Origin of the sequence: Salsipaludibacter albus (assembly GCF_019798055.1) — a bacterium.
GTDB lineage: Bacteria > Actinomycetota > Nitriliruptoria > Nitriliruptorales > Nitriliruptoraceae > Salsipaludibacter > Salsipaludibacter albus.
This window is the reverse complement of the sequence record NZ_JAHOPH010000006.1, coordinates 115,344-171,286: the sequence shown is the minus strand read 5'-3', so window position 1 is coordinate 171,286 and position 55,943 is coordinate 115,344. Positions and strand designations below refer to the sequence as shown.

At 72.2% G+C, this 55,943-nt stretch carries 56 protein-coding genes and 1 tRNA gene (2 of these 57 cut by a window edge); 26 read left to right on the top strand and 31 right to left on the bottom strand.

Features of this window, described 5'->3' with window-relative positions:
- Positions 1-1,418, bottom strand: partial view of an NADP-dependent isocitrate dehydrogenase gene (locus tag KR546_RS05890; RefSeq protein WP_238443771.1) — the 5' portion only. Its footprint begins 811 nt before the window's first position; 1,418 of the gene's 2,229 nt are visible here — the first part of the coding sequence; its start codon is at positions 1,416-1,418; its stop codon lies off the left edge, out of view.
- Positions 1,419-1,644: 226 nt separating this feature from the next.
- Here KR546_RS05890 and KR546_RS05885 point away from each other — a divergent pair, with 226 nt between their 5' ends.
- Both KR546_RS05885 and KR546_RS05880 read left to right on the top strand, forming a co-directional pair.
- A complete protein-coding gene (locus KR546_RS05885; protein WP_238443770.1) occupies positions 1,645-2,634 on the top strand; it encodes a Gfo/Idh/MocA family protein in 990 nt (329 codons plus the stop codon).
- 80 nt (positions 2,635-2,714) lie between these two features.
- Positions 2,715-3,284, top strand: a complete 570-nt coding sequence (locus tag KR546_RS05880) for a thioredoxin family protein (RefSeq protein ID WP_238443769.1) — start codon at positions 2,715-2,717, stop codon at positions 3,282-3,284.
- An 86-nt stretch (positions 3,285-3,370) separates the two neighbouring features.
- On the opposite strand, the gene KR546_RS05875 is transcribed toward KR546_RS05880, so the two are convergent.
- Positions 3,371-4,846, bottom strand: coding sequence for an ABC transporter permease (locus tag KR546_RS05875; protein ID WP_238443768.1), 1,476 nt, complete (start codon positions 4,844-4,846; stop codon positions 3,371-3,373).
- Positions 4,839-5,993 carry an ABC transporter ATP-binding protein gene (locus tag KR546_RS05870; RefSeq protein WP_238443767.1) on the bottom strand — a complete coding sequence of 385 codons (1,155 nt, stop codon included), beginning with the start codon at positions 5,991-5,993 and terminating at the stop codon, positions 4,839-4,841. The genes KR546_RS05875 and KR546_RS05870 overlap by 8 nt, the downstream gene beginning before the upstream one ends.
- Positions 5,994-6,224: 231 nt before the next feature.
- Here KR546_RS05870 and KR546_RS05865 point away from each other — a divergent pair, with 231 nt between their 5' ends.
- Positions 6,225-7,655, top strand: coding sequence for an aminotransferase class I/II-fold pyridoxal phosphate-dependent enzyme (locus KR546_RS05865; protein WP_238443766.1), 1,431 nt, complete (start codon positions 6,225-6,227; stop codon positions 7,653-7,655).
- An 11-nt stretch (positions 7,656-7,666) separates the two neighbouring features.
- Here the strand turns inward: KR546_RS05865 and KR546_RS05860 are convergent, their stop codons facing one another.
- On the bottom strand, positions 7,667-8,254 hold the full coding sequence (locus tag KR546_RS05860; protein ID WP_238443765.1) for a TetR/AcrR family transcriptional regulator: 588 nt from the start codon (positions 8,252-8,254) through the stop codon (positions 7,667-7,669).
- A gap of 107 nt (positions 8,255-8,361) precedes the next feature.
- On the opposite strand from KR546_RS05860, the gene KR546_RS05855 reads away from it, so the two are divergent.
- Positions 8,362-8,937 carry a DUF4188 domain-containing protein gene (locus KR546_RS05855; RefSeq protein WP_238443764.1) on the top strand — a complete coding sequence of 192 codons (576 nt, stop codon included), beginning with the start codon at positions 8,362-8,364 and terminating at the stop codon, positions 8,935-8,937.
- Positions 8,938-8,959: 22 nt separating this feature from the next.
- Here the strand turns inward: KR546_RS05855 and KR546_RS05850 are convergent, their stop codons facing one another.
- The 3 genes from KR546_RS05850 to KR546_RS05840 all read right to left on the bottom strand — a co-directional run bounded on the left by KR546_RS05850 (position 8,960) and on the right by KR546_RS05840 (position 11,021).
- Positions 8,960-9,781, bottom strand: coding sequence for an undecaprenyl-diphosphate phosphatase (locus KR546_RS05850; RefSeq protein WP_238443763.1), 822 nt, complete (start codon positions 9,779-9,781; stop codon positions 8,960-8,962).
- Positions 9,782-9,880: 99 nt separating this feature from the next.
- On the bottom strand, positions 9,881-10,588 hold the full coding sequence (locus tag KR546_RS05845; RefSeq protein WP_238443762.1) for an SAF domain-containing protein: 708 nt from the start codon (positions 10,586-10,588) through the stop codon (positions 9,881-9,883).
- A gap of 82 nt (positions 10,589-10,670) precedes the next feature.
- The gene (locus KR546_RS05840; RefSeq protein ID WP_238443761.1) at positions 10,671-11,021 is read right to left on the bottom strand and encodes an FmdB family zinc ribbon protein; all 351 of its coding nucleotides are present in this window, start codon (positions 11,019-11,021) and stop codon (positions 10,671-10,673) included.
- A 536-nt stretch (positions 11,022-11,557) separates the two neighbouring features.
- Between KR546_RS05840 and KR546_RS05835 the strand changes: the two genes are divergently transcribed.
- Positions 11,558-12,436 (top strand): sugar phosphate isomerase/epimerase family protein, encoded by an 879-nt coding sequence (locus tag KR546_RS05835; protein ID WP_238443760.1) that lies wholly within the window; start codon positions 11,558-11,560, stop codon positions 12,434-12,436.
- 87 nt (positions 12,437-12,523) lie between these two features.
- Here KR546_RS05835 and KR546_RS05830 read toward each other — a convergent pair whose 3' ends face one another.
- A complete protein-coding gene (locus KR546_RS05830; protein WP_238443759.1) occupies positions 12,524-13,093 on the bottom strand; it encodes a 5-formyltetrahydrofolate cyclo-ligase in 570 nt (189 codons plus the stop codon).
- 128 nt (positions 13,094-13,221) lie between these two features.
- Between KR546_RS05830 and galU the strand changes: the two genes are divergently transcribed.
- The 6 genes from galU (at position 13,222) to KR546_RS05800 (ending at position 17,943) form a co-directional block, all read left to right on the top strand.
- Entirely contained in the window at positions 13,222-14,100 is an 879-nt protein-coding gene (gene galU / locus KR546_RS05825) for a UTP--glucose-1-phosphate uridylyltransferase GalU (RefSeq protein ID WP_238443758.1), read from the top strand.
- Between the two features lie 41 nt (positions 14,101-14,141).
- On the top strand, positions 14,142-15,404 hold the full coding sequence (locus tag KR546_RS05820) for a molybdopterin molybdotransferase MoeA (RefSeq protein WP_238443757.1): 1,263 nt from the start codon (positions 14,142-14,144) through the stop codon (positions 15,402-15,404).
- Positions 15,405-15,478: 74 nt separating this feature from the next.
- Entirely contained in the window at positions 15,479-15,922 is a 444-nt protein-coding gene (gene moaC / locus KR546_RS05815) for a cyclic pyranopterin monophosphate synthase MoaC (protein ID WP_238443784.1), read from the top strand.
- A 334-nt stretch (positions 15,923-16,256) separates the two neighbouring features.
- Positions 16,257-16,901: a hypothetical protein gene (locus KR546_RS05810; RefSeq protein WP_238443756.1), complete on the top strand. Its 645-nt coding sequence runs from the start codon at positions 16,257-16,259 to the stop codon at positions 16,899-16,901.
- Between the two features lie 107 nt (positions 16,902-17,008).
- Positions 17,009-17,085, top strand: a tRNA-Ala gene (locus KR546_RS05805).
- 90 nt (positions 17,086-17,175) lie between these two features.
- The gene (locus KR546_RS05800) at positions 17,176-17,943 is read left to right on the top strand and encodes a 3-hydroxyacyl-CoA dehydrogenase (protein ID WP_238443755.1); all 768 of its coding nucleotides are present in this window, start codon (positions 17,176-17,178) and stop codon (positions 17,941-17,943) included.
- Between the two features lie 22 nt (positions 17,944-17,965).
- Here the strand turns inward: KR546_RS05800 and KR546_RS05795 are convergent, their stop codons facing one another.
- Entirely contained in the window at positions 17,966-18,925 is a 960-nt protein-coding gene (locus KR546_RS05795; RefSeq protein ID WP_238443754.1) for a DMT family transporter, read from the bottom strand.
- Between the two features lie 49 nt (positions 18,926-18,974).
- Positions 18,975-19,466 carry a YbaK/EbsC family protein gene (locus tag KR546_RS05790; RefSeq protein WP_238443753.1) on the bottom strand — a complete coding sequence of 164 codons (492 nt, stop codon included), beginning with the start codon at positions 19,464-19,466 and terminating at the stop codon, positions 18,975-18,977.
- A gap of 131 nt (positions 19,467-19,597) precedes the next feature.
- On the opposite strand from KR546_RS05790, the gene KR546_RS05785 reads away from it, so the two are divergent.
- Positions 19,598-20,113 (top strand): DoxX family protein, encoded by a 516-nt coding sequence (locus KR546_RS05785; RefSeq protein ID WP_238443752.1) that lies wholly within the window; start codon positions 19,598-19,600, stop codon positions 20,111-20,113.
- Between the two features lie 24 nt (positions 20,114-20,137).
- Here KR546_RS05785 and KR546_RS05780 read toward each other — a convergent pair whose 3' ends face one another.
- Complete coding sequence (locus tag KR546_RS05780; protein WP_238443751.1) at positions 20,138-21,232, bottom strand: acyl-CoA dehydrogenase family protein; 1,095 nt, start codon at positions 21,230-21,232, stop codon at positions 20,138-20,140.
- 49 nt (positions 21,233-21,281) lie between these two features.
- Entirely contained in the window at positions 21,282-22,478 is a 1,197-nt protein-coding gene (locus KR546_RS05775) for an acyl-CoA dehydrogenase family protein (RefSeq protein WP_238443750.1), read from the bottom strand.
- Positions 22,479-22,630: 152 nt separating this feature from the next.
- Between KR546_RS05775 and KR546_RS05770 the strand changes: the two genes are divergently transcribed.
- Together KR546_RS05770 and KR546_RS05765 are read left to right on the top strand one after the other, a co-directional pair.
- Positions 22,631-23,182 (top strand): hypothetical protein, encoded by a 552-nt coding sequence (locus KR546_RS05770; RefSeq protein ID WP_238443749.1) that lies wholly within the window; start codon positions 22,631-22,633, stop codon positions 23,180-23,182.
- Positions 23,179-26,079, top strand: coding sequence for an FAD-binding and (Fe-S)-binding domain-containing protein (locus KR546_RS05765; RefSeq protein ID WP_238443748.1), 2,901 nt, complete (start codon positions 23,179-23,181; stop codon positions 26,077-26,079). The genes KR546_RS05770 and KR546_RS05765 overlap by 4 nt, the downstream gene beginning before the upstream one ends.
- 418 nt (positions 26,080-26,497) lie before the next feature.
- On the opposite strand, the gene KR546_RS05760 is transcribed toward KR546_RS05765, so the two are convergent.
- From KR546_RS05760 to KR546_RS05750, 3 genes are read right to left on the bottom strand one after another with little or no spacing between them, the layout of a single operon-like run.
- Positions 26,498-27,565: a hypothetical protein gene (locus tag KR546_RS05760; RefSeq protein ID WP_238443747.1), complete on the bottom strand. Its 1,068-nt coding sequence runs from the start codon at positions 27,563-27,565 to the stop codon at positions 26,498-26,500.
- The gene (locus KR546_RS05755; RefSeq protein ID WP_338019101.1) at positions 27,565-28,620 is read right to left on the bottom strand and encodes an asparaginase; all 1,056 of its coding nucleotides are present in this window, start codon (positions 28,618-28,620) and stop codon (positions 27,565-27,567) included. Before KR546_RS05755 ends, KR546_RS05760 begins: the two co-directional genes overlap by 1 nt.
- 25 nt (positions 28,621-28,645) lie before the next feature.
- Complete coding sequence (locus KR546_RS05750) at positions 28,646-29,413, bottom strand: HAD-IIA family hydrolase (protein WP_238443746.1); 768 nt, start codon at positions 29,411-29,413, stop codon at positions 28,646-28,648.
- 108 nt (positions 29,414-29,521) lie between these two features.
- On the opposite strand from KR546_RS05750, the gene KR546_RS05745 reads away from it, so the two are divergent.
- Entirely contained in the window at positions 29,522-29,971 is a 450-nt protein-coding gene (locus KR546_RS05745) for a MaoC family dehydratase (RefSeq protein WP_238443745.1), read from the top strand.
- Between the two features lie 82 nt (positions 29,972-30,053).
- Here the strand turns inward: KR546_RS05745 and KR546_RS05740 are convergent, their stop codons facing one another.
- The 5 genes from KR546_RS05740 to KR546_RS05720 all read right to left on the bottom strand — a co-directional run bounded on the left by KR546_RS05740 (position 30,054) and on the right by KR546_RS05720 (position 33,776).
- On the bottom strand, positions 30,054-30,545 hold the full coding sequence (locus KR546_RS05740) for a DsrE/DsrF/DrsH-like family protein (protein WP_238443782.1): 492 nt from the start codon (positions 30,543-30,545) through the stop codon (positions 30,054-30,056).
- Positions 30,546-30,697: 152 nt separating this feature from the next.
- Positions 30,698-31,012 carry a TusE/DsrC/DsvC family sulfur relay protein gene (locus KR546_RS05735; RefSeq protein ID WP_238443744.1) on the bottom strand — a complete coding sequence of 105 codons (315 nt, stop codon included), beginning with the start codon at positions 31,010-31,012 and terminating at the stop codon, positions 30,698-30,700.
- 10 nt (positions 31,013-31,022) lie between these two features.
- Entirely contained in the window at positions 31,023-32,252 is a 1,230-nt protein-coding gene (sqr, locus tag KR546_RS05730) for a type III sulfide quinone reductase, selenoprotein subtype (protein ID WP_238443743.1), read from the bottom strand.
- Positions 32,253-32,387: 135 nt separating this feature from the next.
- On the bottom strand, positions 32,388-32,948 hold the full coding sequence (locus KR546_RS19580) for a TetR/AcrR family transcriptional regulator (protein WP_238443742.1): 561 nt from the start codon (positions 32,946-32,948) through the stop codon (positions 32,388-32,390).
- A complete protein-coding gene (locus KR546_RS05720; protein WP_238443741.1) occupies positions 32,949-33,776 on the bottom strand; it encodes an alpha/beta fold hydrolase in 828 nt (275 codons plus the stop codon).
- A 204-nt stretch (positions 33,777-33,980) separates the two neighbouring features.
- On the opposite strand from KR546_RS05720, the gene KR546_RS05715 reads away from it, so the two are divergent.
- Positions 33,981-34,466 (top strand): cation:proton antiporter regulatory subunit, encoded by a 486-nt coding sequence (locus tag KR546_RS05715; protein ID WP_238443740.1) that lies wholly within the window; start codon positions 33,981-33,983, stop codon positions 34,464-34,466.
- Positions 34,463-35,641 carry a cation:proton antiporter gene (locus tag KR546_RS05710; protein ID WP_238443739.1) on the top strand — a complete coding sequence of 393 codons (1,179 nt, stop codon included), beginning with the start codon at positions 34,463-34,465 and terminating at the stop codon, positions 35,639-35,641. The genes KR546_RS05715 and KR546_RS05710 overlap by 4 nt, the downstream gene beginning before the upstream one ends.
- Positions 35,642-35,720: 79 nt before the next feature.
- Here the strand turns inward: KR546_RS05710 and KR546_RS05705 are convergent, their stop codons facing one another.
- The 8 genes from KR546_RS05705 to KR546_RS05670 form a co-directional block, all read right to left on the bottom strand.
- Positions 35,721-37,127, bottom strand: a complete 1,407-nt coding sequence (locus KR546_RS05705) for an ABC transporter substrate-binding protein (protein ID WP_238443738.1) — start codon at positions 37,125-37,127, stop codon at positions 35,721-35,723.
- Positions 37,128-37,215: 88 nt separating this feature from the next.
- Positions 37,216-38,349: a branched-chain amino acid ABC transporter permease gene (locus KR546_RS05700; RefSeq protein WP_238443737.1), complete on the bottom strand. Its 1,134-nt coding sequence runs from the start codon at positions 38,347-38,349 to the stop codon at positions 37,216-37,218.
- A gap of 52 nt (positions 38,350-38,401) precedes the next feature.
- Positions 38,402-39,298 carry a branched-chain amino acid ABC transporter permease gene (locus tag KR546_RS05695; RefSeq protein ID WP_238443736.1) on the bottom strand — a complete coding sequence of 299 codons (897 nt, stop codon included), beginning with the start codon at positions 39,296-39,298 and terminating at the stop codon, positions 38,402-38,404.
- Positions 39,295-41,214 (bottom strand): AMP-dependent synthetase/ligase, encoded by a 1,920-nt coding sequence (locus KR546_RS05690; RefSeq protein WP_238443735.1) that lies wholly within the window; start codon positions 41,212-41,214, stop codon positions 39,295-39,297. Before KR546_RS05690 ends, KR546_RS05695 begins: the two co-directional genes overlap by 4 nt.
- Complete coding sequence (locus tag KR546_RS05685; protein ID WP_238443781.1) at positions 41,211-42,053, bottom strand: ABC transporter ATP-binding protein; 843 nt, start codon at positions 42,051-42,053, stop codon at positions 41,211-41,213. Before KR546_RS05685 ends, KR546_RS05690 begins: the two co-directional genes overlap by 4 nt.
- A 68-nt stretch (positions 42,054-42,121) precedes the next feature.
- A complete protein-coding gene (locus tag KR546_RS05680) occupies positions 42,122-42,904 on the bottom strand; it encodes an ABC transporter ATP-binding protein (RefSeq protein ID WP_238443734.1) in 783 nt (260 codons plus the stop codon).
- A gap of 215 nt (positions 42,905-43,119) precedes the next feature.
- On the bottom strand, positions 43,120-44,487 hold the full coding sequence (locus tag KR546_RS05675; RefSeq protein ID WP_238443733.1) for a CapA family protein: 1,368 nt from the start codon (positions 44,485-44,487) through the stop codon (positions 43,120-43,122).
- A 65-nt stretch (positions 44,488-44,552) separates the two neighbouring features.
- Complete coding sequence (locus tag KR546_RS05670; RefSeq protein ID WP_238443732.1) at positions 44,553-45,005, bottom strand: PGPGW domain-containing protein; 453 nt, start codon at positions 45,003-45,005, stop codon at positions 44,553-44,555.
- A 262-nt stretch (positions 45,006-45,267) separates the two neighbouring features.
- Here KR546_RS05670 and KR546_RS05665 point away from each other — a divergent pair, with 262 nt between their 5' ends.
- Genes KR546_RS05665 through KR546_RS05655 form a run of 3 tightly spaced genes read left to right on the top strand, consistent with a single transcriptional unit; the run spans position 45,268 to position 46,633 of the window.
- Complete coding sequence (locus tag KR546_RS05665) at positions 45,268-45,675, top strand: CBS domain-containing protein (RefSeq protein WP_238443731.1); 408 nt, start codon at positions 45,268-45,270, stop codon at positions 45,673-45,675.
- Entirely contained in the window at positions 45,672-46,163 is a 492-nt protein-coding gene (locus KR546_RS05660; protein ID WP_238443730.1) for a pyridoxamine 5'-phosphate oxidase family protein, read from the top strand. Before KR546_RS05665 ends, KR546_RS05660 begins: the two co-directional genes overlap by 4 nt.
- Before the next feature lie 17 nt (positions 46,164-46,180).
- On the top strand, positions 46,181-46,633 hold the full coding sequence (locus tag KR546_RS05655) for a pyridoxamine 5'-phosphate oxidase family protein (RefSeq protein ID WP_238443729.1): 453 nt from the start codon (positions 46,181-46,183) through the stop codon (positions 46,631-46,633).
- A 25-nt stretch (positions 46,634-46,658) separates the two neighbouring features.
- Here KR546_RS05655 and KR546_RS05650 read toward each other — a convergent pair whose 3' ends face one another.
- On the bottom strand, positions 46,659-46,919 hold the full coding sequence (locus KR546_RS05650; RefSeq protein ID WP_238443728.1) for a PGPGW domain-containing protein: 261 nt from the start codon (positions 46,917-46,919) through the stop codon (positions 46,659-46,661).
- A gap of 146 nt (positions 46,920-47,065) precedes the next feature.
- Between KR546_RS05650 and KR546_RS05645 the strand changes: the two genes are divergently transcribed.
- Positions 47,066-48,610, top strand: a complete 1,545-nt coding sequence (locus KR546_RS05645; protein ID WP_238443727.1) for a bifunctional aminoglycoside phosphotransferase/ATP-binding protein — start codon at positions 47,066-47,068, stop codon at positions 48,608-48,610.
- Here KR546_RS05645 and KR546_RS05640 read toward each other — a convergent pair.
- Positions 48,570-50,330: an SLC13 family permease gene (locus tag KR546_RS05640; protein ID WP_238443726.1), complete on the bottom strand. Its 1,761-nt coding sequence runs from the start codon at positions 50,328-50,330 to the stop codon at positions 48,570-48,572. The genes KR546_RS05645 and KR546_RS05640 overlap by 41 nt on opposite strands.
- A gap of 45 nt (positions 50,331-50,375) precedes the next feature.
- Between KR546_RS05640 and cysD the strand changes: the two genes are divergently transcribed.
- The 4 genes from cysD to KR546_RS05620 are packed head-to-tail and all read left to right on the top strand — an operon-like array spanning position 50,376 to position 54,395.
- Entirely contained in the window at positions 50,376-51,287 is a 912-nt protein-coding gene (cysD, locus tag KR546_RS05635) for a sulfate adenylyltransferase subunit CysD (protein ID WP_238443725.1), read from the top strand.
- The gene (locus KR546_RS05630; protein WP_238443724.1) at positions 51,287-52,567 is read left to right on the top strand and encodes a sulfate adenylyltransferase subunit 1; all 1,281 of its coding nucleotides are present in this window, start codon (positions 51,287-51,289) and stop codon (positions 52,565-52,567) included. The genes cysD and KR546_RS05630 overlap by 1 nt, the downstream gene beginning before the upstream one ends.
- Positions 52,564-53,196: an adenylyl-sulfate kinase gene (gene cysC / locus KR546_RS05625; RefSeq protein WP_238443723.1), complete on the top strand. Its 633-nt coding sequence runs from the start codon at positions 52,564-52,566 to the stop codon at positions 53,194-53,196. Before KR546_RS05630 ends, cysC begins: the two co-directional genes overlap by 4 nt.
- A gap of 35 nt (positions 53,197-53,231) precedes the next feature.
- Entirely contained in the window at positions 53,232-54,395 is a 1,164-nt protein-coding gene (locus tag KR546_RS05620) for a hypothetical protein (protein ID WP_238443722.1), read from the top strand.
- 5 nt (positions 54,396-54,400) lie between these two features.
- Here KR546_RS05620 and KR546_RS05615 read toward each other — a convergent pair whose 3' ends face one another.
- Positions 54,401-55,438, bottom strand: coding sequence for a glycosyltransferase (locus KR546_RS05615; protein ID WP_238443721.1), 1,038 nt, complete (start codon positions 55,436-55,438; stop codon positions 54,401-54,403).
- A gap of 208 nt (positions 55,439-55,646) precedes the next feature.
- On the opposite strand from KR546_RS05615, the gene KR546_RS05610 reads away from it, so the two are divergent.
- Positions 55,647-55,943: the 5' end (the start) of an FAD-dependent oxidoreductase gene (locus tag KR546_RS05610; RefSeq protein WP_238443720.1), read on the top strand. Its footprint extends 927 nt past the window's final position; 297 of the gene's 1,224 nt are visible here — the first part of the coding sequence; its start codon is at positions 55,647-55,649; the stop codon falls past the right edge of the window.

The window sequence follows — 55,943 nt, the reverse complement described above, 5'->3', positions numbered from 1 at the left end:
CGCACGGCCAGTGCGACCCAGTCGCGCACCGGGGCGTCCTTCGTCTGGCACATCCGCCAGATGTCGCCCGTGTCGACCGCGTGCTCGAGCAGGGTCGTGCCGTCGCGGTCGACCACCCGGACCACGCCGGGGCCGTCGATCTCGAAGGTCTTGTCGTGGCTGCCGTACTCCTCGGCCTTCTTGGCCATCAGGCCGATGTTCTGCACGGTGCCCATCGTCGTGGGATCGAACGCGCCGTTGACCCTGCAGTCGTCGATGGTCTCGGCGTACAGGTCGGCGTAGCTGGAGTCGGGGATCACCGCCTTGGCGTCCTGGAGTGCGTCGTCGGCGTTCCACATCTGTCCGGAACTGCGGATCATCGCCGGCATCGAGGCGTCGATGATGACGTCCGACGGGACGTGCAGGTTCGTGATGCCCTTCGCGGAGTTGACCTGGGCCAGGTCCGGGCCACGCTCGGAGGCCGCGTCGAGCTCGGCGCGGATCGCGGCGGCCTGGTCGTCGGGCAGCTCCTCCAGCGCCGTGTCCAGGCTGGCGAGGCCGTCGTTGGGGCTGACGCCCACCGACTCCAGGGCCTCGGCATGCTCGGTGAACACGGTGTCGAAGTAGGTGCGGACCGCGTGGCCGAAGATGATCGGGTCCGAGACCTTCATCATCGTGGCCTTCAGGTGGATCGAGAACAGCACGCCCTGCTCGCGCGCGTCGGCCACCTGCTCGGCCAGGAAGTCCAGCAGTGCGTCGCGTCGCATCACGGCGGCATCGATGATCTCGCCGGCCAGCAGCGGGGTGGACTTTTTGAGGACCGTCACCTCGCCGTCGTCGGCCACGTGTTCGATGCGCACGTCGTCGTCGCGGTCGACGGTGATCGACTCCTCGGTGTGGCGGAAGTCGTGGTCGTCCATGGTCGCGACGTGGGACTGGCTGTCGGCGGACCACTCGCCCATCGAGTGGGGGTGGGCGCGGGCGAAGGCCTTGACGGCCGCGGGCGCGCGACGGTCCGAATTGCCCTCGCGCAGGACCGGGTTGACCGCGGAGCCCTTGACCGTGTCGTAGCGTGCCCGGATCTCCTCCTCCTCGGGCGTCGATGGCTCCTCGGGGTAGTCGGGCACCGCGTAGCCGTCGTCCTGCAACTCGGTGATCGCGGCCTTCAGCTGGGGCACCGAGGCCGAGATGTTGGGGAGCTTGATGATGTTGGCCTCGGGACGCGTCACGAGCTCACCGAGCTCGGCCAGGGCGTCGTCCACCCGCTGGTCGGGCTCGAGGTGGTCACCGAAGACGGCCAGGATGCGTCCGGCCAGCGAGATGTCCCGGGTCTCCACCTGCACGCCGGCAGCGCCGGAGAAGGCGTTGATGATCGGCAACAACGAGTTCGTGGCCAGTGCCGGTGCCTCGTCGGTGTAGGTGTAGATGATCGTGCTCATGGCAGTCCCGGGTCGCGGGCGGACAGGGTCAACAACGACGGCGCGAGGTGCTCGCGCGGACCTCCCACGCTACTCGGTCGTCCGGGTGCGACCCCCCGGCCACGTGGCGGCGTCCGGGGTCTGCCGAACGCCCGTCCGGACGTCCGGACGCCGGCTCGGACGGCGGGCGGCGACCTACGCTGCCGTCTCGCCACGTCACGGCGACGACGACGTCCGGGAGCGAGCCATGACCGAGTACGGATGGGGCATCATCGGTGCGGGAAGGATCTCGCGCGAGTTCGCCGCTGACCTCGGCAACGTGCCGGACGGGCACCTGGTCGCCGTCGGGTCACGCAGTCCGGACCACGCTGCTGCCTACGCCGAGGAGGTCGGTGCGGCCCGTGGGCACGGTTCCTACGAGGACCTGGTCGCCGACGCCGACGTCGACGTCGTGTACGTCGGCAACGACCACCTCGACCACGTCGGCGCCGCCCGGCTGGCCGTCGAGGCCGGCAAGCCCGTGCTGGTCGAGAAGCCACTGGGTACCGACCGCGAGCAGGTCGCCGAGCTGCTGCGACTGGCGGTGGAGCGACGGGTGTTCGTCATGGAGGCGATGTGGAGTCGCTTCCTGCCCGGGCTCACCGAGCTGATCGCGCGGGTGGCCGACGGCGCCATCGGCACCGTCCGTACCGCCCAGCTCGACCTGGGCATCGACCAGCCGGATCCCGAGTCGCGCTTGTTCGACCCGGCCCGCGCCGGCGGTGCCCTGCTCGACGTCGGCGTCTACCCCATCTCGATCGCGCGGATGGTGCTGGGCGGCCTGGCCGACGTCCGCGCCTCGGCGAGGATGGGTGGCGGGGTCGACCTCGCCACCGACATGTGGGCGGTCACGTCCGACGGTGCGCGCGTCCGGCTGCGCTGCGCCGTCGACGAGCCCCTGGCCAACACGGCCACCTTCGTCGGGGACGCCGGCAGGATCCAGGTCGACCAGCCGTTGCACCACCCCGGCCGCTTCACGGTCGAGGACCTCGCGGGCGAGGTCGAGGTGGTCGAGACGCCCTTCGCGGGGCACGGCTTCGAGTTCGAGATCGTGGAGGTGCACGAGTGCCTGGCACAGGGGTTGGTGCAGAGCCCGCGCTGGTCGCACGGCGACACCCTGGCGACCCATGCCGTCATGGACGAGGTTCGACGCCAGATCGGCCTGGTCTACCCGTTCGAGGACGGCCCGCCCGCCTGACGGACCAGCAGCGGCCCGTCGATGTCCGGGGTGGGGCCGGTAGCGTTCTCGTCGACGCCGTCACACGTGGAGGACCACCCATGGCCCAGCAGTCGCAGATGGTCGAGCTGGGGTCGGCCATGCCGACCTTCGCCCTGCCCAACGTGCGCACGGGCGACGTCGTGCGGTCGTCCGACCTGGCGTCGCGCGTCAACGTCGTCGCCTTCATCTGCAACCACTGCCCGTACGTCAAGCGGATCGCCGACGGCCTGGCCCTGTTCGGGCGCCACGTGGCCAACGACGGCCGCGTGGCGATGGTGGCGATCTCCTCCAACGACGCCGAGGCCTACCCGGACGACGCGCCGGCGAAGCTGGCGGTCGAGGCGGACGACCGGGGGTACGCCTTCCCCGTCCTGTACGACGAGACCCAGGAGGTCGCCGCCGCCTTCCACGCGGCCTGCACGCCGGACTTCTTCGTCTACGACGACGAGCACCGGCTGGTCTACCGCGGACGCTTCGACGAGGCGACCCCAGGCAACGACGTCGAGGTGACCGGCGAGGACCTGCGCCACGCCGTGCGCGCGACCCTCGTCGGCGAGCCCGTCGACGACCAGGTCCCCTCCATGGGCTGTGGCATCAAGTGGATTCCCGGCAACGAGCCTGCCCAGTAGCGGTCCCCCCTCCTGCGGACGGGGCTGGCTGCAGGGCAGGATGGAGTTGCTCGCTGCGCTCGCAACGTCCGGCCGGCCTGACTCGGTCAGGCGTGGCGGTCGCGCCAGGGCAGGAGGAGGCGGGCGGCGACCAGGCCGACGACGGCGATGATCGACAGCCCGATCCAGATGAACGGGGACACGTTCGGGTCGCCCAGCAGCATGAGTTCCTGCATGCCCACGAAGGCGTGCGTGGTCGGCAGGGCCCACGACACCCACACCACGGGTGCCGTGATCCGCGCCAGGGGCAGGAACAGCCCCGAGAAGAAGATCGCGGTCAACAGCATCAGCATCGACAGCTGCACGGCCTGGCTGTCCGTCTTGGCCACCGCGGCGATCAGGAACCCGTAGCCGACGGAGGCCAGCAGGGTGAGGGTCACCAGGCCGGAGAAGGCCACCCAGTTCGTGGGCGCGGGCACGCCGAACACGCCGATGATGAGCGCGGTCAGGGCGGCGGCGACCACCAGCCCGAGCACCATGTGCGACGCCGCCGTGCCGGCCAGCCGCTGACCGGTTCCCACCGGCGAGACCCGCAGGACGTCGGTCGTGCCCTGGCGTCGCTCGCGGACCAGGCCCAGTGCGGCGAAGGTGATCGCGACGTGCTGGAGCATCAGTGCCAGCAGACCCGGTGCGTAGAACAGGTCGAGCGTGATCACCTCGGGGGTGAAGCTGTAGACCTCGGCCTGGAACGGTCGGGCCAGCACGTCGGCATCGGCGTCCTGGAGCAGGGTCAGCGACTCGTCCGCCGTCGCCAGCATGTCGGCGACCTCGTCGACCTGGGCGAGCGGGTCGGATTCGGACAGGGCCGAGAGCTGGTCGGCGGCGTCTCGCAGGTCCTGCTGGACCTCGCCCGGCTGTTCCAGGCCGAAGGCGGCGGCCAGTCCGCCGCCCTGTTCGATGCGGTCGGCCAGCGTGGTGAGCTGCTCGGAGAGCGTGGCTGCCGATGACTGGATGGTGGCCCCGTCGTCGGTCCCGATCCGCCCGCGGAGCTGGTCGAGCTGGTCGCGTGCCGTCGACAGGTCGTCGGTCAGGCCACCGGTCTCGTCCTGGACGGTGCGCAGGACCTCCGCGACCACCTGGTCGTTGATCTCGGCGACGGCCGTCTCGGCGGCCACGTTGACCTGGGCCGACGTGACCGGGTCCGGACTGCGCTGGTGGACCTCGACGGTCGCACGCTCGCCCGTGCCGATCTGGTCGTCGGGCGGCAGCACGACGACGAGGTCGACGGTGTCCCCCTTGAGCTCCTCGAGGGCGGCGTCGCGGTCGTCGCGGGTGCCGATGATCTCGATGCCGCTGACCTCGGCGTCGGCGATGAAGTCGTTGAGTCGCTGCAGGAGCTGGCTGTCGGGCGAGCCCACCACGACCGTGTCGAGGGTGGGGAAGTCGCGCTGGTAGCCAAGTCCGAACACGAACAGCACGAGGAACGGACCCAGGATGAGGGTCAGGAGCAGTCGTGGCTGGTGCAGCGTGGAGACCATCTCCCGCCGCACGAAGGCCAGCGTGCGGATCACCTGGTCACGCATGCGAAACCCCCGTGTCCGACGTGGCGTTGGCTTGCAGGCGATGGGGCGCGCCGTCGGGGTCGCGATGGGCCGTGACCAGGCTGACGAAGACGTCGTCGAAGGACGAGTTGTGCGGGACGGCGACGGGGGAGCCCTCGCCCTGCTCCTGCAGCCAGTCCTGGATGCGAGCCGCGCCGGTGTTGGCGTCGTCCACGGCCACCAGCACGCGGCGTGGCCCGACCCACTGGTGGATCTGCCGCACCTCGGCGAGCTGCTCCACGCCGGTGATGTCGAGTCCGCGGGACTCCCAGGCCACCTCGACCAGGTCACCGCCGAAGGCGTCGCGGCGCAGCCGGCGGGGGGTGTCCACGCGCAGGATCTCCCCGTCCACCACCAGCCCGACCAGGTCACACTTGTCGGCCTCGGTGACGTACTGCGTGGTCACGAAGAGCGTCCTGCCCTCGTCGCGCAGGGACGTGAAGTGGGCCCACAGCTGTTCCCGCAGGATCGGGTCGATGCCCGCAGTCGGCTCGTCGAGCACGAGCAACTCCGGGTCGTGGACCATCGCGGCGGCGATCGCCAACCGACGCTGCTCGCCGGTCGAGGCATCGCGCATGCGCGTGTCCTGGTGCTCGGTGAGGTCGAGCAGGTCGAGCACGGCGGCCACCCGTTCGCGCGCGGCGCGCGACTTCTTGCCGGGGATCCAACGGCTCCGCCAGGACAGGCCGTACAACGAGGCCATGAAGTTGAGGTTGTGGCGCAGGCTGAGGTCGGGGTCCAGGGCGGACTCCTGCGGGAGGAAGCCGATCCGGACCCGCTCGTCGGGGCCGAAGTCGGCCGGGGTCCGTCCGAACACCTCCAAGTCGCCGTCCTGGGGGCGGATCAGGCCGAGGACCAGCCGGACCACGGTGGTCTTGCCCGAGCCGCTGGGGCCGACGAGCCCGAAGATGCAGCCCCGCGGCACGTCCAGGTCGAGGTCACGGATGCCGTCGTCGCCCTTGTAGAGGTGCTGGACGTCGCGGGCGTGGACGAGGGGTTCCGCGTCGTCGGTGGCGGCGGACTGCCCCGATGGTCGTGGGTCGTCGGGACGCGACACGTCGGGAGCAGGTGGCGGGGCCGACGGGTCCTGCTCCGGAGGGGGGGCGTGCGTGGCGGGGTCGTCTGGCACGGGCTTCCTCGACGGGGCAGGCGGAGCAGGGCCCGGGACCGGGCCACGGCGAGCATGGTGGCCGACGGGATCTCACCGCCACTGGCCGTTCGGTGTGGCCGTGGTGGGGGTGATCGATCGATCGGGGACGCTATCGCGCGTGGTGTCGACGCAGCGAGGGCATGGTCCGTCGCCGGCCGGCTCCTAGTCTCCGTCCTGCCGAGGATCCTCGACGTCGGGAACGGAGGACCGATGACCACGTCGCACGACGACGCGCCCGACGAGGCGCCCGACGACCCGATGGACCTCGACGCCTTCCGCCGCAACGGCCACGCGGCGGTGGACTGGGTCGCCGACTACCTCGCCACGCTCCGGGACCGGCCCGTGTGGTCGCCGGTCGCGCCCGGTGACGTCCGCCGGGCCCTCCCGGCCCGTGCGCCACGCCGACCCGAGCCGTTCGCGGACATGCTGGCCGACCTGGACGAGATCGTCGTCCCGGGCCTGACCCATTGGCAGCATCCGGGCTGGATGGCCTACTTCCCGGCCAACTCGTCCCCGCCGTCCGTGCTCGGTGAACTGGTGTCGGCGGGACTGGGCGTGCAGGGCATGCTGTGGTCGACGTCGCCGGCCGCCACCGAGGTCGAGTCGACCGTGCTCGACTGGCTGGTCGACGAGCTCGGGCTGCCGTCGTCGTGGCGGGTCGACACGGGGCCCGGCGGTGGGGTCATCCAGATGTCGGCCTCGGACGCGACCCACACGGCCCTTGTGGTTGCGCGCACCCGGGCGACGATCGCGGGTGCGGCAGCGGAGGACTGCGTCGTCTACGCCTCGGAGCAGGCCCACTCGTCGATCGAGAAGGGTGCCCGGGTCGCCGGCATCGGCCACGTGCGCCTGGTCAGTACCGACGACGCCCACGCCATGGACCCGGTCGACCTGTCCGCGGCCGTCGCGGCCGACCGGGCGGACGGGCTCGTGCCGATGTTCGTGTGCTCGGCGGTGGGCACGACCGGGACCACCGCGGTCGACCCGGTCCGGCGCATCGGCGAGATCGCCCGCGACCACGGCCTGTGGCACCACGTCGACGCGGCCTATGCGGGCACGGCGATGCTGTGCCCCGAACTGCGCCATCTCCAGGACGGCCTGGAACTGGCAGACTCCTACGTCACCAACGCGCACAAGTGGCTGTTCACGAACTTCGACTGCTCGCTGTTCTGGGTGGCGGACCGGGCCCCGCTGGTCGACACCCTGTCGATCGTGCCGCCATACCTGCGCAACACGGCGTCGGAGTCCGGGGAGGTCGTGGACTACCGCGACTGGCACGTGCCGCTGGGTCGGCGGTTCCGGGCGCTCAAGCTGTGGTGGGTCCTGCGGTCCTTCGGGACCGACGGCCTGCGGGCGCGCATCCGCGAGCACCTGGCCTGGGCGCGTGGACTCACGGAGCGCCTGGAGGCCGACCACCGGTTCACCCTGGTCGCGCCCACCCCGTTCGCACTGGTGAGCGTCCGGCACGCCGATCCGCGGCGCAACACGGTCTTCCTGGACACGATGACGGCGCACACCGACCTGGGCCTGACCGCGTCGGAGCTGGACGGCCAGCGCTTCCTGCGGATCTCGCTGGGCGCGACGTGGACCCAGCAGGAGGACGTCGACCGGTTGTGGCAGGCGCTCGACGAGGCCGCCTGAGACGTCGGGCCTCAGGCGGGTGCCAGGCCCGCCAGCACCGCGTCGATCGTCGTCGCCCACACCTCGTCGGCGTCGGTGGCGACGTCCAGGCTCCCGGCCAGTTCGAGCGTGGCCAGGCCGTGGACGGTGCTCCACAGCGCCATGGTGACCACGGCCGGGTCTCCGGCGACGACGCCCGTGCGGATTCCCTCGACCACGGCGTCCTGCAGGGCCTCGAGCGTGCCCATGCTCAGGGCCTGGTCGCTGTCGCTGGGCTCGAACTCGGGGAACGGGCAGGCGAACATCACGTCGAACAGGTGGGGTCGGCTGCGGGCGGCCTCGCGGTAGGCCAGCGCGTGGCGATGGAGTCGGGTCGCGGGATCATCGGTCTCGACGGCGGCCTGCAGACGCGCCAGGTTGGCGAAACCCTCCCGGTACATGGCTCGGACCACGTCCTCCTTGCCCCCGAACAGGCTGTAGATCGCACTGGTGGACACGCCCGCGTCGTCCGCGAGCCGTCGCACGGTCAGGGCCGTCGCGCCGTCGCGTCGCAGGATGGTCCCGGCCGTGTCGAGCAGTCGCTCGCGGGTCGTGTCGTCGTGGACGCGGGGTCGGGCCATGTTGACAACCTCCCGGGGGTTCTGTAACACTGTTTGATAACAACGTTCGGAAACCAGCGTAGCCCCCGTCCGGCGGGCAGGCCCGAACATGGAGGAAGGTTCCCGACATGGTCCATCGCGACACCCCGAGCCCTGCGCCGACCGATCCGACCCCGGGCCCCCACCGCGACCCCGACCGCGAACCGGGCCGAGGGCCGGCCGCCTGGTGGCACACGACGGTCGAGCCGGGCCGGCACACGGCCGAGCTCCGCGAGCCCATGGCCGTGTTCCTGATCGGCATGCGGGTCAACCGACCGTGGAACCCGCGGCGATGGTGGTGGGTGACGAAGGCGATGCCGGCGATGCTGGCCGCGCTGGCCGACGTGCCCGAGCTCGGGCTGCGCCACGTGGAGCAGTTCACCCGTGGCCGCACCTCGCTGTCGCTGCAGTACTGGGAGTCCCCGCAGGCGTTGATGGCCTTCGCCGCCGATCGCGACAATCCGCACCTGGAGGCGTGGCGACGCTTCAACCGCGAGCTCGCGGACCGCGACGACGTCGGGATCTGGCACGAGACCTACGTCGTGGAGCCGGGGGACTACGAGGGCATCTACGTCAACATGCCGTTGTTCGGGATGGCGGCCGCCGCGGGGCGCGTCCCGGTGGGCACGCGCAGTGGCCGGGCACGCCAGCGCCTGTCGGCGTGACCCGAGACGGGGGCTTGCGTCGTCATTGGATGAACGGGCTGGCCAGGAGCGTGATCGTCCCCAGTGCGATGACGTACCAGGCGAATCCCCGGAGGGTGTCGTTGGTGACGAGCCGCATCAGGAACCGCACGGCGACGTAGCCGGAGATCGCGGCCGCGACGGTGCCCGCGACGACGTCGGCGGGGGTGTAGCCGGTCCCCGCGAGCGCGCCTTCGCTGAGCTCGGGCAGTTCGAGCACGAACGCCCCGAGGATGACCGGGATGGACATCAGGAACGAGAAGCGCGCGGCCGCGGCGCGGGTCAGGCCGGTGGCCATGCCGGCGGCGATGGTGGCACCGGAGCGCGAGATCCCCGGGATGATCGCCAACGACTGCGCCAGACCCATGGTGATGGCGTCCCGGCCGTTGGAGGCCACCCTGCCGGTCGCCGAGCGCCGGGCGTAGAGCCGCTCGGCCCCCAGCAGCAGGCCGGCCGTCACGAACAGCATGACGGCTGCCAGTCGTGGGTCGCCGAAGCGCTCCTCGAAGGTGCTCGACAGCGCCCACCCCACGACGGCCGCCGGGACCGATGCCACCGCCAGCAGGCCGAGCTCGAGCCGGGCGCGGCGGACCCGCTCGGGGGTGCGCTCGCCGAGCCCGAGGGCCCCGACACCCAACTCCCACAGGTCGACCCAGAAGTAGGCCACCACGGCCAGCAGCGTGCCGACGTGCACGGCCACGTCGAAGGCGAGCGGTCCCGGCTCGAGACCGAACAGGTACGGGATGATCTGCAGGTGCCCGGACGACGACACCGGGAGGAACTCGGTCAGTCCCTGGATGATCCCGAGCAGGATCGCAGAAAGCATGGACGGGTCCTGGTGTGGCGTGCGGTCTGGGGTGCGGGCGGGTGTGCGTGTTGGGCTGGGTCGCGTCGGGGCGAGCACGGGACGCGATCGCCCCGGACGCTACTCGCCACGGGCCAGTGCGATGGTCACCTGCCCGGACGCCAGGCCAGCGGCCATCGCGGGGGCGGCTGCTCGCGACACCGCGATCCAGCTGCGTGCCTCGTCCACGGCCAGCAGTCGTCCGTGGCCGAGCAGGCGGCCACGCCCGTCGAAGTCGGTCCCCAGCACGTCGACCGGTGCGCCGGGCGGCAGCCCGAGCTCCCGGTCGACCGCCAGCGCCACCTCGTCGGGCGCGAGCAGGTCCGAGCGGGTGGCGGCCACGTGGGTCTCGGTGAGCACCTCCCCGGCACGCACGGGACGCGTGGCGACGCCGTCGGGCGTCGTGGCGAGGTGGTCCGACGGGACGAGGTCGCGCGGCCAGGTCGTCGCCACGGCACGGACCTCGTCGCCGTCGGACAGGTCGCCCGCGGCGACGAGGACCCGCACCGGTGGACCCCACGGTGACGTGCGGGCCCTGCCCACCAGCCCGGACAGGACGAGTACCACGGCGACCAGGACGGCGACCGGGCGAGCACGGGGCGGCAGCCGCCACCAGCCCTCCGCCACCCGGTCCAGCGCTGCGGGAAGACGTGGCAGCGGTCCGCGCAGGAGCGACCCGAGGTGGAGGGAACGGGTCCGCAGCGGGTGCAGGATCCGGTCCGCACCCACGCCGATGCGTGGACCGGCGTCGTCGGTCGCGGGAGGGGAGGACGAGCGGTTCGTGGCCATGCCACGGCAGCGGACCAGCGGTCGGGACCGGCCGGGCAGGTCATCGACCCTGCTGTGGACGACCGGGTCGGGGGGATCGCCGTCAGTCCGAGTCGGCCTTGCTGCCCGAGTCGGACGTCGAGGACCCGGACGACGTCCCGGACTCCTTCTTCGACGAGGAGTCCGACGACGAGGTGGACGTCTCCGACGTGGTCGTGTCCCCGTCGGAGGACGAGCCTCCCGTCGAGGAGCCGTTGCCCGACGATCCGGAGCCGGTGTTGGCGTAGTCCTTCACGTGCCAGCCCGAGCCCTTGAAGATGATCCCGGCCGCGGAGAACACCTTCCGCAGGGAGCCACCGCAGTTCGGGCAGTCCGTCAACGGGTCGTCGTGGAACGACTGGACCACGTCGAGGTGCTCGCCGCAGTCCTTGCAGGCGTACTCGTAGGTGGGCATGGACGGGCCTCCGATGGCGCTCGGACAGGTGCTCCTGGCACGGTGCACGGCTGGTGGCCGCGAGCGCGGCGCCGCCAGCGGACGGGTGTCGAGCGGGGCCGAGGGTCGCCTCGAGCCGGATTCTCGACGAGCACGGCAGGACGTCGAAACGATATCGCACGGGCGAACCGGCCACCAAGGCGGCTGCGTGGACCAGGCGCGACGAACCTGCGCGGTGTCCTGGAGGATCGCCGCCCGCACCGTGCGAGGGGGGCGGATGGTGCACCGGTCGACACGGGATGGGGTGGCACGACCTCGTTTCCGCGCACATACGTTTCGGTCGGCGCACACTTCCGTTCGTTCATTGACCGAAGGCGGACGACCGCCCTACGATCGTGGACGACGACCACGCGAACGCGGACTCCCCCGTCACGGCCCGGCCCGTGCAGATCCGACCGAGACTCGGCACCCGCGCGTGCGGTGCGTCGCCACGTCGGCCGACGTGGCTTCGGGGCGGGAGGAACCGTTCCGTTCTCAGCCGAGGAGAGATCGACACCATGGAGCACTCAGCCACGAACATGAACCGACGCCGGTTCCTGCGCAACGCCACCATCGCCGCACTGGGCCTGACCGCGGCCGGCAACGCCACCCTCGCCAGCGCCGCACCCGGCAGTGGCAGGGGCCCGACCGGCAGGCGACCGGTCCCGCGCGGCAACATCTCGATCCAGCTGTACAGCCTGCGTGGCATCATCCCGAACGGGAACGCCGCCGGCGTCGCCGCCGTCATGGAGACCCTGTTCGACATCGGCTACCGCAAGGTCGAGCCCTACAGCAACCACGGCCTGGGCTGGGAGGGCTTCCGCAGCGTCCTGGACGACGCGGGGCTGACCGCGACCAGCCTCCACAACGGTGGCCGGAACCCGCAGGCCGTGGTCGAGGCCGCCCTGGCCATGGGCTCCACCTACACCAACTTCCCCTTCGCCAGCTACGGCACCCTCGACGAGTGGCGCGCCCTCGCCGTGGACGTGCTCAACCCGGTCGCCGCGGCCATGACCGACGCCGGGGTCAAGTACGGCTACCACAACCACGCGACGGAGTTCCAGGTCGAGGAGGACGGTGTCCAGGCCTACGACGTGCTGTTGGAGGAGTTCACCGGCCACATGCAGGCGGACCTGTACTGGGTCGTCACGGGGGGTGCAGACCCGGTCGAGGTCTTCAGCCGTGACCCGGGCCGCTTCCTGCAGTTCCACGTCAAGGACCGGGACGAGAGTGGCTTCTTCGCCGACCCGGGCGAGGGCACGATCGACTTCCCGCGGATCTTCGCCGCGCGCCAGGAGTCCGGCGTGATCGAGTACATCGCCGAGAACGACCAGCCTGCGGACCAGATCGAGTTCGCCGAGACGGCGTTCGAGTACCTCCGCAACGTCCGCTTCTGAGCCAGACGACCACCAGCGGGGCCGGCACCGAGACGGTGTCGGCCCCGTCGTCGTGTCGCGCCGGTGTCCCGCCCCCGGTGGCGGGCGTCAGGCGTCCCGGGGGTGACGTCGTGCGCCGGTGTGGTGCACCCCGCGGTCGGTGACCACCACGTCGACCGGGCGGTCGTTGTCGTCCCGCGGCACGCGCGGGACCAGCTGGGCCGTGGTGGCCAGCCCGATCCGCACCGCGTCGGACGGCACCCGGTCGAGCACGGTGTCCCAGGGGTCCGCCGCAGGTCCCAGCCGGCCACCCTCGAGGTCGAAGGCCACGCCGGGCACCACGACCACGTCGACGTCGTCGAGCGTCTGTGCCGGGCCGTCGTCGCGCACCAGCTGGGCCCGACCGCTCGCGACGACCTCGACGCGCTGGTCGTTCGCCTCGACCAGCAGGACCCGGGTCCCACGCTCGGACAGCATCGGCGCCAGGCCCCGGGAGTCGAGGTCGCCGTCATCGGGAACGTGCAGCGCCACGACCTGGGCGCGCTGGACGGCCACGAGCCCGGCGAGGTGTTCGACGGCACGATCGGACGCGGCACGCAGCACCCGGGGGTCGAGGGGACGCCGCATGCGCAGCACCGCGTCACGCAGGTCGTCCTTGGCCGGCCCCGGACCACCCATCCCGTGGCCTCCCCTCGCGTCCCGGTCGCCGGTGGCGACGTGTGCACAAAGTAGGCTGGCACGGGCCCCGACGGCGAACCGACCGACCCCCACCGTTCCATACGGACACCTCGACCAAGGACTCCCCGATGACCGTGCGCAAGGCCGTGATCCCCGCTGCCGGCTACGGGACGCGCTTCCTCCCGGCCACCAAGGCCGTTCCCAAGGAACTGCTCCCGATCGTGGACCGACCCACCATCGAGTACATCGTCGACGAGTGTGCTCGGGCCGGGCTCGACGACGTCCTGCTGGTCACCTCGGCGGGCAAGTCCGCGATCGAGGACCACTTCGACCGAGCACTCGAGCTCGAGGCCGCGCTGGAGGCCAAGGGCAAGGACGACCTGTTGTCCACCGTGCGCGACCTCGCCGACCTCGCCCGGGTCCATGCCGTGCGGCAGGGCGAGCAGCTGGGGCTCGGCCATGCCGTGCTCCAGGCCCGCCACCACGTCGGCGACGAGTCCTTCGCCGTCCTGCTGGGGGACGACATCGTCGACCCCGACGACGACCTGCTCGAGCGGATGATCGCCGCACACGATGCCACTGGGCGTGCCGTGGTCGCGCTGATGCAGGTCGACGAGGCCGACGTCGACAAGTACGGCATCGCCTCGGTCGGTGAGCCCGACGACGACGGACGCCTGCCGGTCACCGGGCTGGTCGAGAAGCCCGACCCGGCGGACGCGCCGTCCGACCTCGCCGTGATCGGGCGCTACGTGCTGCCGTCGGGGATCTTCGACGTGCTGGACCGCACCGGTCGTGGTGCCGGGGGCGAGATCCAGCTGACCGATGCGCTGGAGACCCTGGCCGCCGACGAGCCCATCGTGGGCATCCAGCTCGACGGGATCCGCCACGACGCCGGCGACAAGTTCGGCTTCCTGGCGGCCACCATCGACTTCGCACTCCGCCGGGACGACCTCGGGCCGCAGTTGGCGGACCACCTCCGTGACCTGGTCGCGACCCGCCTGTCCTGAGCGTCGATCAACACCGCAGATCCGGCCACCCGGGAGCCATCATGACCAACTTCGTCGGACACGGTCGCACGACGGTCACCGACCCCCACGAGCTGACCCCGGTCGACGACTGGGTCGCCGAGATCGTCCGCGCGCTGGCCCCGCCGCGCCGCACGACGGTGCCCACGGCCGAGGCCGCCGGTCTCGTGCTGGTCCGGCCGGTCGACGCGGCCGAGCCGCTGCCGCCCTTCACGAACTCGGCCATGGACGGCTGGGCCGTCGTCGCCGACGACCTCGAGGACGCGTCCGGTGACGACCCGGTGGTGCTGACCGACGGGGGAGCGGTGCATGCCGGCCCAGTCGGGTCGCGGCCCACGGTCACGCCGGGCACGGCGGTCGCGGTGATGACCGGGGCCCCGGTCCCACCGGGCGCCGATGCCGTCGTGCCGGTGGAGCTGACCAGCAGCCACGCCGAGGGGGTCGCCTTCCACGCGTCACCCTCCCCACGCGAGAACGTCCGTGCCGCCGGCGAGGAGCTGGCTCGTGGCACCCGGTTGCTGCCGGCCCGCCATCGGCTGACCGCCCGGGACGTGGGCCTGCTGCTGTCCACCGGCGTCGACGAGGTGGTGGTCGCGGCCCGGCCACGGGTGTCGGTGGTGACGACCGGCAACGAGCTCGTCCCCGCCGGTCGTGACCTCGAGCCGGGCCAGATCCGGGACTCCAACGGTCCGATGCTGGCCGCGGTCGTGACCGAGCTGGGCTGCGTGGCGACCTTTGCCGGCCCGGTGCGCGACACCGTCGAGGACCTGGTGCGCGTGCTCCGCGAGCAGGCTTCCGACGCGGACATGGTCGTGCTGTCGGGGGGCGTGTCCGCCGGTGCGGCCGACCACGTGGCCACGGCCATCGGCCGGCTGGGAGAGGTGCGGCGCACGAAGCTGGCGATGCAGCCCGGCATGCCCCAGGCGCTCGGGCGGATCGACGGGACCCCGATCGTCGCCCTGCCGGGCAACCCGGTGTCGACGTTCGTGTCGTTCGAGGTCCTGGTTCGACCGGCGCTGCGCATCCTCCAGGGTCGCACGGACCTCCTGCGTCCCCGGACGACCGCCACGCTCGACGAGGCGGTCACCTCACCGGCCGGGAAGCGCTCCTACCTGCGGGTGCGCCTGCGCCAGGTCGACGGGGCGTGGCATGCGCGGCCGGCCGGGGGACAGGGCTCGCACATGCTCGGGGCGCTGTCACGGGCCGACGCGCTGGCCGAGATCCCGGTCGACGTGACCCGACTGGACCCCGGCCGACAGGTCGTCGTCCAGCTGCTGGTCTCGTGACCGGCCCGGACCGTTCGGGTGACCGCGCACCCGGTGACGAGCTGACCCACCTGGACGAGGCAGGCAACGCACGCATGGTCGACGTCGGCGACAAGCCGATCACCCGCCGACGGGCCGTCGCCCGGGCCCGGGTGGCGATGACGCCGGAAACGGCCCGCCGGCTGGCCGACGGTGACCTGCCCAAGGGGGACGCGCTGCCGGTGGTGCGGCTCGCCGCGATCCAGGCGGCCAAGTTCACGCCGACCCTGGTCCCGCTGTGTCACCAGGTCGCGGTCACGTCCATCGAGGTGGACGTCTCCGTGGACGTCGCCACCGGGACGGCCACCATCACCTGCACGGCCCACGCCCTGGACCGGACCGGCGTCGAGATGGAGGCCATGACGGGCGCCTCGGTCGGTGCGCTGGCACTCTACGACCTCGTCAAGGCCGTCCAGCGCGACGTCGAGGTGGTGTCGGTACGCCTCCTCGCCAAGTCGGGCGGACGCTCCGGTGACTGGCGGGCCGCGGACCTCGACTGACCCGGACGTCGCGTCGTGCCCCACCTCCCGTGGGGTGCATCCAGCCACAGTGGGCCACAGGGGCCACGGCAGTGACGGACGACGGCCGGCGGCCGGTGGTCGGACGGTCGGGGTCCCGGGCCCGCCGCGAGGTGCGGTCCACCACACTTCCACGAGGCCGAACACGCACGGTGGGTTCCTCGGCCGGGGGCGGATCCTTTCGCCGACCGGCGGGACCAGTTAGATTCGTCGAAGCCGACCGGTGGAATTCCATGGGTGTGATGCAGTTGCTGCGGGCCGACCGGCGTCGTTCGTCGAGGCACGTGGCGCCTCCCCCACGGCAACGGATGACTGCATGAGCCCGATCCAGATCATGTTCCTGACCGGCCTCGCCGGTGCGTGGCTGGCCCTGGTGTTCCCCTTGGCGGTCCGCGGTCGGCACGCCTCGGTGCATGGCTCCGCCGCCGGGTTCGAGCGTGCCATGGCCGTCCTCCAACGCGACAGCGAGCATCCCATGACCACTTCCTCGGCCGCGTCCCACCACGACCGGCGCTCCGCCGCATCGATCGGCCGGGCCGCTGCCGCCCGTGCGGTGCGCGCCGCCGACGACTCGCTGGCCACGATGCGACGGCTGTTCGTGGGCTCGCTGGTCGCCGTCCTCGCCAGTGCGGGTGCGGCCATCGCCTGGGGTGGCGTCTTCTGGACCATCTTCGTCGTCGCCACCATCGCGACCGGTGGCTACGTCATCGTGCTGCGCCACCGCAAGCTCGAGGCCGATCGCGCCAAGGCGGTGATCCGCTCGATCCGCACGGACGCACGGGCGTTCGTCGGCCGTGACCAGCCGCACCTCTACGAGTCGTTGCCACGGCTGGTCGAGGGCATGGCCGACGAGCGCCACTTCCCCGGCGGTCGACCGCGCACGGCCGCGGCCGACACGCCCGTGCACGACGCCGCGCCGCAGCCCGTGGGCGCCCGTCGATCCGCCGTCGAGGTCCTCTGACGGCACCCGGCCGTCGTTGGCGGGCCACCGGGGCGGTGGTTACCATGAGCCGGCCCGTCGCCCGAGGCGGGCAGACCACCCCGCGATCGGCGGGGTCGAGTTCTCCCGGGGGTGTAGCTCAGCCTGGTAGAGCACTTCGTTCGCAACGAAGGGGCCGTCGGTTCAAGTCCGATCACCTCCACCACGTCCGGCCGCATCGCACAGCGATGCGGCCGGCGTCGTCCCACGGGCCCGGGCACGGGTCCGTGCGTGCCATCCCGAACGGGAGTCCAGGATGCAGTTGACCACCGACCATGTCGCCCTCGTCACCGGCGGAGCCTCCGGGCTGGGGCGGGCCACGGCCGCCCGGCTGGCCCGGACCGGTGCCCACGTCGTGATCGTCGACCTGGCGTCGTCCGACGGCGCGCAGGTCGCGGGCGAGCTGGGCGACGGGGTCACCTTCGCGCCCGCCGACGTGACCGACGCGCACGAGGCGGCGGAGGCCGTCGCGACGGCCGGCAGCCTCGGGCGGCTCGCGGTCGCCGTCAACTGCGCCGGCGTCGGGACCCCGGCGCGGGTCCTGTCGCGCGACGGCGGGCCCACCCCCCTGGACGGGTTCCGCCGGGTCGTGGAGATCAACCTCGTCGGGACGTTCAACGTCGTGCGACTCGCCGCGGCCGAGATGGCCCGTCACGAGCCCGAGGGCGAGGAACGCGGCGTGATCGTCAACACGGCGTCCGCGGCCGCCTACGACGGCCAGGTGGGGCAGGCGGCCTACTCGGCCTCCAAGGGTGGCGTGGTGGGCATGACCCTCCCGCTCGCCCGTGACCTCGCCCAGTGGCACATCCGGGTCATGGCCATCGCCCCGGGCCTGTTCGCCACCCCGATGCTGTCCGGCCTGCCGGAGGAGGCCCAGGCCTCGCTCGCCACGCAGGTGCCCCACCCGTCCCGGCTCGGCGACCCCGCCGAGTACGCCGACCTGGTGGACAGCATCGTGGGCAACCCGATGCTCAACGGCGAGGTCATCCGGCTCGACGGTGCCATCCGCATGGCACCCCGCTAGGACGACGTGGGGGACGCCCGGGTCACGACGGGGGGATAGTTCGTGCGGTCGGGGGACGACCGCCGTCGACATCGGGCGGCCGTCGCTGGGCGAGCCACACGCCCACGACCAGGATGGCGGCCCCCAGAAGGACGTTGGGCCCGAAGCGTTCGCCGCGCACGACCGCACCCGCCACGAGCCCGACCACCGGCACCAGGTAGGTCACCATGGACGCATTGGTGGCGCCCACCCGCTGGATGAGCGTGAAGTAGAGCAGGAAGGCGAGTCCGGTCCCGACGACTCCCAGTGCCACCAACGATCCCGCCGCGACGGGGTCCAGCGACAGTGGCGGAGGTGGAGGGCCCACGAACCCGACGGAGAGGCCCGTGGCGACGACGGCGGCCGTGGACAGCTGGACCGCCGCGGCCGGCAGTGGGTCGATCCGTCCGGAGACGCGAGCCCGGGTCAGGACGGTCCCGATGCCGTAGGCGAAGGGGGCGACGGCCGCGACGACCAGGGCGGCGACCGGTCCGCCCTGGGAGATCTCGCCCCCGACGATGACGACCGAGCCCACCGCGGCCACGAGCAGGCCCAGGACCCGGAGTCGGTGCAGTCGCTCCTGGCCGACGGCGACCGCGATCACCAGCGTCGCCCCCGGCGTCGTCGCGTTGAGCACGGCCAGCAGTCCCGAGTCCAGGAACTGCTGCGCCCAGGCCTGTCCCGCCCAGGGTAGGGCCGCCCCGGCCAGTCCGATGACGGCCAGCGTCGCGACGTCGCGTGGTGCCCGTGGCAGGGACCGGCGGCGCACCAGGGCGATCACGACCAGCAGGCTGCCACCGACGGTGAGTCGCCCCGCCACGATCCACGCGGGCGGGATGGTCGCGACGGCGAACTTGATGAACAGGAACGAGTTGCCCCACATCAGCGCCAGCAGGGCGAGCAGGCCGGCGTCGCCGGGCGAGAAGGACGAGCGGGAGGCGGGCACCGCGGCACCGATGGTCATGGGTCGAGGGCCGCGCGAGGCCCGGGGGAGGTGCGTCCGTCGGCCGAGGTCAGGCCTCGAGGGGGGTCGCGAGGCCGTCGACCACCTCGACGTTGGGCAGTCGGGCCAGGTCCGCGCCGGCGAGCAGGATCTTGGCCGACCGGGTGCCGGCACCGACGACCACCTCGTCCACGGCGGCGACGGCGGCGTCGACCCACACCGGGAGGTCGTCGGGCAGGCCCGCGACGGTGACGCCGCCGATCTCCATGCCGGTCAGCTCCCGGGTGTCCTCGGCCGGGGCGAACGACACCTTCCTCACGCCCATGCGCGTGCGGACGATGCCGTTGGCGTCCAACCGATGGGTCGCCAGCACCACGCACAGCACGTGGTGGCCGGGTGGCTTGCGTGACGCGACCAGCAGGGCGTTCGCCGAGGCACCGGGATCGATGCCGTACGCCGCACAGAACTCGGCGGTGTCGGCGAGGTCCGGATCGCAGTCCATCACCGTGTGGGCCACACCGGCGGCGTCCAGGGCCTCCAGCACGCGGGGATCAGGTGGCACGAGGTGCTCCGGCTCGGGTGGGCGACGCAGCGGAGGGTAGGTGCTCGGGACGGAAGACCATCGCGGACCGGCCCGTTGTCGACGCCGGACCCGTCCGGGTGACCGGACCGACGACCCTCGAGGACACGACCATGGACCAGGCTGCCATCGACACGGGAGTCCTGCTGCTGCGCGTGCTGGTCGGGATCCCCTTCTCCCTGCACGGCATGCAGAAGCTGTTCGGCTGGTTCGGGGGTGGCGGCCTGGACGGCACGGCGAAGTGGTTCCGGTCGCTGGGCTTCGGTGACGGGCGGGTCGCCGCGGTGGCGGCCGGCTCGAGCGAGCTGGCCGGGGGGCTCGGACTCGCACTCGGGCTGCTGACGCCGCTGTCGGCCGCCGCGATGATCGGGACGATGACGACCGCGGCGCTGGTCAACAACGCCGAGAACGGCTTCTGGTCCGTGTCCAAGGGCTGGGAGCTCAACGGCTACCTGGTGGTCGTCGCCTGGGCCGTCGCGACGACGGGTCCGGGACGCTGGTCGCTCGACCACGCGCTCGGGATCGACGATGCGGTCGGTGTGCCGCTGTCCGGCGTGCTGGTCGGCCTGGTCGCACTGGTCGTGGGGGTCGCCGGTGGCTGGGGACGCTGGGCCACCCGCGAGCCCTGAGCCTCGTCGTCGGGCCGTGAGTGGTCAGAGGCCGAGGGTGTCGGCCAGGCGAGCGCGCCAGGCCTTGGGGGTGCCGAACAGGAGGCGGGACGACGACGCACGCTTGAAGTACAGGTGCGCGTCGTGCTCCCAGGTGAAGCCGATCCCCCCGTGCACCTGGATGGTGTCCGCGGCGAGCTTCGCCGCCACCTCGTTGCACAACGAGGCGGCCATCGGCGTGGCGACGGCGATCTCGTCGGCGTCGTCGGCCGCGAGGGCTCGGGCCGCGTGCCAGGCGACCGACCGGGCCGCCTCGAGCGCCACGAGGTCGTCGGCAAGCAGGTGCTTGATCGCCTGGAAGGACCCGATGGCGCGCCCGAACTGCGTGCGGGTCCGGGCGTACTCGACCGCCATCTCGTGGACCGCTGCGGCGGTGCCGACCTGCTCGTTGGCGACGAGGGTGGCGCCGACGGTCCGGGCCCGGTCGACGACCTCGGCAGGACTGCCTGCGAGGTGGGCGTCGTCGTCGACCACGACGGCGTCGAAGCTGAGCTCCGCCTGGGGCCGGGTCAGGTCGAGCACCTCCATCGCGGTGACCTCGACGCCGTCGGCCGCCGGGTCGACCAGCACAGCCGCGTCCGGGGTGGCCACCACGACCAGGTCCGCGGCGGCACCCTCGACCACGTGGCGGACGCGCCCGTCCAGGCGGCCGTCCCGCAGGGTCGGCGCCGGCTGGGCATCGGCGCCGGGAACGTCGACCGCCACCGCGACGCGGCGCTCGCCGGCCGCGATGGCCGGCAGGTGCTCGGCCCGCTGGGCGTCGGTGCCGCTGGACAGGAGCACGGCGGTGCCCATCGCCGTCGACAGCAGGGGCAGCGGCGCGATCGCCCGCCCGGCCTCCTCGAACAGGACGGCGAGCTCGGTCCAGCCGTAGCCGGCTCCGCCATGCTCCTCGGGGACGACCATCGCCTGCCACCCCATGCCGGCGACCTCCGCCCAGTGTGCGGGGTCGAACCCGACCTCACCGGCCATGAGTTCGCGCACGACGTCGGGGCCGAGGCGATCGGCCAGGAACGTGCGGGCGATGTCACGCAGCGCCTGCTGCTCCTCGGTCAGGGTCAGGGACTGGATCTCGGTCATGGTGTGTGCTCCGGCAGGGAGGGCTGTGGCAGGGAGGTGGGGTCCGTGCTCACCGGGCCACGTCCTTCCACGGCAGGTCCTTGTCGACGCGCGGCTCGCCGGGCAGGCCCAGCACCCGCTCGCCGAGGATGTTCTTCATGATCTGGGAGGTGCCGCCCTCGATCGAGTTCGCCCGGGCCCGCAGGAACGCCTTCTGCGGCGTGGACTCGCGTTCCGCCCGGCTGGTCGGGGCGTGCAGCTCGTAGCCACCCGGGTACAGCATCCCGTCCCCCTCGAGCAGTTCCATCGTGAAGCTGGTGAGGTCCTTGTTGAGCTCGGCCCAGTGGAGCTTGGAGGTGGAGCCCTCCGGCCCGGGGGTGCCGGCGGTGCGGGCGTCGGCAGCGCGTTGCGAGGTCAGCCGCAGGGCCTCGGCCTCGATCCACAGCTCGGTCAGCCGGTCACGCAGCACCGGGTCGTCGTGGCCACGCTCCTCCCACACCTGCAGGGCGGTGGCGATCGATCCGGACCCACGGGGTGGCACGCCGCCCCCGATGGCGACCCGCTCGTTCATGAGCGTGGTCATCGAAACCGACCAGCCCCCGCCCACCTCGCCCAGGCGCATGTCGTCGTCGACGTGGACGTCGTCGAGGTAGACCTCGTTGAACTCGGCCTCGGCGGTGATCTGGTGGAGCGGGCGGACCTCGACGCCCGGGGCCTCCATGTCCAGGATGAAGTAGGTCAGACCACGATGCTTGGGCGCGGACGGGTCCGTGCGGGTCACGAGCATCCCCCAGCGGGAGATGTGGGCGAGGGTCGTCCACACCTTCTGGCCGTTGACGACCCACTGGTCACCTTCGGGGACGGCCGAGGTGGACAGGTTGGCCAGGTCCGATCCGGCACCGGGCTCGGAGAACAGCTGGCACCAGATCTCCTCCATGGTGAACATCGGGCGCAGCATCCGGTCCTGCATGGACTCCGGGGCGTGGGCGACCAGGGTGCCGGCACCCATGCCGATCCCGATGATGTTCATCCGGATGTTGTCCTGGTCGGCACCCGCGGCGTGCAGTCGTTCACGCACGTGCGGCAGCCACCGCGGTGACACGCCGAGCCCACCCTTGCCCTCGGGGTGGTGCACCCAGGCCAGCCCGGCGTCGTACTGGGCCCCCCAGAACTCCTCGGAGGACGTCGACGCGGGCGGGTGCTCGGCCACCAGGCGGTCGACTGCCTCGTCGAGGCGCTCGCGCACGGCGATGTCGTCGTGGTCCATGGGGCCTCCCGTGAGCCGGATCGGGCCGCCGACGGTACTGCCTGCCCGGTCGGCGCCGGGCGGGATCCGGGCAGTCGTCCTAGAGTCCCGCAGGGGCGTCGTCGGGGAGCCGGGCGCCGATCCTCACGGCCACCGATGTCGAGGAGCCGACCATGGACGAGGGTGCGCACACCTGTGGCGAGTGCGGCCGACTGCGGCCCGCCGAGGGCGCCTGCCCCCACTGCGGGGCCGTGGCCGGCTGGGACTGGCCCGTGACCCCTCCCCCGACCACCGGTCCCGCCACCGCCGGCACGACTCGACCCGGCCCGGGGACCCCGCCCCCCGCGCCCGACCTGTCGGCCGGCGCGACTCCGGCGGCCGGATCCGGGTCGGGCAATTCCGGCTGTGGGCGAGTGGTGCTCGTCGTCGCCCTGGTGTTCGTGGTGCTGATGGCGCTCGGGGCGATCGGGTTGTTCGTGCTGTTCCGATCGGTCGGCGACGCCGAGGTGAACTTCGACATCGACGAGGGCGGGACCATCGAGTTCGACGGGTCGGCCTCCTACGGCGACGACCCGGTGCTGGACGGCCTGTGGGACGACTGCGAGGGCGGCGACATGGGCGCCTGCGACGACCTGTACTTCCAGGCCCCGTTCGGGTCGGAGTACGAGGAGTTCGGGGACACCTGTGGTGGCCGTCGGGAACCCGGCGGGATCTGCGACCAGTGACCCCACCACCGACCGAGCTCGCCGACCGGCTGCGCCGGGCCGGCGTGGCCGACGTGGACGGCTCCCCGGCCACCCGGGCGACCCACGCCGCCGATGCCTCGCTGTACCGCGTGGTGCCCCGGGTGGTCGTGGCCCCACGGGACGCCGACGACGTGGTCGCGACCGTGCAGACCTGTCGCGAGCTGGGGGTCCCGCTCACGGGTCGGGGGGCGGGCACCAGCATCGCCGGCAATGCGGTCGGTGCCGGCGTGGTCCTGGACTGCTCCCGCCACCTGGACGACATCGTCGACGTCACCTCGACCGCGGACGGCGGCGGGCGCGCGATCGTTGAGCCGGGGGTGGTCCTGGACCACCTGCAGCGGGCTGCCGCACCCCACGGCCTGCGGTTCGGACCGGACCCGTCCAGCCACGACCGCGCCACGCTGGGCGGGATGATCGGCAACAACGCGTGCGGGTCCCGGGCGCTGGGCTACGGACGCACCGTCGACCAGGTCGTCACCCTGGACGTCGTGCTGGCCGACGGGACCCGGGTGCGACTGGGGCGTGGGGCCGACGCGGCCACCGGCGACGGTGCGGGGTCGGCGGCCCGGGCAGCGCGGCTGGTGGACGACGTGGTGGCCCTGCGCGATCGCCACGGCGACGTCATCGCCGACGAGTTCGGCCGTTTCACCCGCCAGGCGTCGGGCTACGGGTTGCAGCACCTGCTCGGGGACGGCGGACCACACCTGGCCAGGGCGTTCGTGGGCAGCGAGGGCACGCTCGGGATCGTCGTGGCCGCCGAGGTCGAGCTGGTCGCGGCACCCGACCACACGCGCCTGGTGGTCGTGGGGCACCCGGACATGCCGAGCGCGGCCGACACGGTCGTCGACGTGCTGGACTTCGACCCGGTCGCGGTCGAGGGGCTCGACACCCGCATCACCGACGCACTGCGACGACGCCGTGGTCCCGAGTCGGTCCCGCCGCTCCCGGCGGGCGGTGCCTGGCTGCTGGTCGAGCTGGCCGGCGACGACCTCGGCGAGGTCGACGACCGCGCCCGGCGCCTGGTCGCTGCGGCGGGAGGACCGGCAGTCGTGGTGAACGACCCGGTGCAGGTGGCGCGGATCTGGCGGATTCGCGAGGACGGTGCCGGCCTGGCCGCGGTGGCACCGTCGGGCCGTCCCGCCCATGCCGGGTGGGAGGACGCAGCGGTGCCCCCGGAGGGGCTGGGCGACTACCTGCGGGCCTTCGACGATCTGCTCGACGAGTTCGGGCTCACCGGGTTGCCCTACGGGCACATGGGCGAGGGCTGCGTGCACGTGCGGCTGGACTTCCCCCTGCGCGAGCCGGACGGTCTGGATCTGTACGCCCGGTTCGTCCGGCGCGCCGCCGACCTGGCCGTCGCCCACGGTGGCTCGCTGTCCGGTGAGCACGGCGACGGTCGTGCCCGCAGTGACCTGCTGGCCAGGATGTACTCGCCGGACGCGCTGGCCGCCATGACCGCCTTCAAGCACGCGTTCGACCCCGAGGGCCTGCTCAACCCCGGGGTGCTGGCGACCCCGGCGCGGCTGACGGCGGACCTGCGTGCCGATGGCGCCGCGCCCGTGCCGGCGACCGACGGCTTCGCCTTCACGGCCGACGGTGGTGACGTCACCGCGGCGGCGCACCGCTGCACGGGGGTCGGTGCCTGCGTCGCGGACCGGGCGGGCACCGGGACGGTCATGTGTCCGTCCTGGCAGGCGACCGGTCGCGAGCTCGACTCGACCCGTGGGCGGGCCCACGTCCTCCAGGAGATGCTCCGCGGCGAGGTGGTCACCGGGGGATGGGCCAGCCCCGAGGTGGACGAGGCGCTCGACCTGTGCCTGGCCTGCAAGGGCTGCGCGTCGGACTGCCCGACCGGCGTCGACATGGCCCGCCTGAAGGCCGAGGTGCTGCACCGCCGCCACCGCGAGGGACGACGACCGCGCAGCCACCACCTGCTGGGTGCGCTGCCACGATGGTCCGACCTCGCGGCGCTGGCACCGGGCGTGGCCAACGCGGTCCTGGACCTGCCGATGGTGTCGTCGGTGGCACGTCGGGTCGCCGGCATCGACCCCCGTCGGGCGCTCCCGTCGTTCGCGTCGACCACCTTCCGCGAGAGCCTGGCCCGGCGACGGGCGGCAGGTGGACCACTGGTGCGGCCGGAGGTGCGTCGCGCCGCGAGCACGGTCCCCGGCGCTGGCCCGGTCGTCCTGTGGGTCGACTCGTTCACCGACCACTTCGCCCCGGAGGCCGCCGTCGCGACCCTGGAGGTGCTGGTGGCCGCTGGCCACGAGGTCGAGGTCGTCACCGACGACGCCTGTTGTGGGCTGACCTGGATCAGCACGGGCCAACTCGACGAGGCGCGCATCCGGCTGCGGTCCACGGTCGAGGTCCTGTCCCGCCACGGCGGCGGTGACGCGCCGATCGTCGGTGTCGAGCCGTCCTGCGTCGCCGTGCTGCGCGACGACCTCGTCGACCTCCTCGAGGGCGACGACGCCGCCCGGAGCGTGGCGGCCCGGGCGCGGACGCTGGCGGAGGTGCTCGCCGCGCGGCGTCCGGACTGGACGCCACCACGGCTGGACGGTCGCACCCTGGTCGTGCAGCCACACTGCCACCACCACGCCGTGATGGGCTTCGCGGCGGACCGGGCCCTCCTGGCGGCCACCGGGGCGGACCTGGTGGTGGTCGGTGGGTGCTGCGGACTGGCCGGCAACTGGGGGATGGAGCAGGGCCACCACGACCTGTCCTTGGAGGTCGCCGGCCTGCAACTCCTCCCGGCGCTCGAGGCCGCGCCGCGCGACGCCGTCGTGCTGGCGGACGGGTTCTCCTGTCGGACCCAGGTCGCGGCCCTGGGCTCGCGACGGGCCCGTCACCTGGCCGAGGTGCTGCGTCCGCGCTGAGGCCCGGTGGGCGCCGGTGGGCCGGGGTGTCGAACGGCCGTGGCGAACGGTGACGTCCCCCCCGACGATGGTGCACCCCGACGAGGAGTGGATCCATGGCCACCCCGCACCCGCAGACCACCGCGACTCCGCAGCCGCCGGCGCCGACGCCCGGCCCGATGCCCAACCCGGTCCCGGATCCCATGCCCAACCCGGTTCCGGACCCGATGCCGTCACCGGACCCGATGCCGACTCCCGATCCGATGCCGACCCCGGATCCGGACCCCATGCCCGACCCGACCCCGACGCCCGTGCCCGATCCCCAGCCCGTGCCGGACCCGGTCCCGACCCCGGACCCACAGCCGGAGCCCGACCGTCCCGAACCCTTCCCGCGCTGACCACGCCACTCGGGCGCCGGCCCCGCCCGGCCCAGCGGGGCTCAGGCGACGGCCGGCACGTCCTCCTCGCGACGGCCGACCACCAGCGCTGCACCCGCCACGAGCAGGGCGGCGACGATGATGATGCCGGCCGCCCACCGCAGGTCGGACGTGGCGGCGGCGAGCACTGCGGCGAGCGTGTCCCGAGCCCCGGCACCGGCCAGCCGACCCAGCAGCACGTCGGAGAGGACCGCCAGGAGTGGGAAGGTGGCGGCCAGCGCGACGGCCACGGCCAGGCCCAGCCACAGCGTCGCCCGGGAGCGTCGGGGGGCAGTCCACAGGGCCGCGGCGGCGAGCAGGACGGCCACGGCGACCAGGACCCAGACCAGCCGGTCGAAGGTCGACACGGCGCCCCGCCAGGGAGCGAGCTGCTCCTCCTCCACCAGCACGATCGTCGCGACGTCCGGGTCCACCTCGACGCCAAGTCGCGCGGCCAGGTCGTCCAGCCGCAGGTCGTCGGGGATCGACCCGGGCTCGAGTCCGAGCAGGTCGGCCGTGTCGCGCACCACCGGTGCCAGGGCCGTCTCCACCAGGGGTCGCAGGTCCAGGGTGACGTCGCCGTCGACGACCACCGCCTCGGGGAGGGCCGCCTGGTCCTCGCGCAGCACGGCCACGGTGGCCACGTGGGCCGAGCGCACCGACTGCTCCAGCGCCGACCGGAAGCGCGGACGCTCGACCGCGAGCGTGACCCGGTCCGAGACCCGTTCCCGAGCGGCCGCGACCAGCGCGGGTGTCAGCGCGGCCAGTTCGGGCCCGTCGGGGAGCCGCTGGGCGACCGGTCCCTCCGGGTCGAGGTCGAGCAGGTCGGCGATCCCGGAGCGCAACCAGGCGTCGACCTCGCCCAGTGAGGTCGCGACCCGCTCCTCCAGGTCCAGGGCCGTGAAGAGCTCGTCGGTGACCCGGTCCCCGACGGCCTCGCCGGTCGCCGGTGACGTCACGATCGGGTCGACCAACGCCATGAACCGGTCCGTGTCGAGCAACGTGGCGTGCACCCACCAGCCCACGGTCGCGAGCAGGGTCGCCAGCGCTGCGAGGACGGTCAGGGTCACCGACACCCAGGTACGACGCATCAGGCCGTCACGCCGGGCGCGGCGTGGACCCGGCCGACCGGCAGGCCACCTCCCAGGGTCCGGGGCGCCAGCGCGTCGGCGAGGTCGGTCGCGTCGATGCCCGCCGCCGTCAACAGTGCCAGCCCCACGGGCACGGTGGCCCGGCTCGACCCGTCCGCGATCTTGACCGCCACGCCGAATCCGTCGGCAGTGCCCAGCGCCAGCACGCCCTCCGCCCCACCCTTGGCCACCACGCCGTCGAGCTGTTCCATGACCATCGTGTCGTCCGCGCCGATGCCCGCGACGGCCCACGGATGGGCACGCATGGCCCGGGCGACCCGTCCCAGGGCATCGACGACCTCCTCGTGGAGACCCGCGGTGGGGCCGGGTTCGCCCGCGCCGGCCGCCCCCACGCGTCCGATCGCGCGTGCCAGGCCGACCAGGCTCGTGGCGAACAGCGGCGCGCCACACCCGTCGATCCCGACCGTGCCCGCCGTGACGCCGGTGACCTGCTCGACGACGCCGCGGATGCGCTGCTGGAGCGGGTGGTCGGGCTCGAGATGGGTGGCACGGTCGAGGTCGCCGGCCCGGCAGGCGGTCAGCATCGCCGCGTGCTTGCCGGAGCAGTTCATCGCGAGACGTCGAGGCCCGCCCCCCGCGCGCAGGAGGTCCTCGGAGGCCCACGGCTCGGACGGCAGGGCCGGGGGACACTGCAGGTCGTCCTCGTCCAGCCCACTCGCTGCCAGCACCTCCGCGACCAGGTCGAGGTGGTCGGGATGGCCCCGGTGGCTGCCGGCCCCGATCGCCAGGGCCGGGCCGTGCAGGTCGGCGCCCACGAGCAGGCAGCCCGCGGCCTGGAGTGGCTTGAGCGACGACCGTGGGTCCATGGTGGCGTCGGCCTGCCCGAGCGCCGTCACCACGTGCCCGTCCGGCGCGGTGACCACGGCGTGGCCGTGGTGGCGGGACTCCACGAACCCCGACCGCGTGACCAGCGCCAGCTCGACACCGTCCCGGGGGATGCCGGGCCAGCCGGGCCCGGGCTGGTCGGGCACGTCCTCGGTCGGTGGCAGGCTCACGGATGTCCTCGCCCCACGCCGGTCGTCAGCCGAGCTCGATCTCGGCCACGGACTCGACGACGTGGTGTGGTTGGTAGGGAGAGCGTGCCAGCGCGTCGTCGGGCCCGGTCATGCCACTCATGACCAGCACGGTCTCCATGCCGGCCTCGAGCCCACCCTTGATGTCGGTCAGGAGGTTGTCCCCGACCATGTAGGTGTCCTCGGAGTGCACGTCGAGGTGGTTGAGCGCGGCCCGGAACATGAACGGGTTGGGCTTGCCGACCACGTAGGGCGACACGCCGGTGGCGGCACTGATCATCGCGGCGACGGCACCCGCCGCGGGCACGATCCCCCGCTCGGTCGGCCCGGCGGTGTCGGGGTTCGTGGCGACGAACAGGGCCCCGTCGACCAGCAGCTGGACGGCGGTGGACACCGACGAGAAGGTCATCTCGTGCGACTCGCCGAGCACGACGTAGTCGGGCTCGATGTCGGTGATGACGTAGCCGGCCTGGTGCAGGGCGGTGGTCAGGCCCGAGTCGCCGATCACGAAGGCCTTGCCACCCGGACGCTGGTCGGCCAGGAAGCGGGCGGTCGCCATCGCCGACGTGAAGATCCGGTCGGCCGGGACGTCGAACCCCCCGGTGCGCAGCCGGTGCGACAGGTCCTGGGGCGTGTACAGCGGGTTGTTGGTCAGCACGAGGTAGCGCCTGCCGGCGGCGTCCAGGCGTGCGAGGAACTCGGCGGCCCCGGGAACGGGAGTCGCACCCCGCACCAGGACGCCGTCCATGTCCAACAGGAAGTGTCGACGGGTCATGTGCCGGAGCCTACTGGCCGCCTCCGGTGTGGTTGCCGACGTCCGGGGCGATGCACGCCACCTCGCTCTAGGGTCGTGGTCCCCGTGCCCGACCAGGGAGCCGACCCGATGCCCGTCACCATGACCATGGATGAACTCGCCACCGCTGCCGACGTCGACCTGGGCGCCTCGGAGTGGATCGATGTGACCCAGGACCTCGTCGACCGCTTCGCCGACGCGACCGACGACCACCAGTGGATCCACGTCGATCCCGAGCGGGCCGCCGACGGGATGTTCGGTGGCACGATCGCGCACGGCTTCTGGACGCTGGCCATGCTGCCGTCGCTGCTCGGTGGACTGATGACCGTGCCGGACGCGGCGATGGGCATCAACTACGGCCTGGACCGGGTCCGCCTGCCGGCCCCGGTCCCGGTGGGCAGCCGCGTGCGGGCCGTCGGGCGGCTCGACCACACCGAGCCGAAGGCGGGGGGACTGCTGGTCCACGTGGACGTCACGATCGAGATCGAGGACTCCGACCGGCCCGCCCTGGTCGGCCGGTTCCTGTCCGTGCGCGTCTGAGCCCCTGCCGCACGACCGCTGGCGTCGGTGTCGCGACGAACGACCACCCGTGGCGCGTGAGTGGTGACCACTCATGTTTGGATCAGATGAAGACGATCTGGGCGCCCTCGGCGAGCTCGACGAAGTCGGCCGCGGTGATCACGCCCTCGACGGCCGGGTGCAGGTCGGCCTCGATCATCTTCGCCATGTCGTAGCTGAGCTTGCAGGCGTACAGGTGGGCACCCGAGGCGGCCAGCAGGTCGAGGAACTCCGGGACCGGTGGCACCCCCAGCTTGTCCATCTCCTCCTTCATGTGCCGGGTGGCGTAGGCGGTCATGCCGGGCAGGTTGCCCAGCGCCTGCGGGATCGCCTTGTACTCCAGGCCCGGTCGAACCTTCGCCAGGTCTGGCATGTGCATCGCGGTGTTGCCGCTGACGGTGAACTTGAGCTTGTCGTTGACCTGCGTGTTGATCATGTCCAGGCCCCAGAAGGTGAAGAAGATCAGCACCTCGACACCCTCGGTCAGGGCCGCGTTGCCCACGATCAGGGCCGGGTAGGCCATGTCGAGGTTCCCCTTCGAGCAGATGAAGGCCATCCTGCGGGGGCCGGTGGAGGTGGCCGTTGCGGCCGTGGCGGTGGCCGTCGCGGGCGTGGTGCCGTTGTCGGCGGGGGCGGGGTCACCGAAGTCCGGCATGACGAACCCGTCGGGGATGGTGGCCATGGCGTGTCTCCTCGTCGCTGCCTGGTTCAGACGCAGCCGGTCGGCTTGGGCAGGCCGGCCAGCCAGGCCATCTTCTTGACGGGCTTGCCCGGGTACAGCCGGTACAGCTCCTTGATGTCGAAGCCCCCCGTGGCGTGCATCCGGCGCAGGGTCGGGGTGGCGCCGTGCTCCGCGGCGTCGGAGCGCATGAACTCCAACGGCGCCATGTGTGCGTCGTCCAGCTCGGTGCCGATCAGCTCGGCCATGTCGGCTGCGAGCTCGGGGCTCCACTGGTCGGGGTCGGTGAAGAAGCCCTCGTCATCGACCGTGAACGTGTGACCGTTGAGCGTGTTCGTGGGCATGGCGCGCCTCTCAGGGTTCGTTCTTGCCAGCCATGGACATGTTCGCCGGCACGGGAAGCCGCTTGCCGGGCAGGAGCAGCCGCCAGTAGACCTGCTCGAATGCAAGCTTCCCGAGATGGTTGATCCGGGTCGGCTCGAGCAGCCGCATCGGCCCCACGCCGGCCGCCGGGAAGGTCCCGGTCAGGGGCTGCGTGTCGTAGTTGAAGTCCAGCAGCAGGGCCTGGTTGCGCCCGGATTCCACGAAGCAGTTGGCGTGTCCGTCGAAGGACCGGGGCATCGGCTCGCCGGCCACCGCCGCCAGGAAGTTGTCGACGAACAGTTCTGCGGCGAAGTGCGCCACGGACCCGGCCTTGGAGGTCGGGATGTCACTGGCGTCGCCCAGGACGAAGATCCGCTCGTGGTCCACCGCCTGCAACGTGTGCTTGTCGACCGGGACGAAGCCCAGGTCGTCGCCCAGGCCCGAGTCCATGACGAACTGCGCCCCCGTGTGGGGAGGGATGCTGACCAGCAGGTCGAAGGGCAGCTCGCGGCCGTCCCAGGACACCAGGTGCTGGGTGTCGTTGTCGATCCGCTCCACCGCGAAGTCGGCGGCCAACCGGATGCTGCGCTGCCGGAGCAGGTCGCCCAGCGTCTCGGAGGCGACGGGCTTGGTGAACGCACCGTCGAGCGGTGTGACGTAGGTGATGTCGACGTCGTGGCGCAGGCCGGCCTTGCGGTACTTGTCCTCGACCAGGAAGGTGAACTCGAGGGGGGCGACCGGGCACTTGATCGGCTGGTCGGCGAAGTGGACCAGCAGGCGGCCCTCGTGGAAGTCGGCCAGTGCGTCCCGCAGGGCGACGGAGCCCTCGAGGGTGTAGAACTCGTGGACCTTGTCCCGCCAGAGCGAACCGTCGGCCATGCCCGGCACGAGATCCGGGCGCGGACGAGATCCGCTGGCGATGACCAGCCAGTCGTAGTCCAGCCGTTGGCCGTCGGCCAGCTCCACCCAGCGCTGGTCGGGATGCACCCGGGCGATGTCGCGCTGGACGAAGTCCACGCCGTCCGGCAGGAACGCGTCACGCTCCTTGACGACCCGTCCCTCCGGCATCCAGAAGGGCACGAACAGGTAGCCCGGCTGGTAGTGGTGCTCGTTGTCGCGGTCGACGATCGTGATGGACCAGTCGTCGCCCAGCTTCGTGCGCAACAGGTTGGCGGCCATGGTCCCGGCCGTGCCTGCCCCGAGGATCAGCAATGTGTTCATGTCCGAGATCGTAGGAATCGCGTCCCTCGATCCGGCTGGAGTCCGGCCCGGTGCGGTCCGCCGATGGTCCGCCCCTCGGCAGGACCTCGGGGTCGACGAGACGTCAGGCGTCGATCGGTCGGGACCCGGGTCCACTCATGCGAGAAGGCCCCGATGCAGCGTGTCGACCAGCGAGGTGAAGGACCGGTCGACGTCGCGCGGCAGCCCGAACCCCCCGGCGGCCTCGAGGGTCACGAACCCGTGCAGGGCCGAGCGGACGGCACGGGCGGCGTCGACAGCGTCGTCGCCGGTGAGCCCGAGGTCCCCGAGCACCGCCAGGACGGTCGAGAGCACCGCGTCGCTGGCGGCACGCAGGGCGACGTCGTCGGGGCCGGGAGCACGGACCGTGGCCGCGTAGCGGCCGGGATGCTCGACGGCGTAGGCCCGGTACGCCCGAGCCAGTGTCCGGAACGGCTCGTCCCCGGCGTGGGGTCCGCCGGCCGCGGCGGCGAGTCGTGCCCCGAGCTCCTCGACCGCCAGCACCGCGAGCCGGCCGTGCAGGTCGTCGATCCCGCCCACGTGCTTGTAGAGGCTGGGGACGGCCACGTCGAAGTGGGCGGCGACGGCCGCGAGGGTCAGCTGGTCGTGGCCGACGTCGTCGACCAGGTCGGCGGCGGCCCGCACCACGCGGTCGGGGTCGAGTCCGGCGCGGGGCACTCAGGCCACCCCACCCAGGTACTCGACGATGCGTGGGGCCACCAGGTCGGGGAACTCGGCGTGTGGGTAGTGCCCGGCTCCCTCCACCAGTTGGACCTGGCCCGCGAGTCGGTCGGCGATCCAGCGGGCCTCCTGCTCGGGGTCGGGGAAGTCCGGGTCCGCGGTGCCCATGACCACCAGGGTCGGCGCCTCGACCTCGCCCAGGCGTGCTTCGACGGGTGCGTGGGAGGTCTGCGTGGTGGCCTGGAATGCGTGCCACGCGCCCGGTCGGGCGAGGCTGGTGCGGATGCGGGCGCGATGACCGGCGAGGTCGTCGGGCCGGGCGCCGCGGTACAGGCTGGCGTGGTAGGCGGACCACACCGATGGGCCCCAGGGTCGCAGGAGACCCAGGCGCAGCGCGATCGCGAGCACCGGGCTCGACGGAGGCTGGCGCACGAAGGGACCGAGCAGCACGAGGGCCCGGACGGCACCCGGGTCCTCGGCAGCCGCCCAGGCGGCCGCGCCGGCACTCATCGAGTTGCCGACCAGGACCGCCGGGCCGCCCAGGTGATCGACCAGGGCCAGCAGGTCCGTGCCGGTCGGGACGTCGCCGTGGTCGTCGAAGGTCGTGTCGCTGTCCCCGTGGCCTCGCAGGTCGACCGTGGCCACGCGGTACCCGGCCTCCACCAGTCGCGGCACCAGGAAGCGGAAGGACTCCCGGACGTCCCCCATGCCGGGCGAGAGCACCAGCAGTGGGCCGTGGCCGGTGACGTCGAAGGCGATGCGTCCGCCCGGGCGGTCGAGGTACTGCGTTCCGGTCGTCGTGTCGTTCGTGGGGTCGGGACCCATGGCGGTGCTCCCTCTCCGGGTCGTCCCGGTGTCTGACCGGTGGCTAATGGCCTTAGCCTCCGGGGGTCCCCAGTGTGGCTAATAGTCTTAGCCTTGTCAAGGGTCGACGGACGGAGTGCGAGCCCGGGGGCCCATCACGCCACTGGGGGGCCGGAGACGGATGCTGGGGATACCGTCGTCGACCGGGACGACAGGAGCGGCGCCGTGGGCCATCTCGACGAGACGAAGCTGCCGGGGATCGGCCAACGGGTCGAGTTCGTGACCGAGGAGGGCCGCCGCATGGGGGTCGTCCAGCACCACAGCGGTCGACGCGAGGTGTTCGTGTGCGGACCGGAGGACCCGGACGCCACCCGGGTGACCGTCCAGCTCAGTGAGGACGACGCCCACAGCCTGGTCGAGTCACTCGGGGTGCTGTCCATCGAGGAACGTGCGGACGAGCGCAGCTACGAGATCGAGGGGCTGGTCTTCGCCTGGCTGGACGTGGACGCTGCGTCACCGGCCGTTGGTCGGTCCATCGCCGAGATGGCGATCCGCACCCACACCGGGGCGAGCATCGTCGCCGTGCTCCGGTCCACCGGCCCGGTGCCCGCGCCGGAGCCCGACTTCGCCATGCAGGCGGGGGACACGCTGGTCGTCGCGGGCACCAGCGACGGGATCCAGGCCGTCCGGACGCTGCTGACGGCCACGTGAGCCACACCGTCCTCGTGCTGCTCGAGGTCGGCGGGGTCCTGTTCCTGCTGGCGCTGATGGCACGGCTCGCCGGCCGGCTGTCGATCTCGCCGATCCCCCTGTACCTGGCGGCGGGACTGGCGTTCGGCGAGGGCGGCCTGCTGCCCCTGGACGTCTCGGAGGAGTTCGTCGAAACCGGCGCCGACATCGGCGTGATCCTCCTGCTGCTCATGCTCGGACTGGAGTACTCGGGTCGCGAGCTGACCGACAACCTGCGTCGTGCGACCCCGATCGGGCTCGCCGACATGGCGTTGAACTTCACGCCCGGGTTCGTGGCCGGCCTGCTGCTCGACCTCGGCGCGATCCCGTCGCTGTTCCTGGGTGGGGTCACCTACATCTCGTCGTCGGGGGTCGTGGCCAAGGTGTTGGCCGACCTCGGCTGGACGGGCAACCGCGAGACACCGGTCGTGCTGTCCGTGCTGGTGTTCGAAGACCTCGCCATGGCGGTGATCCTGCCGGTGCTCGGTGCGATCGCGCTCGGGGGAACGATCGTCGGTGCGGCCGTGTCCGTCGCGGTCGCCCTCGGTGCGGTCGCCCTCACCCTGTTCCTGTCGGTGCGCCACGGGGAGCGCGTCAGCGCCGCGGCGTTCTCCGACTCCGACGAGGTCAACCTCCTCACGATCCTGGGCGTGGCGCTGCTGGTGGCCGGCCTCGCCGAGGCGATCCACGTGTCGGCCGCGGTCGGCGCGTTCTTGGTCGGCATCGGGATCTCCGGCCCTGCCGCCCACCGGGCCGAGACCCTCCTGATGCCCCTGCGCGATCTCTTCGCGGCCGTCTTCTTCGTCTTCTTCGGCCTCTCCACCGACCCGTCGGTCCTGCCCGCGGTCGCGCTCCCGGTGGTCCTGCTGGCCGTCGTGACCATCCTGACCAAGGGGGTCGTGGCGTGGTACGGCGGTCGCCGCGCGGGCATCGGCACGCGGGGGCGCTGGCGGGCCGCGACGCTGTTGGCCGCACGGGGCGAGTTCTCGATCATCATCGCCGGCCTGGGCGTGACCGCCGGGGGCAGCTCCCGGCTGTCGGCCGTCGCGGCGGGCTACGTGCTGGTCACCGCGACCGTCGGGCCGGTGCTGGCCCGGGTCGTCGACCGATGGTCCCACGCACCGTCCCTGCGGGTGCGGCTCCCGTTCGCGCGATAGCCCGCCGGGCCCGGGGCCCGAACGGCCGGTGGGGTGCCCCCATGTTGCGGGCACCCCACCGGTCAGGACTCCGACCTGCTCAGTTCAGGCTGAAGCAGGGCTCGTCGAACGGGTACTCCTCGGCCGTCGGGCCGGTGAAGTCCACCTCCAGCGTCGTCAGCCCGGTGACGCCCTCGGGGTCGGGAGCGCTGATCGACGACTGCCGGACCTGCTGGTCGGCACCCTCGGCCGAGAGGTCCAGCTCGGGCAACGCACCCTCGTAGTCGACGGTGGCCGACCCAGCGGCGGCACGCACGCCCTCGGGGGTGAGGTCACCCGACTCGTAGGCGGCCTCGAGCACCGACAGGAGCGGGTAGGACATCATCCAGCCGTAGGTGGCCCCGTCGTTGGCCGGCTCGGGGATGGCCGCACGCAGGTTGTCGTGCGCCACCGACTCGCCGTTGTAGGCCTCGAACGCACCCATGACGACGTAGGACGCCTCGAGCACCGGACCGACGGGTGAGTCGAGCAGTGCGCCGTTGTAGGTCGGGTTGGACCCGACGTAGCGGCCCTGGTAGCCCTGCTGGGCCAGCCCACCCGCGATCTCGCCGAGCTCGCTCGGACCGGTGGCCATGAAGATGGCGTCGGGGGCCGGGTCCATGCCGGCGAGTTCGCCGACGGCCGCGGCGACGTCGCCACCGGCCGAGATCGGGACCTGCTCGATGTCCTCGCCGAGCACCTCGACACCGGCGGCCTCGGCGCCCAGGCGCACGCCTGCGGCCCAGTCCTCGCCGTAGTCCCCGGGGAACTTGACGATCGCGACCGACGAGACCTCGTCGGCGACGTAGTCGATGCCGTTCATGCCCTGCGCGCAGTACGACGAGCCGGACTGCAGGATCAGGTCGTTGTAGTTCCAGCCCGACCACCAGGTCATCGGACCGGCGACCATGTTGTCGGTGTCCATGGCCTCGATCACCGACAGCGTCTGGGACGTGCCCAGCGACTGCGCGATGGCCAGGACCTCGCCCCGGATCTCCTCGTACGCCTCGGCATGGACCTGCGGGTTGTACTCCGAGTCACGGGTGTACTCGGTCACGTTGACGTCGTAGGCCTCGCCGATCCCGCCGTTGTCGTTGACCCACGTCCAGAAGGCCTCGTCGGCCTCGGTGATGGGCGCCCCGAGTGGCGCGAACGGACCGACCGTGAGGTCGGAGATGATGCCCAGGTAGATGCAGCCCCGGTCGGGATTGCCGTCCGGGCACGGCTCGGCGGTGACGCCACGGCCGGTGGCGACCTCGCCGCCGGCGGCCGCGGTCTCGGAGGCGGTCGCCTCCTCGGTCATCTCCTCGGTCGCGGTCGCGTCCTCGGTCGCCGTCTCCTCCTCCGTGGCGGTCGATTCGTCGGTGGTCTCGTCTGCCCCGTCGTCACCGCCGCAGCCGGCCAGGACCAGGGCGGTCGCGGCGGCCAGCGCGGCAACGGTGCGGGTTCGTCCTCGCAACGATCTCATGCGGTATCTCCTTGTGTGGTCCCGGCTGTGCCGGGGGTGTTCGTGTCGGGGTGCCTGCCGAAGCAGGCGTGCGTCCGGAGGACGCTGCTCAGTACGAGAATGGGAAGGCCTTCCAGTAGTTGCGGACGCGGACCCAGAGGCCGATGAGGCCCCGGGGCTCGAGCAGGACGAAGGCGATCAGCAGGGCGCCGTAGAGCAACTGTTCGAGCTGGAACTCGTCGAGTGGGAACCCCGCGTCGGCGCGCCAGAACGTCAGGGTCTCGAACACCGGGGTCAGGACGCTGCCCAGGGGACCGGCGATGTCGGGCAGGATCGCGATCACCAGTGCGCCGGCGATCGACCCGGGGATCGAGGCGATGCCGCCGATCAGGATCATGGCGATGAACAGGAACGACAGCAGGAGGTTGAACTGCGTCGCCTCGATCGTCTCCAGCCGCATCGTGAGCATCGCCCCGGCGATGCCGGCGTAGGCCGACGACACCGTGAAGGCGATCAGCTTCGTGCGGGTCAGGTCGATGCCCATGATCTCGGCGGCGACGTCGCGGTCGCGCACGGCCTGGAAGGCCCGCCCGGTCCGGGACCGCACCAGGTTCAGCGCCAGGATCGTCAGCAGGATCACCACGACGAGGCTGAACCAGTACAGCAGTGCGCTGCGGGCCACGTCGACACCCAGGATCGGCCCGGTCGTGGACAGGTCGAGGCCCAGCAGCGTGGGGTCCGGTGCCTGTCGCCCGAACCCGACCCCACCGGTCAGACCGGTCCAGGTCCGCAGCACGTGGTCGCCGACCAGCACCAGTCCGAGGGTGACGATCGCGAGGTACAGCCCTCGCAGGCGGGTCGCGATCGGACCGACCAGGAAGCCGGCCAGCCCGGCGGTGATGCCCGCCGCGGGCAGCCAGACCAGGATCTCGTTGATCCCCAGTCCGAACGTGGTCTGGGTCGAGGGTCCCGAGATGACTGCGGCGGTGTAGGCACCCACCGCCAGGAAGAAGGCGTGGCCCAGCGACAGCTGGCCGGCGTACCCGCTGACGAGGTTGAGCCCGATCGCGCCGACGATGTAGGCCAGCCCGGCCAGGAGGAGGAACAGCAGTCCGTTGGACATCCACAGTGGTGCGGCGAAGGCGAACACCAGCAGGATCCCGAGCCACACGGCCCGGGTCGGGGTCCGCACCAGCGCCATCGCGTCGCGATGGGACCGGATCATCCGGGGGCGCGTGGCCATCAGGCGTCCCCCCGAGGTCCGGTCGGCGTCGTCATCGTCATCGTCGCGCTCCTCACACCCGTTGCACCTCGGCCGTGCCGTACAGCCCGTAGGGCTTCACGAGCAGGACCACGAGCATGACGATGTAGGGCACGACCAGCTCGAACCCGGCGCCGAGCCACGGCGCCGCCCCGGGCTGGTAGGCGGCCACCAGTCGTTCGGCGACGCCGATGATCAGCCCGCCGACGATCGCCCCGCGGATCGAGTCCAGTCCACCCAGGACGATCACCGGCAGGGCACGCAGCGCGAACACCCAGGTGGAGCGCGACAGCGACGAGTTGCCCATCGAGATGAACGTGCCGGCGATCGCGGCCATCGACCCCGCCAGGGCCCATGCCAGGCCGAACATCCGCCCGACCGGGATGCCCTGGGCCATGGCGGCCTCCTGGTCGAACGCGGCCGCTCGCATGGCCAGGCCGTACTTGGTGGTGCGGTAGAACACCAGCAGGGCGCTGATGACCAGGATGGCCCCGAGCATCGCGGCGAGGTCGGACTGGGGGATGGTGATCCCGCCGATGTTCACGGTCTGCAGGCCGAACGGGTCGCCCATGGTCCGCTGGTTGATCCCCAGCAGGTCGTCCACGATGACCCGCAGGACGATGTCGAGCCCGATCGTGACCATCACCGCCGAGAAGACCGGCCGGCCGACGAGCGGTCGCAGGAACAGCCGCTCGATGACGGCGCCCATGACCGCGCCCAGCACGGCGGCGATCACCACCGCGACCCAGAAGTTCCACCCGATCACGGTCGCGAAGTACATCGCCCAGTAGGCGCCGAAGACCATCAGGGCGGGCTGGGCGAAGCTCACCACGTCGGTGGCGCGGTAGATGATCACGAACCCCAGGGCGAGCAGGGCATAGATCGTGCCCAGGGCGAGTCCGGACACCACCGCCTGGAGGAACGTCGTCACCGTCCCCCCTCCCGGTCGGGGGCCGCCGTGGTGGGCGGGTCCGCCGGCGGCCGACCACCGCCGTACATGTCCTCGATCAGGTCGGCGAAGATCTCGGCGATGGCCGAGCGCTTGACCTTCTGCGTCGCGGTCACCTCGCCGTCGTCGTGGTCCAGCAGCTTGGGCAGCAGCCGGAACTCCTTGACCTGCTCGACCCGGGCGAACTTGTCGTTGGTCGCGGCGACCTCGCCGGCGACCAGCTCGACCACCTCGGGTCGTTCGGACAGGTCGCGATAGGTCGTGTAGGGGATCTTGCGTGCCTGGGCCCAGTTGCCGACCACCTCGTCGTCGATCCCGACCAGGGCCGAGATGAACTTGCGGCGGTCCCCGATGACGATCGCCTCCTTGACGAAGGGCGAGGTCTTGAGGCTGTTCTCGATCTCCGACGGCGAGATGTTCTTGCCGCCGGCGGTGATGATGATGTCCTTGATCCGGTCGACGATCTTGAGGTGGTCGCCGACCCATTCGCCGACGTCGCCGGTGTGCAGCCACCCGTCGGCGTCGATCGTCTCGGCGGTCGCGTCGGGCCGGTTCCAGTAGCCCGGGAACACCGCGGGGTGGCGCACCAGGATCTCGCCGGTCTGGTCGTCCAGCCGCAGTTCGATGCCCTCCAGTGGCATGCCGACCGTGCCCAGCACGATGTCGTCCAGCGGGTTGGCCGTGGCGACGGCGCAGTTCTCGGTCTGGCCGTAGGCCTCCGAGATGGGGACCCCGATGCCCATGAAGAACTCGAGCAGCTCCGGGGCGATGGGCGCGGCCCCCGAGATGGCGGCCCGGCAGTGTTGCAGGCCCAGCCGCTCCTTGAGTGCCCGGAACAGGAACACGTCCCCGACCGCCTCCAGTACGCGCGTGCCCGCCGTGTGGTTGCCGTCGTTGGCGACCTTGGTCGTGCCGATCCGGCGTGCCACCGACGTCCAGGCCTTCCAGTTGGCCCGCTTGAGTCGCGACGCCGACGCCATGCGCACCGAGACCCCCGCATGCATCTTCTCGAGGATCCGGGGCACGGTGGCGAAGATCGTGGGCTGGACCTCGGTGAGGTCGCGGGTCACCGTGTCGATCGACTCGGCGAAGTGCACGGTGGCGCCCTGGCTGGCGCCCTGCCAGCAGGTCAGCAGGCGCTCGTAGACATGGCACAGCGGCAGGTAGGACAGCAGCATGTCGCCCGGTCCGACCGGGGGCTGGAAGAACCCGGTCGGCGAGGTGGTCGCGGCGATCGCGAAGTTGATGTTGCCGATCGTGATCATCGCGCCCTTGGGGGGCCCGGTCGTCCCGGAGGTGTAGATCAGCAGTGCGAGGTCGTCGTCGGTGATCGCGGCGAGCCGCTCGTCCACGGCGTGGGGGTGGGACTCGCGGTGGGCCCGGCCCCGGTCCAGGAAGTCGACCCACTTCAGCAGTCGGTCGTCGTCGTAGTCGCGCACGCCCCGTTCCTCGAGGTACACGATCACCTCGAGGTCGGGCAGCTCCGCCCGGTCGAGCTGGAGCACCTTGTCGACCTGCTCCTGGTCCTCGGCGACCAGGACCCGGGCACCGGCGTCCGCCAGCATGTAGCCGACCTCGGGCGCCGGATTGGTCGGGTACAGGCCGACGCAGGCGGCGCGGATCGCCTGCGCGCCGAAGTCGGTCGCGACCCACTCGAAGCGGTTCTCGCTGTGCACCGCGACCCGGTCGCCGACCTCGATGCCCAGCGCCAGCAGGCCGTGTGCCACCAGCTCGGCGTGGTCCCAGTACTCCTGCCAGGTGATGTCCTGCCAGATCCCCAGGTGCTTCTCGCGCAGCGCCACCGGGCTGGGTGGGTCGGTGGCGTGGGCCCGCAGCCGCAGCACGGGGGCGGCGGTGGGTGGGAGGTCGATGGTCGGTGCCGGTGCGGTCGCGGTCATCGGGTCCCCTCCAGCTCGGCCATGTCGGTGCCGCCGAGGTAGGCGCGGATCACGGCCGGGTCGCGTTGCACCACCGACGGCACGTCGTTGGCGATCACCTCGCCGAAGTCCAGGACCAGCACCCGGTCGGCCAGGTCCATGACCAGTCCCATGTCGTGTTCGACCATGATGATCGTCACGCCCAGTTCGTCGCGGATGTCGAGGATGAACCTCGCCATGTCCTCGGTCTCCTCGAGGTTCATGCCGGCCACCGGCTCGTCCAGCAACAGCAGCTTGGGCTCCATGGCCAGGGCACGACCCAGCTCGACCCGCTTCTGGACGCCGTAGGGAAGCATCCCGACCAGTGCGTCCCGGTGGGACTGGATGTCGAGGAAGTCCACGATGGCCTCGACGACCTCGCGGTTGGCGACCTCGGCCTGCTGGACCCGGCGGGTGCGCAGCATCGCGGCCCCGGCGCCGTAGTGCAGGTGTTGTTGGCGACCGAGCATCAGGTTGTCGACGACGGTCAGGTTCTCGAACAGCTCGATGTTCTGGAAGGTGCGAGCGACGCCGGTCCGGGCGATCTCGTGGGGCTTCATCGTCGTCACGTCGTGGCCCAGGACGTGCATGCTCCCCGACGTCGGCTGGTAGACGCCCGAGACGAGGTTGAAGTTGGACGTCTTGCCGGCGCCGTTGGGCCCCACGATCGCGAACAGTTCCCGTGGCGCCACCTCGTAGGACACGCCCTTGACCGCCACGACGCCCGCGAACGCCAGGGTCACGTCGTCGGCGACCACGACGGGTCCGTCCGGGAGCGCCTCCTGGGTCGACGGCAGCGCAGCCGTCAGGGGATGGGTGATCGCCACGTGTGGGCCTCGCTCATCGGTCGGGTCGGTCGGTGGTGCACGTGCGGTGACAGTCGGTCGGCTCAGGACAGCCAGCGCTTGCGGCGCCGGTAGTGCTTGACGTCGCGGAACGAGTGGCCGGCACCGCCCGCGTGGACGCCGAGGTAGAACTCCTGCATGTCCTGGTCGGCGAGGAGCTCCTCGGCGGACTTGTCCAGGACCACCTTGCCGGTCTCGAGCACGTAGCCGTGCGAGGCGATGGACAACGCCATCGTCGCGTTCTGCTCGACCAGCAGGACGGCCGTGCCCTGCTCGTTGATCTCGACGATGAGCTCGCGGATCTGCTCGACCAGCTGCGGAGCCAGGCCCAGCGACGGTTCGTCCAGCAGGAGCAGGCGTGGGCTGGCCATCAGTGCACGACCGATCGCCAGCATCTGCTGCTCGCCTCCGGACAGGTAGCCCGCGGTCGCTCGACGGCGCTCGGCGAGGACCGGGAACAGGTCGAAGACCCGGTCGCTCGCGTCGGCCCGGCCACCACCCGTGTAGGCCCCGGCCCGCAGGTTCTCCTCGACGGTCAGCTCGGCGAAGACGCGGCGGCCCTCCATGACCTGTGAGATCCCCCCGGCGACGATCTCGTGGGCCTGGCGACCCGAGATGACCTCGCCGTCGAAACTGATCTCCCCGCGCGTGATCTCGCCACGGTGGACGTCCAACAGCCCGGTGAGGGCCCGCAGCACGGTCGTCTTGCCGGCCCCGTTGGGACCGAGGAGCGCGACGATCTCGCCGTCGGGGACATGCATCGACATGCCCTTGAGGACGAGGATGACGTCCTCGTAGACGACCTCGAGGTTGCGGACGTCCAGCACGCGTGCAGCCCCCTGCGGTCAGCAGTGACCGTCGTGGTCGGTGATCGTGCGCGACGTCCGGGGCGGCTGCCCCGGACGAGCCGGAGATTAGGAGCGGCTGTTCCAGTTTGAAGCCACTCCGACCGCGGTCGGAGCGTTCGTGCGACCTGCGCTCACCGGTGTCCGGTGGAGCCGAACGACGTCCGGTGGCGTCCTGGTCCGGGTCACGGGCCGGGTCACGGTCCGGGTGCCATGTCGAGGCCGGCCAGCTCCTCGACGCGGAGCACGGCGGCGGTCCGGGTCCGGCTCGCGGCGAGCTGGTCACCCAGGCCGTCGGTGATGTCGGCGACCTCCGCCGTCGTGGGCAGGACCCGGTGCGTGTCGCGGTCGACCCACGTCGGGACCGCCTCGATGCCGCTGACCTCCCACCCACCGTCGTCGTCGGGTCCGAACGTCACGATCGCCAGGAGCCCGTCGCGCTCGTCGTCGGCCACCTGGTTCGACAGGTGGTTGCCCAGTCCGAAGAGGACCCAGGTCCCGTCCACGTGCTCGACGGGCTGGACCACGTGGGCGTGGTGGCCCACGACCAGGTCGATGTCGTCGGAGGGCAGCAGGACGTCGAGCAGGTCCCGCTGGTCGGCCGTGGGCGCGTGCACGCCCTCGGCTCCCCAGTGGAGGCTGACCACGACCACGTCGGCGGCCCCGGCGGCGCGTGCGGCGTCGCGCTCGATCCTCGCGGGCTCGATCGTCGCCACCGTCCATGGCGCGTCGGCTGGGATCCGGTACCCGTTCAGGCCGTAGGTGTAGGCGAGGTGGGCGATGCGGACCCCGTCGACGTCGTAGCGCGTGATCGATCCACCCTCGGCCCGGGACCGCGCCGTGCCGGCGTGGCCGAGGCCGACCCGGTCGAAGGCCTCCAGCGTCGTGGTGACGCCCCGGACACCGCGGTCGAGGCTGTGGTTGGACGCCAGGGAGCAGCCGTCCCATCCAGCGGCGGCGATGCCGTCGACGAGGGCGGCAGGTGCGCCGAACGACGGATAGGCCGTCACGGACTGCCCCGCAGGGGCGATCGGCACCTCGAGATGGCACAGCGCCAGGTCGGCGCGCTCCAGCACCGGCCGCACCGGGTCCAGCAGCGGCGTGAAGTCCCAGCCGCCACCGGGGACCGCCGCCCGGTCGTTGACCCGGGCATGGGGCAGGACGTCGCCAGCGAAGGCGACCGTCACGGGTGCGTGGCCTGCGTTCGTCGTCGAGCGGGTCGGGGACGCCGGGGTGGTGGAGGGGGCGGCGTCGACCCTCGGACGGGTCGACGCGGGACCGGTCGCCGGCGGCAGATCCGGGGTGGGCTCGGCCGTGGGTCGGCCCCGGCTCCACCGGATCGACGCGGGGACGGCGACGACGGCAGGGTCGGTGCCGGCAGCCGCGGCGCGGGTGGCGACCCGTTCGGGTGCCGGTGGATCGGGGACCCGGTCACGGGCCAGGCCCCAGCCGACCAGGACGGGCAGGACCACCAGCAGCACGACCGGCAGGCGGGAGGGGCCACGTCGACGTCCACGTCCGGCCGCCGGCCGGACGCGAGGTCGCAGGCGCCGCGTGGAGTCCATCGTCCGACGCTAGGTGGTCGACCGTCGGGATCCAACGACCCACGCCCGCAGCAGGACGTGGTCGCTCAGCGGGCCGGAGGTTCCCCCCCGGCCTCGTGCACGATCCTGGCCTGCATGTCCCGGGACCGGGCCGCGCCGTCCTGGACGGCCTCGTCGGTCGTGACCAGGGCCTCCTCGTGCTGGCGCTCGCGTTCCTGCCGGTCCTCCTCCTCGACCTGCTGCACCGCCTCGAGGTCGGCCATGGCATCGTCGAGTCGACCGACCGCCTCGTGCACCATGCCGGGCTGGGCCTCGCCGTCGTCGACCTCCTGCGTTGCCCGGTCGTCGGCGGCGGTCGAGGACTCCGGCAGGCGCTCCCGTGCCCGCACGAGCAGCCGCGCGGCCCACATGACGCCGGCAGAGGCGAGCACGGCCAGCCCGATGGCGATCACCAGCAGGCCGGGGCCGGGAAGTGCCAGCATCGCCAGGCCGGCGACGATCAGCAACGATCCGATGATCGTCAGCACGGTCTTGCGCATGGTCCCTCCCGGTCCCACCGAAGGGTTCCCAGTGTCGCCCGTCGCGATCCGATCCGCCACCCACGGACGGGCTGGCGAGTGTCGAGCGCGGGACGACGTGACGGTCGGGGTCCCAGCAATGGGACGGTCGGCCCACGGGCCGGGACCTTCGGCACCCGTCCGGCGTCCCCGGGGCGGCTCTCCTTGCAGCAGGCAACGAACGACCACCACCGCCCGACGGCATGAACCGCCGATCCGGCCCGACCACCACGGAGCGTCGACCATGGACACCCCGACCATCCCCCGGCCCCGCGTCGCCGACCTGGTGCACGGCACCCTCCGCGTCGTCCATCCGTCCCTGCCGCTGCGCCGTGCCGCGGAACTGCTGGCGGCCGACGGCATCGGCCTGCTGGTCGTCGAGAACGCCGCCGGCGACCTGGCGGGGGTGGTCTCCGAGCGCGACCTGGTCGCCGCGATCGCCCGTGGTGGCGAACCCGACGAGGAGCGGGTCGGCGACCTGATGACCGACGACGTCGTGTGCGTCGACCTCGACGACGACCTGGCGACCACGATCGACCGGATGGTCGCGGCGGAGGTGCGTCACCTGGTGGCGCTCGACGACGACGGTGCGGTCGTCGGCGTGGTGTCGGCCCGGGACGTCCTGGGCGCCATGGGGGAGGTGGCGTCGTGACCACGGACGAACGGACCGCACGGGAACTGGCCCAGGAGCACGCCTACCGCGACGACGGGAACCTCGTCGAGCTCGACGTCGACACCTGCCTCGGCCTGCTGGCCGGACACGAGGTGGGTCGGCTGGCGCTCAACGACGACCCGGGCCCGCTCGTGATGCCGGTGAACTACGTCGTGGACGGGGGGACGGTCGCCTTCCGGACGACGTGGGGCAGCAAGCTCGACGCCGCCGAGCAGCACCGTCCCGCCTCCTTCCAGGTGGACCACCTCGACGTCGGCCGTCGCATCGGCTGGAGCGTGCTGGTGCGGGGCCGCCTCCGGGAGGTCACGGACCCCGACGAGATCGACCTGCTCGACGGCCTGAGCCTGCAGCCGTGGGCCGGTGGTGACAAGGCCCACTGGGTGCGCGTGATGGCCGCGGCCATCACCGGGCGGTGGATCCCCATCGCCGCCGATGACGACGACCCGCCGGTGACTGCACCGGCCTGACCAACGTGAGGCATGCCATGGACTCGTCCACCGCCCTCGACCGCCAGGGCCTCGTGGTCCTGGACCCCGACACGTGCCGCCGGCTGCTCGACCTGTCACCCGTCGGCCGCGTCGCCTACGTCCACGCCGGCGAACCGATGATCCTGCCCGTCAACCACCTGCGCGACGGCCACGGCGTGGTCTTCCGCAGCGCGACCGGTTCGACCCTCGACGCCGCCAGTCGCCGCGAGCCCATGGCGTTCGAGGTGGACGGCTACGACGAGAAGACGATGACCGGCTGGAGCGTGCTGGTGCGAGGCCGTTCGGACCTGGTGACGGATCCCGACGAGGTCGAGCGGCTGGCGGCCCGAGACCTGCATCCCTGGGCTGATGGTGTGGACCGGCCCACCTGGGTGCGGATCGGGGGGACCACCGTCACCGGTCGCCGGATCGCCGAGTGGCCGTCCCGTGGCCGGACCGGGGGTGGCTGACCGTGCTCGACCTCGGGCCAACGGGTCAGGCGGCCGGCACCGCGGGATCGTCGTCGTCGGCCGATTCCGGCGGGGGCAGCGCCAAGGACGCCGGTCGGCTCTCGACGATGCGCCGGGGCAGGCGTTCGCGGGTCCGGGCCAGCAGGCCGTGGGCCCAGGCGAAGCGCCGCGCCAGCAGGGCGAGACCTGCGATGATGACGAGCCACCCGGGTCCCGGCAGCACCAGGAGCACGACGCCGACGACCACCAGCAGTCCCCCCAGCACACCGGTCAGGACCGTCCGCACGAGCACCTCCCCGTCGGCCCGTGGCCGGCACGTTCCCGGCCTGCTCCCCAGTGTGGCCCATCGGCGCGACATCGTCATGGACTCCGGGACGGTGACCGTCGACGTGGCCGTCGCCGTGCCCTGACCGCCCGACCAGGAGGACCACCATGGGCCGGACCCGCACCCCCGACGAGCGGCTCGACCTGGTCGTGACCGCCGACGGCCTCGTCGACGGCCGAGCTGTCGAGCGCACCGTGACGACCCACAGCGCGCGGCTGTGGTTCGTCGGCGACCTGGTGGTCAAGCGGAAGCGACCCGTCGACCTGGGCTTCCTCGACTTCCGGCGGCTGTCGGACCGGGTGGAGGCCTGCCGTCGCGAGCTCGAGCTGAACCGCCGGCTGGGCGACGACGTCCACCTCGGGCTCGCCGACGTCACCGACGACGACGTCACCGACGACGACGGCGCGGTCGTCGACGTCGCCGTGGTGATGCGCCGCCTGCCGGACAGTGCCCGCCTGGCGACCCGGGCTCGCGCCGGTGACGACCTGGGGGAGTGCATCGGCCGGGTCGCCCGGACGATCGCGGCGTTCCACGCGGACCGACCGCCCTCGCCACGGGGTCGGGAACTTGCCGGCCCCGCCGCCCTGCGCACGAACTGGGAGGACAACCTGGCGGTGCTGCAGGCACACCCCGACCTGGCACCGCCCGACCTGGTGGCGGCCGTCGCCGACGAGGCGACCACCTGGCTGGACGGGCGGGGTCCCCTGCTCGAGCAGCGCCTGGCAGATGGCTGGATCCGGGACGGTCACGGCGACCTCGTGGCCGACGACGTGTTCTGCCTGGACGACGGGCCACGGATCCTCGACTGCCTCGACTTCGCCGATCGCTACCGCATCAACGACGTGTTGGCCGACGTCGCGTTCCTGGCCATGGACCTCGAGCGCCTCGGGCGGGCCGACCTCGCCGCGGAGCTGCTGGAACGTCACGCGGAGTTCCTGGGTGACCGGCGCGACGACGGCCTCGCCCATCACCACGTCGCGTACCGGGCGAGCGTGCGCGCCAAGGTCGCGTGCCTGGTGGACGAGCCCGATGCCGCGACGGTCGTCGCCCACCTGGACCTCGCCCACCGCCACCTGCACCGGGCGCGCGTTCGCATGGTCCTGGTCGGCGGTCTTCCCGGGACGGGCAAGTCCACCGTGGGGCGAGGACTGGCGGACCAGCTGGGGGCGGTCGTCCTGCGGTCCGACGAGGTGCGCAAGGACCTGCTGGGACGCGCCCACGACGAGCCGGCCGGGACGGGCGGCTACGACGCCGAGGTCACGGCCGGTACCTACGCCGAGCTGCTCGATCGCGCCCGTGCGCTGCTGGCCCACGGGGTGTCGGTCGTGCTGGACGCCTCGTGGGCGGACCCGCTGCACCGCCGGGTGGCGGCCTCGGTCGCGCGCGAGGTCCGGGCGGACCTCCGGCAGGTCGAGTTGCGGGTGCCCGCCGAAGTGGCACATGCGCGACTCCGGGCACGCCGGGGCGATGCCTCGGACGCCGGGACCGACGTGCACGAACGGATGCGCGAGGCCTGGGTCGACTGGTCCGGGGCGACCCTGGTCGACGGAGATGACACCCCCGAGCAGGTCGTCCAGCGGTGCCTGGGCGCCGTCGGGCTCGCCCGGCCGGTCAGCCCGGCCAGGCCGTCGGGACGATCAGGGCGACCATGAGGATCACCAGCAGGGTCAGGGGACTGCCCAGCCGCGGGTAGTCCGAGAACCGGTAGCCGCCGGGTCCGTACACCATCGTGTTGGTCTGGTAGCCGATCGGGGTCAGGAAGTCGACCGAGGCGCCGATCGCCACGGCCACCACGAACCCACGCGGATCCTGCCCGAGCTGGCCCGCCGTCTCGACCGCGATGGGGAACATCAGCAGGGCGGCCGCGTTGTTGGTCACCAGACCGGTGAGCGCGATCGTCGCCACCAACAGCCCGATCAGCACGCCGCGGGACCCGAAGCCGTCCAGCATCCCGACCATGCCACCCGCCACCAGGTCGGCCAGCCCCGAGTTCTGGACCGCGGCGGCCAGCCCGAAGGCCGACGCGATCAGCACGACCACGTCCAGGTCGACCGCGTCGCGTGCCTCGGACGGGCTGATCACGCGGGTGAGCACCAGGGCCATCCCCCCCAGGAGGCTGGCCTGCAGGATCGGGAGCAGTCCCGTCGAGGCGGCAACGATGATGGCCAGGGTGACGACGCCGACGATGGCGGCTTGGCGCGACGTCGCCGGGGGCGTGTGGGCCGAATCGGCGATCACCAGGAAGTCGCGCCGGTCCCGCCAGCGCTCGTGGAAGTCCGGGTCGGCCAGCACCAGCAGGGTGTCGCCGACGTGGAGGGGGACGGTGCCGAGCTTGCCCTCCATCAGGTGTCCCGACCGGTGGATGCCCATGACGACGCCCTGGTAGGTGCTGCGGAAGTCCGCCTTCTTCAGCGTGCGTCCCAGCAGCGGCGAGTCCATGCCGATGACGGCCTCGAAGTAGCGCGCGTCCGTGGTGTCGAGATCCTCGATGTGGTCGTCGGCCGTGCGGGACAGTCCGGGGATCCGGGGGAGCGTGTCGATGTCGTCGACCCGGCCGACGAACCGGACGCGGTCACGCTCGTGGAGCACGGTCTCGGGGGTCACGGGGGCGACCAGCTCCCCGTCGCGGACCAGCGAGGCCAGGAACACCGACGACATGTGGCGAAGGTCCGCCTCGCCGACGGTGCTGCCGTCCAGTTCCGGGCCGACCCGCATGTCCATGACGAAGTGGCGCTGCTCGTCGTCGACCTCCTGGCGGATCGAGCGCCGATCGGGCAGCACGATCGGGGCGAGCAGGATCAACAGTGCGAAGGCACCCAGCGTGATCGGCAGCCCGACCGTCGCGAGCTCGAAGAAGCCCAGCGGCTGGCGGCCACTCTCCTCCAGCAGCCCGGACACCACGATGTTGGTCGACGTGCCGATCACCGTGATCGTGCCGCCCAGCAGGGCGGCGAACGACAGAGGCATCAGGAAGCGGCTGGGTGCGAGGTCGTGCTCGTCGCACCAGGCCCGCACGGTCGGCAGCAGCATGGCCACGATCGGCGTGTTGTTGAGGAATGCCGACGAGATCGTCACGGGTGCGAGCAGGCGAACCAGGGACCGGCGCATGTTGCGTCCCGCCCCCAGCAGGCGGTGCACCACCGGGACCAGGGCGCCGGTCTTCTCGACACCACGAGCGAGGACGTAGAGGGCCGCGACGGTGACCGGCGCCGGGTTGGAGAATCCCGACAGTGCCTCGGCCGGGGTGACCACGCCGGCCACCAGGACGACCACCATCGCGGCGACCATCGTGGCTGCCGGGGAGGTCACTTCGCGCACCAGTAGGATGAGCACCCCGACGACGACCGCCGAGACGAACCACAGCTCCCACATCAGGCGTCGTCCTCCTCCACGTCAGCAACCCGCCAGGCCCGCACGATGTCGTCTGCCTACACGCTCTCCCACCTCGGCGCGCTCGAGGCGGAATCGATCCACGTCCTCCGCGAGGCCGTCGCCGAGTCCGAGCGGCCGGTGCTGCTGTTCTCCGGTGGCAAGGACTCGGCGGTCGTGCTGCACCTGGCCGTCAAGGCCTTCCATCCCGCGCGGCTGCCGTTCCCGATCCTGCACGTCGACACCGGGCACAACTTCCCCGAGGTCATCGAGTTCCGGGACCGGCAGGTCGCACACTACGACGCCGACCTGCTGGTTGCGTCCGTCCAGGACTGGATCGACGAGGGTCGCCTGGTCGAGGAGCGGGGCCGCAACGCGTCGCGCAACCGCCTCCAGATCGAACCACTCGTCGCGACCATCGAGGAGCACGAGTTCGATGCCGTGTTCGGTGGTGCACGTCGTGACGAGGAGAAGGCTCGGGCCAAGGAACGGGTCTTCTCGTTCCGCGACGAGTTCAGCCAGTGGGACCCCAAGGCCCAGCGTCCGGAGCTGTGGGACCTCTACAACGCCCGGACCCGTCGGGGCGAGCACGTCCGCGTCTTCCCGATCTCCAACTGGACCGAGGCCGACGTCTGGGGCTACATCCGGGACCAGCAGATCGAGCTGCCGTCGATCTACTACGCCCACCCGCGACGCGTGTTCTCGCGCGACGGGATGTGGATGGCCGAGTCCGACCACATCCAGATGACCGGTGACGAGCAGGTGCAGGAACGCTCGGTGCGCTTCCGCACGGTGGGGGACATGCCGGTGACCGGCGCGTTCGAGTCCACCGCCACGACGATCGACGAGATCATCGAGGAGGTCCGGGTCACCCGGGTCACCGAGCGCGGTGCCAGCCGGGCCGACGACCGCATGACCGAGGCCGCCATGGAGGACCGCAAGAAGCAGGGCTACTTCTGATGACGGCGGACACGACGGACTCCATGGAACTGGTGCGGCTGGCGACGACCGGGTCGGTCGACGACGGCAAGTCGACCCTGATCGGCCGGCTGCTGCTGGACACCAAGCAGATCTTCGCCGACCAGCTCGAGGCGATCGAGGAGGCCTCCCGGCAACGCGGGACCGACTACGTCGACCTGGCCCTGCTGACCGACGGGCTGCGTGCCGAGCGCGAGCAGGGCATCACCATCGACGTGGCCTACCGCTACTTCGCGACCCCGAAGCGGTCGTTCATCCTCGCCGACACCCCCGGCCACATCCAGTACACGCGCAACATGGTCACCGGTGCGTCGACCGCGGACGTCGCCCTGATCCTCATCGACGTCCGCAACGGGGTCATCGAGCAGACCCGCCGGCACTCGTTCATCGCCTCGTTGCTGGAGGTCCCCCACCTGGTCGTGTGCGTCAACAAGATGGACCTCGTCGACTACGACCAGGCGGCCTACGACGCCGTGGTCGACGACTTCCGCGACTTCGCGGCCCGGCTCAACATCCACGACCTGCGATTCGTGCCGGTGTCGGCCCTGCGCGGGGACAACGTCGTGGACCAGTCCGACCACATGCCCTGGTACCAGGGCCCGCCGGTGCTGCGGCTGCTCGAGGAGATCCACATCGCCTCGGACCGCAACCTCATCGACGTGCGGTTCCCGGTCCAGTACGTCATCCGGCCCCACCGGATGGACCACCAGGACTACCGCGGCTACGCCGGCCAGGTCGCCAGCGGTGTCCTCAAGGTCGGCGACGAGGTGGTCGTGCTGCCATCGGGCTACGAGAGCAGGATCGCCGCGATCGACACCTACGACGGGCCCATCTCCGAGGCCGCCCCCCCGATGTCGGTCACGATCCGGCTGGAGGACGACCTGGACGTGTCCCGGGGGGACATGCTGGCCCGACCCAACAACATGCCGCACAACGGCCAGGACCTGGATGTGATGGTGTGCTGGATGTCGGACGAGCGTGGCCTGCACGAGCGCGACAAGCTCGCGATCAAGCACACCACCAACTGGGGCCGGGTGATGGTCAAGGACTTCCACTACCGGCTCGACATCAACACCCTGCACCGCGACGAGGACGCCACCGGCCTGGCCCTCAACGAGATCGGCCGCATGCGCCTGCGTGCCACCCGTCCGATCCTGTTCGACGAGTACCGGCGCAACCGGGCGACCGGATCGTTCATCCTGGTCGACGAGTCGACCAACGACACGGTCGGTGCCGGCATGGTCCTGGGTCCGGCGACGTGAGCGCCCAGGCCCCCGGGCCCGACGGACCCGGCCACCACCCGGACGTCGTCTGGCACGACGGTGGGGTCGACCGTGGACGTCGGTCAGGCAACCGGACCGGCCGGGGCATCACGGCCTGGTTCACCGGGCTGTCGGGCTCCGGCAAGTCGACCGTCGCCGCCGCCGTCGAGCGCGAGCTGGTCGCGCGGGGCCGCGCCTGCTACCGCCTGGACGGGGACAACCTGCGGTTCGGCCTGAACGGTGACCTGGGGTTCTCGGCCGCGGACCGCAGCGAGAACGTGCGCCGGGTCGGCGAGGTCGCCCGGCTGTTCGCCGACGCCGGGCTGGTCGTGCTCGTGCCGGTCATCAGCCCGTACCGCGCCGACCGTGCCCGGGTCCGCCAGGCCCACGAGCTGGCCGGCCTGGCGTTCCTCGAGGTGTTCGTCGACACCCCGTTGGAGGTCTGCGAGCGGCGCGATCCCAAGGGCCTGTACGCCCGCGCCCGGGCCGGCGAGCTGACCGGCATGACCGGCATCGACGATCCGTACGAGGCGCCGGACGACCCGGACCTGGTGCTGGACACGGTCGGCCACGAGGTCGCCGACCTCGTCGAGGTGGTCCTGGGACGGCTCGACGTCTCCGGCCCGTGACGCGGCGTCGGCGTCCGGCCACGGATCGGGCGGCCGTGGCCCTGGGCGCCGGGTCGCTCGTCAACGGACTGGTCGCCCTGGCCTGGATCCGGGTCGGGACGCTGGCCTACGGTGCGGCCGCCTTCGCGCCCGTGTCCGTGGTCTGGAGTGTCTGGTCGGTGTCGGTGGCCGTGCTCACCTTCCCGGTGCAGCACTGGACGATCCGGGAGCTGCGCCGCGACGGGGGCGCGGCCGTGCGCCGGACCGCGACCAGGCTGATGCTCCTGGCGGTCGCCGCAGGCGTGGCGACGGCGTCGGTCGCGGCGCTGCTGGGTGCGGACGTGCTGCGCACCGACAGCTGGGTCAGTCCCGTGACCATGGGGGTGGTGGTGGCCGCGGCGGTCCCCATCGGCTGGGTCCGTGGACAGCTGGTCGCCCAGGACCGCACCTCGGCCGCGGCGCTGATGATCGGGTGCGAGAACCTGTTGCGCCTGGTCGGCGCCGGCGTGGTCGTGCTGTCCGGCCTGTCGGTGGAGGTGTTCCTGGGCACGCTCGTCCTGGGACCACTGATCCTGCTGGGATGGCCCGGACTGCTGCGGTTCAGCCGGGCCGGTGGCCCCGCGGTCTCGCTGCGCGACGTCGGCGAGCTCTCCGCGGCCAACTCCCTGTCGCAGGTGTCCCTGGCCGGCGCGCCCATCCTGATGGCCCTGCTGGGTGCCCCCGATCGCCTGGTGACGGCCGTGTTCGGCACCCTGTCCCTGGCGCGCGCTCCCTACCTCGTCCTGCTGGGGGCGAGCATGCGCCTGACCGCGCTGTGGTCCGACGATCGCCGGCGCGGGCTGACCCGGGGTCGGATCGCCGTCGCCACGGTCCTGCTCGCGGGGGTGGCGGCGCTGGTCGGGGGGTTGGTCGGTCCCTGGATCGTGGCCCTGGCGTTCGGTCCGGACACGGCCCTGCCCCCGGTGGCCACCGGGGCCGTCTCGGCCGGCGCGACGCTGGCGCTGGGGACCCTGGTCATGACCAGTCGGTACACGACCGAGGACGACACCGCGGGGCTCGCCCGGGCCTGGGTGCTGGCCACGGTGCTCGGTGCCCTGGGGCTGGCCGTGCCGTCCAGTGCGCTGGTGCGCGTGCTGACCTGGTTCGTGCTGACGGAGGCGCTGGCGGTCGTACTGCTCGGGTCACGACGACTCACGCCGCGGCGACCCCGGTCACCCTGACCGTCTCATCCTCGGTCGCTCGTCGCGGCCGGCCGCGCCTCGGCGGCCCCGGGAGGTGGCGGTTCGCTGGATCCGGGCGCGAGGGGCGGTTGGTCGGTCGCGAGGGGCGGATCGTCGGTCGTCCGGCGGATCGTCCACCGGGGGGCGCCCCGCACCTCGCGCACGATCACGTGGATGTACTGGCCGACCAGCCCGATCTGGAACAGGATCGCGCCTCCGAAGAACACGGTCGCGAGGAACGTCGAGAGCCAGCCCGGTGGCGTGTCGGCCCCCCACAGGGCCCGGGCGGCGAAGACGACCCCGGCCAGGACCGCCACGGCCGCGGTCGCCAGGCCGAAGCCACTCATCACCCGCAGCGGCAGCGTCGAGCCCTGGATGAAGTTGGTCACGACCGCGCGCACGCCATGGGCGGTCCGGAAGTTCGACGTGCCGATGGTCCGATCGTCGTGGCGGACGTCGACGTTGTCGATCCGGGTCGTGACCTGGGTCAGCAGCGGCCCGACGACCGGGGTGCGGGTCTGGTGGGCGACCATCGCCTCGACGACCGGCCGCCGGATCACCCGGAACGCCGAGTGCCGGAAGCCCTTCGGGGTGCCGTGGGCGAGGCGGTCCGCGATCCCGTGCAGCCAGGAGCCGGCGTCGCGGAACAGCCCCTCGTCTCGTGTCCACGAGCCGACCACGGCGTCCAGCTCGGGACGACGACGCAGTTCGTCGACCAGCAGGGGCAGCTGGTCGGGTGGGTGCTGCAGGTCGTCGTCCATCGTCGCGACCAGGGCGCCCCGCGCGTGGGCGAGCCCGCACATGGTGGCGACCGGCTGGCCGTGGTTGCGCAGCAGGTCGATGCCGTGGACCCAGTCGTGCTGCTCGGCGAGCCGGTCCAGGACGGCCTCGGTGTCGTCTGGCGAGCCGTCGTTGACCAGCAGCAACTCGATCGCGCCGAGCCCGAGGGTCGCCCGGGCGGCGTCGAGCTCGGCGACCAGGCTGGGCAGGGCGTCCGCGCCGCGGTAGGTCGGGACGACGACGGACAGGTCGATGCCGCTCACGGGCGGGCGGCGCAGGTCGTAACGGCCGTCGCGTGCGCGGTCCCGTCCAGACCGACCCGGGTCGTCGCGGGGGGTCGGACGACCCGGCCCGTACGCTCCGCGAGGGCGACGTCGCACCGGCCGTCGAGGGCCTCGTGGTCGTCGCTGGGTCCGGTCACCACGCATGCTCCCGGTCGTGGGTCGACGCGCCGAGTGTAAGGGGCCAGGCATGGTCGGAGGCACTGCCGCGGCGGGTGGACACGCCGGCCCGACCCCCGGTCCGGTCCGGGTCCCGGTCGTCGTGGTCGGGGCGGGGCTGGCCGGGCGGATGGCGGCGGTGACCGCGGCCGAGCACCGACGGGTGGTGCTCGTCACCGACGGGCCGCTGGCACGGAGCAACTCGGTCATGGCGCAGGGCGGACTGCACGTCCCCCGTCCGGAGCCGGGCGACGCCGAGGCGATGATCGACGACCTCGCCAGGTCGGCCCGGGTCCCGGTGGACCTGGCCCGGGCCCGCGCGCTCGTG

Coding starts and splice junctions, on each gene's coding strand:
- KR546_RS05855 (WP_238443764.1), top strand. CDS start 8,362: ATGGTCCATCGCGACACCCCGAGCCCTGCGCCGACCGATCCGACCCCG.
- KR546_RS05830 (WP_238443759.1), bottom strand. CDS start 13,093: ATGGGTGGTCCGGGGCCGGCCAAGGACGACCTGCGTGACGCGGTGCTG.
- moaC (WP_238443784.1), top strand. CDS start 15,479: ATGGTCGACGTCGGCGACAAGCCGATCACCCGCCGACGGGCCGTCGCC.
- KR546_RS05760 (WP_238443747.1), bottom strand. CDS start 27,565: ATGCGTCGTACCTGGGTGTCGGTGACCCTGACCGTCCTCGCAGCGCTG.
- KR546_RS05720 (WP_238443741.1), bottom strand. CDS start 33,776: ATGGGTCCCGACCCCACGAACGACACGACGACCGGAACGCAGTACCTC.
- KR546_RS05655 (WP_238443729.1), top strand. CDS start 46,181: ATGGACTCGTCCACCGCCCTCGACCGCCAGGGCCTCGTGGTCCTGGAC.
- KR546_RS05835 (WP_238443760.1), top strand. CDS start 11,558: ATGGAGCACTCAGCCACGAACATGAACCGACGCCGGTTCCTGCGCAAC.
- KR546_RS05740 (WP_238443782.1), bottom strand. CDS start 30,545: ATGGCCTTCATCTGCTCGAAGGGGAACCTCGACATGGCCTACCCGGCC.
- KR546_RS05885 (WP_238443770.1), top strand. CDS start 1,645: ATGACCGAGTACGGATGGGGCATCATCGGTGCGGGAAGGATCTCGCGC.
- KR546_RS05750 (WP_238443746.1), bottom strand. CDS start 29,413: ATGACCCGTCGACACTTCCTGTTGGACATGGACGGCGTCCTGGTGCGG.
- KR546_RS05705 (WP_238443738.1), bottom strand. CDS start 37,127: ATGAGATCGTTGCGAGGACGAACCCGCACCGTTGCCGCGCTGGCCGCC.
- KR546_RS05780 (WP_238443751.1), bottom strand. CDS start 21,232: ATGACCGAGATCCAGTCCCTGACCCTGACCGAGGAGCAGCAGGCGCTG.
- sqr (WP_238443743.1), bottom strand. CDS start 32,252: ATGAACACATTGCTGATCCTCGGGGCAGGCACGGCCGGGACCATGGCC.
- KR546_RS05820 (WP_238443757.1), top strand. CDS start 14,142: ATGACCAACTTCGTCGGACACGGTCGCACGACGGTCACCGACCCCCAC.
- KR546_RS05865 (WP_238443766.1), top strand. CDS start 6,225: ATGACCACGTCGCACGACGACGCGCCCGACGAGGCGCCCGACGACCCG.
- KR546_RS05775 (WP_238443750.1), bottom strand. CDS start 22,478: ATGGACCACGACGACATCGCCGTGCGCGAGCGCCTCGACGAGGCAGTC.
- KR546_RS05795 (WP_238443754.1), bottom strand. CDS start 18,925: ATGACCATCGGTGCCGCGGTGCCCGCCTCCCGCTCGTCCTTCTCGCCC.
- KR546_RS05770 (WP_238443749.1), top strand. CDS start 22,631: ATGGACGAGGGTGCGCACACCTGTGGCGAGTGCGGCCGACTGCGGCCC.
- KR546_RS05745 (WP_238443745.1), top strand. CDS start 29,522: ATGCCCGTCACCATGACCATGGATGAACTCGCCACCGCTGCCGACGTC.
- KR546_RS05875 (WP_238443768.1), bottom strand. CDS start 4,846: ATGCGTGACCAGGTGATCCGCACGCTGGCCTTCGTGCGGCGGGAGATG.
- KR546_RS05810 (WP_238443756.1), top strand. CDS start 16,257: ATGAGCCCGATCCAGATCATGTTCCTGACCGGCCTCGCCGGTGCGTGG.
- KR546_RS05700 (WP_238443737.1), bottom strand. CDS start 38,349: ATGGCCACGCGCCCCCGGATGATCCGGTCCCATCGCGACGCGATGGCG.
- KR546_RS05675 (WP_238443733.1), bottom strand. CDS start 44,487: ATGGACTCCACGCGGCGCCTGCGACCTCGCGTCCGGCCGGCGGCCGGA.
- KR546_RS05850 (WP_238443763.1), bottom strand. CDS start 9,781: ATGCTTTCTGCGATCCTGCTCGGGATCATCCAGGGACTGACCGAGTTC.
- KR546_RS05785 (WP_238443752.1), top strand. CDS start 19,598: ATGGACCAGGCTGCCATCGACACGGGAGTCCTGCTGCTGCGCGTGCTG.
- KR546_RS05665 (WP_238443731.1), top strand. CDS start 45,268: ATGGACACCCCGACCATCCCCCGGCCCCGCGTCGCCGACCTGGTGCAC.
- KR546_RS05880 (WP_238443769.1), top strand. CDS start 2,715: ATGGCCCAGCAGTCGCAGATGGTCGAGCTGGGGTCGGCCATGCCGACC.
- KR546_RS05640 (WP_238443726.1), bottom strand. CDS start 50,330: ATGTGGGAGCTGTGGTTCGTCTCGGCGGTCGTCGTCGGGGTGCTCATC.
- KR546_RS05670 (WP_238443732.1), bottom strand. CDS start 45,005: ATGCGCAAGACCGTGCTGACGATCATCGGATCGTTGCTGATCGTCGCC.
- KR546_RS05800 (WP_238443755.1), top strand. CDS start 17,176: ATGCAGTTGACCACCGACCATGTCGCCCTCGTCACCGGCGGAGCCTCC.
- KR546_RS05840 (WP_238443761.1), bottom strand. CDS start 11,021: ATGCCCACCTACGAGTACGCCTGCAAGGACTGCGGCGAGCACCTCGAC.
- galU (WP_238443758.1), top strand. CDS start 13,222: ATGACCGTGCGCAAGGCCGTGATCCCCGCTGCCGGCTACGGGACGCGC.
- KR546_RS05690 (WP_238443735.1), bottom strand. CDS start 41,214: ATGACCGCGACCGCACCGGCACCGACCATCGACCTCCCACCCACCGCC.
- KR546_RS05645 (WP_238443727.1), top strand. CDS start 47,066: ATGGGCCGGACCCGCACCCCCGACGAGCGGCTCGACCTGGTCGTGACC.
- KR546_RS05845 (WP_238443762.1), bottom strand. CDS start 10,588: ATGGCCACGAACCGCTCGTCCTCCCCTCCCGCGACCGACGACGCCGGT.
- KR546_RS05860 (WP_238443765.1), bottom strand. CDS start 8,254: ATGGCCCGACCCCGCGTCCACGACGACACGACCCGCGAGCGACTGCTC.
- KR546_RS05630 (WP_238443724.1), top strand. CDS start 51,287: ATGACGGCGGACACGACGGACTCCATGGAACTGGTGCGGCTGGCGACG.
- KR546_RS05735 (WP_238443744.1), bottom strand. CDS start 31,012: ATGCCCACGAACACGCTCAACGGTCACACGTTCACGGTCGATGACGAG.
- cysD (WP_238443725.1), top strand. CDS start 50,376: ATGTCGTCTGCCTACACGCTCTCCCACCTCGGCGCGCTCGAGGCGGAA.